Source organism: Streptomyces sp. GDS52 (assembly GCF_052246875.1).
GTDB lineage: Bacteria > Actinomycetota > Actinomycetes > Streptomycetales > Streptomycetaceae > Streptomyces > Streptomyces cathayae.
Genome location: NZ_CM125966.1, coordinates 4,385,001 through 4,442,671 on the forward strand (window position 1 = coordinate 4,385,001; position 57,671 = coordinate 4,442,671).

General features: G+C 72.0%; 40 protein-coding genes, 2 rRNA genes and 2 pseudogenes (2 of these 44 cut by a window edge). 19 read left to right on the top strand and 25 right to left on the bottom strand.

Translation table 11 applies throughout. The features are described from left to right. A 23S ribosomal RNA gene (locus ACTWJ9_RS20080) occupies positions 1 to 2,502 on the top strand; it begins 621 nt to the left of the window's first position. Positions 2,503 to 2,590: 88 nt separating this feature from the next. Next, positions 2,591 to 2,707: ribosomal RNA gene (rrf, locus tag ACTWJ9_RS20085) — 5S ribosomal RNA — on the top strand. A gap of 96 nt (positions 2,708 to 2,803) precedes the next feature. Here the strand turns inward: rrf and ACTWJ9_RS20090 are convergent. The 5 genes from ACTWJ9_RS20090 to ACTWJ9_RS20110 are packed head-to-tail and all read right to left on the bottom strand — an operon-like array spanning position 2,804 to position 8,477. Continuing rightward, positions 2,804 to 4,114 carry a DUF58 domain-containing protein gene (locus ACTWJ9_RS20090; RefSeq protein WP_279335627.1) on the bottom strand — a complete coding sequence of 437 codons (1,311 nt, stop codon included), beginning with the start codon at positions 4,112 to 4,114 and terminating at the stop codon, positions 2,804 to 2,806. Continuing rightward, a complete protein-coding gene (locus tag ACTWJ9_RS20095; RefSeq protein WP_279335628.1) occupies positions 4,114 to 5,103 on the bottom strand; it encodes an AAA family ATPase in 990 nt (329 codons plus the stop codon). The genes ACTWJ9_RS20090 and ACTWJ9_RS20095 overlap by 1 nt, the downstream gene beginning before the upstream one ends. Continuing rightward, positions 5,103 to 6,335 (bottom strand): DUF4350 domain-containing protein, encoded by a 1,233-nt coding sequence (locus tag ACTWJ9_RS20100; protein ID WP_443294535.1) that lies wholly within the window; start codon positions 6,333 to 6,335, stop codon positions 5,103 to 5,105. The genes ACTWJ9_RS20095 and ACTWJ9_RS20100 overlap by 1 nt, the downstream gene beginning before the upstream one ends. After that, the gene (locus ACTWJ9_RS20105) at positions 6,332 to 7,126 is read right to left on the bottom strand and encodes a DUF4129 domain-containing protein (RefSeq protein ID WP_279335630.1); all 795 of its coding nucleotides are present in this window, start codon (positions 7,124 to 7,126) and stop codon (positions 6,332 to 6,334) included. Before ACTWJ9_RS20105 ends, ACTWJ9_RS20100 begins: the two co-directional genes overlap by 4 nt. Before the next feature lie 4 nt (positions 7,127 to 7,130). Further along, positions 7,131 to 8,477, bottom strand: coding sequence for a glycerophosphoryl diester phosphodiesterase membrane domain-containing protein (locus tag ACTWJ9_RS20110; RefSeq protein ID WP_443294536.1), 1,347 nt, complete (start codon positions 8,475 to 8,477; stop codon positions 7,131 to 7,133). Positions 8,478 to 8,633: 156 nt separating this feature from the next. On the opposite strand from ACTWJ9_RS20110, the gene mtnA reads away from it, so the two are divergent. From mtnA to ACTWJ9_RS20145, 7 genes are all read left to right on the top strand, one after another. Next, the gene (gene mtnA, locus ACTWJ9_RS20115; protein WP_443294537.1) at positions 8,634 to 9,782 is read left to right on the top strand and encodes an S-methyl-5-thioribose-1-phosphate isomerase; all 1,149 of its coding nucleotides are present in this window, start codon (positions 8,634 to 8,636) and stop codon (positions 9,780 to 9,782) included. A gap of 4 nt (positions 9,783 to 9,786) precedes the next feature. After that, positions 9,787 to 10,476: a two-component system response regulator MtrA gene (mtrA, locus tag ACTWJ9_RS20120; RefSeq protein WP_193478414.1), complete on the top strand. Its 690-nt coding sequence runs from the start codon at positions 9,787 to 9,789 to the stop codon at positions 10,474 to 10,476. 1 nt (position 10,477) lies between these two features. Further along, on the top strand, positions 10,478 to 12,652 hold the full coding sequence (gene mtrB, locus ACTWJ9_RS20125) for an MtrAB system histidine kinase MtrB (protein WP_279335633.1): 2,175 nt from the start codon (positions 10,478 to 10,480) through the stop codon (positions 12,650 to 12,652). Beyond that, a complete protein-coding gene (locus ACTWJ9_RS20130; protein WP_443294538.1) occupies positions 12,642 to 14,498 on the top strand; it encodes an LpqB family beta-propeller domain-containing protein in 1,857 nt (618 codons plus the stop codon). The genes mtrB and ACTWJ9_RS20130 overlap by 11 nt, the downstream gene beginning before the upstream one ends. Positions 14,499 to 14,586: 88 nt before the next feature. Next, positions 14,587 to 15,618 (top strand): ComF family protein, encoded by a 1,032-nt coding sequence (locus ACTWJ9_RS20135; protein ID WP_279335635.1) that lies wholly within the window; start codon positions 14,587 to 14,589, stop codon positions 15,616 to 15,618. Between the two features lie 312 nt (positions 15,619 to 15,930). Next, positions 15,931 to 16,623 carry a ribosome hibernation-promoting factor, HPF/YfiA family gene (hpf, locus tag ACTWJ9_RS20140; protein ID WP_279335636.1) on the top strand — a complete coding sequence of 231 codons (693 nt, stop codon included), beginning with the start codon at positions 15,931 to 15,933 and terminating at the stop codon, positions 16,621 to 16,623. 209 nt (positions 16,624 to 16,832) lie between these two features. Further along, the gene (locus ACTWJ9_RS20145; RefSeq protein WP_279335637.1) at positions 16,833 to 17,615 is read left to right on the top strand and encodes a response regulator transcription factor; all 783 of its coding nucleotides are present in this window, start codon (positions 16,833 to 16,835) and stop codon (positions 17,613 to 17,615) included. A 2-nt stretch (positions 17,616 to 17,617) separates the two neighbouring features. Here the strand turns inward: ACTWJ9_RS20145 and ACTWJ9_RS20150 are convergent, their stop codons facing one another. Further along, on the bottom strand, positions 17,618 to 18,805 hold the full coding sequence (locus ACTWJ9_RS20150; protein WP_279335638.1) for a winged helix-turn-helix domain-containing protein: 1,188 nt from the start codon (positions 18,803 to 18,805) through the stop codon (positions 17,618 to 17,620). A gap of 111 nt (positions 18,806 to 18,916) precedes the next feature. Then, positions 18,917 to 19,486: a GNAT family N-acetyltransferase gene (locus ACTWJ9_RS20155; RefSeq protein WP_279335639.1), complete on the bottom strand. Its 570-nt coding sequence runs from the start codon at positions 19,484 to 19,486 to the stop codon at positions 18,917 to 18,919. Between the two features lie 278 nt (positions 19,487 to 19,764). Between ACTWJ9_RS20155 and secA the strand changes: the two genes are divergently transcribed. Next, positions 19,765 to 22,608 carry a preprotein translocase subunit SecA gene (gene secA / locus ACTWJ9_RS20160; RefSeq protein ID WP_279335640.1) on the top strand — a complete coding sequence of 948 codons (2,844 nt, stop codon included), beginning with the start codon at positions 19,765 to 19,767 and terminating at the stop codon, positions 22,606 to 22,608. 105 nt (positions 22,609 to 22,713) lie between these two features. Here secA and ACTWJ9_RS20165 read toward each other — a convergent pair whose 3' ends face one another. After that, entirely contained in the window at positions 22,714 to 23,364 is a 651-nt protein-coding gene (locus ACTWJ9_RS20165; protein WP_388702326.1) for an Rv3235 family protein, read from the bottom strand. Positions 23,365 to 23,714: 350 nt separating this feature from the next. On the opposite strand from ACTWJ9_RS20165, the gene ACTWJ9_RS20170 reads away from it, so the two are divergent. The 4 genes from ACTWJ9_RS20170 (at position 23,715) to ACTWJ9_RS20185 (ending at position 32,096) form a co-directional block, all read left to right on the top strand. Then, the gene (locus ACTWJ9_RS20170; RefSeq protein WP_443294539.1) at positions 23,715 to 24,224 is read left to right on the top strand and encodes a DUF6912 family protein; all 510 of its coding nucleotides are present in this window, start codon (positions 23,715 to 23,717) and stop codon (positions 24,222 to 24,224) included. A 48-nt stretch (positions 24,225 to 24,272) separates the two neighbouring features. After that, positions 24,273 to 24,938: an HAD family hydrolase gene (locus tag ACTWJ9_RS20175; protein WP_279335644.1), complete on the top strand. Its 666-nt coding sequence runs from the start codon at positions 24,273 to 24,275 to the stop codon at positions 24,936 to 24,938. Positions 24,939 to 25,412: 474 nt separating this feature from the next. Continuing rightward, positions 25,413 to 30,338, top strand: coding sequence for an NAD-glutamate dehydrogenase (locus tag ACTWJ9_RS20180; protein WP_443294540.1), 4,926 nt, complete (start codon positions 25,413 to 25,415; stop codon positions 30,336 to 30,338). Positions 30,339 to 30,584: 246 nt separating this feature from the next. After that, positions 30,585 to 32,096 carry a hypothetical protein gene (locus tag ACTWJ9_RS20185; protein ID WP_443295902.1) on the top strand — a complete coding sequence of 504 codons (1,512 nt, stop codon included), beginning with the start codon at positions 30,585 to 30,587 and terminating at the stop codon, positions 32,094 to 32,096. A gap of 9 nt (positions 32,097 to 32,105) precedes the next feature. Here the strand turns inward: ACTWJ9_RS20185 and ACTWJ9_RS20190 are convergent, their stop codons facing one another. The 4 genes from ACTWJ9_RS20190 to ACTWJ9_RS20205 all read right to left on the bottom strand — a co-directional run bounded on the left by ACTWJ9_RS20190 (position 32,106) and on the right by ACTWJ9_RS20205 (position 38,048). After that, the gene (locus tag ACTWJ9_RS20190) at positions 32,106 to 33,797 is read right to left on the bottom strand and encodes a glycosyltransferase (RefSeq protein WP_443294541.1); all 1,692 of its coding nucleotides are present in this window, start codon (positions 33,795 to 33,797) and stop codon (positions 32,106 to 32,108) included. Beyond that, entirely contained in the window at positions 33,797 to 36,091 is a 2,295-nt protein-coding gene (locus ACTWJ9_RS20195; protein WP_443294542.1) for a CDP-glycerol glycerophosphotransferase family protein, read from the bottom strand. Before ACTWJ9_RS20195 ends, ACTWJ9_RS20190 begins: the two co-directional genes overlap by 1 nt. A gap of 99 nt (positions 36,092 to 36,190) precedes the next feature. After that, complete coding sequence (locus ACTWJ9_RS20200; protein WP_443294543.1) at positions 36,191 to 37,126, bottom strand: ABC transporter ATP-binding protein; 936 nt, start codon at positions 37,124 to 37,126, stop codon at positions 36,191 to 36,193. Then, positions 37,119 to 38,048, bottom strand: a complete 930-nt coding sequence (locus tag ACTWJ9_RS20205; RefSeq protein ID WP_443294544.1) for an ABC transporter permease — start codon at positions 38,046 to 38,048, stop codon at positions 37,119 to 37,121. The genes ACTWJ9_RS20200 and ACTWJ9_RS20205 overlap by 8 nt, the downstream gene beginning before the upstream one ends. Positions 38,049 to 38,312: 264 nt before the next feature. On the opposite strand from ACTWJ9_RS20205, the gene ACTWJ9_RS20210 reads away from it, so the two are divergent. Then, positions 38,313 to 38,939 (top strand): TetR/AcrR family transcriptional regulator, encoded by a 627-nt coding sequence (locus ACTWJ9_RS20210; protein ID WP_387040977.1) that lies wholly within the window; start codon positions 38,313 to 38,315, stop codon positions 38,937 to 38,939. Positions 38,940 to 39,029: 90 nt separating this feature from the next. Here ACTWJ9_RS20210 and ACTWJ9_RS20215 read toward each other — a convergent pair whose 3' ends face one another. Together ACTWJ9_RS20215 and ACTWJ9_RS20220 are read right to left on the bottom strand one after the other, a co-directional pair. Then, on the bottom strand, positions 39,030 to 39,455 hold the full coding sequence (locus ACTWJ9_RS20215; protein WP_443295903.1) for a helix-turn-helix domain-containing protein: 426 nt from the start codon (positions 39,453 to 39,455) through the stop codon (positions 39,030 to 39,032). Further along, the gene (locus ACTWJ9_RS20220) at positions 39,392 to 39,718 is read right to left on the bottom strand and encodes a hypothetical protein (RefSeq protein WP_443294545.1); all 327 of its coding nucleotides are present in this window, start codon (positions 39,716 to 39,718) and stop codon (positions 39,392 to 39,394) included. Before ACTWJ9_RS20220 ends, ACTWJ9_RS20215 begins: the two co-directional genes overlap by 64 nt. 32 nt (positions 39,719 to 39,750) lie before the next feature. Between ACTWJ9_RS20220 and ACTWJ9_RS20225 the strand changes: the two are divergent. Beyond that, positions 39,751 to 40,418, top strand: a pseudogene (locus ACTWJ9_RS20225) (sulfite exporter TauE/SafE family protein); the annotation flags it as partial. Positions 40,419 to 40,719: 301 nt separating this feature from the next. Continuing rightward, positions 40,720 to 41,297, top strand: a pseudogene (locus ACTWJ9_RS20230) (rhodanese-like domain-containing protein). 73 nt (positions 41,298 to 41,370) lie between these two features. Here the strand turns inward: ACTWJ9_RS20230 and ACTWJ9_RS20235 are convergent. The 7 genes from ACTWJ9_RS20235 to ACTWJ9_RS20265 all read right to left on the bottom strand — a co-directional run bounded on the left by ACTWJ9_RS20235 (position 41,371) and on the right by ACTWJ9_RS20265 (position 47,853). Beyond that, entirely contained in the window at positions 41,371 to 42,237 is an 867-nt protein-coding gene (locus ACTWJ9_RS20235) for a cytochrome c biogenesis CcdA family protein (RefSeq protein WP_387040974.1), read from the bottom strand. After that, on the bottom strand, positions 42,234 to 42,980 hold the full coding sequence (locus ACTWJ9_RS20240; protein WP_388702334.1) for a DsbA family protein: 747 nt from the start codon (positions 42,978 to 42,980) through the stop codon (positions 42,234 to 42,236). The genes ACTWJ9_RS20235 and ACTWJ9_RS20240 overlap by 4 nt, the downstream gene beginning before the upstream one ends. A 49-nt stretch (positions 42,981 to 43,029) precedes the next feature. Beyond that, complete coding sequence (locus ACTWJ9_RS20245) at positions 43,030 to 43,542, bottom strand: hypothetical protein (protein ID WP_388702335.1); 513 nt, start codon at positions 43,540 to 43,542, stop codon at positions 43,030 to 43,032. A gap of 529 nt (positions 43,543 to 44,071) precedes the next feature. Next, the gene (locus ACTWJ9_RS20250) at positions 44,072 to 44,353 is read right to left on the bottom strand and encodes a metal-sensitive transcriptional regulator (RefSeq protein WP_085573762.1); all 282 of its coding nucleotides are present in this window, start codon (positions 44,351 to 44,353) and stop codon (positions 44,072 to 44,074) included. Positions 44,354 to 44,569: 216 nt separating this feature from the next. Continuing rightward, positions 44,570 to 45,559 (bottom strand): UDP-glucose 4-epimerase GalE, encoded by a 990-nt coding sequence (gene galE, locus ACTWJ9_RS20255; RefSeq protein WP_443294546.1) that lies wholly within the window; start codon positions 45,557 to 45,559, stop codon positions 44,570 to 44,572. Positions 45,560 to 45,626: 67 nt separating this feature from the next. Further along, positions 45,627 to 47,234 (bottom strand): glycosyltransferase family 2 protein, encoded by a 1,608-nt coding sequence (locus ACTWJ9_RS20260; RefSeq protein ID WP_279335652.1) that lies wholly within the window; start codon positions 47,232 to 47,234, stop codon positions 45,627 to 45,629. A gap of 109 nt (positions 47,235 to 47,343) precedes the next feature. After that, positions 47,344 to 47,853 carry a MarR family winged helix-turn-helix transcriptional regulator gene (locus ACTWJ9_RS20265; protein WP_279335653.1) on the bottom strand — a complete coding sequence of 170 codons (510 nt, stop codon included), beginning with the start codon at positions 47,851 to 47,853 and terminating at the stop codon, positions 47,344 to 47,346. Positions 47,854 to 47,990: 137 nt separating this feature from the next. Here ACTWJ9_RS20265 and ACTWJ9_RS20270 point away from each other — a divergent pair, with 137 nt between their 5' ends. Beyond that, entirely contained in the window at positions 47,991 to 48,404 is a 414-nt protein-coding gene (locus ACTWJ9_RS20270; protein ID WP_279335654.1) for an organic hydroperoxide resistance protein, read from the top strand. A 327-nt stretch (positions 48,405 to 48,731) separates the two neighbouring features. On the opposite strand, the gene ACTWJ9_RS20275 is transcribed toward ACTWJ9_RS20270, so the two are convergent. The 4 genes from ACTWJ9_RS20275 to ACTWJ9_RS20290 all read right to left on the bottom strand — a co-directional run bounded on the left by ACTWJ9_RS20275 (position 48,732) and on the right by ACTWJ9_RS20290 (position 56,407). Beyond that, complete coding sequence (locus ACTWJ9_RS20275; protein ID WP_387039129.1) at positions 48,732 to 49,655, bottom strand: carbohydrate ABC transporter permease; 924 nt, start codon at positions 49,653 to 49,655, stop codon at positions 48,732 to 48,734. Continuing rightward, a complete protein-coding gene (locus tag ACTWJ9_RS20280; RefSeq protein WP_387039131.1) occupies positions 49,652 to 50,998 on the bottom strand; it encodes a carbohydrate ABC transporter permease in 1,347 nt (448 codons plus the stop codon). Before ACTWJ9_RS20280 ends, ACTWJ9_RS20275 begins: the two co-directional genes overlap by 4 nt. A gap of 7 nt (positions 50,999 to 51,005) precedes the next feature. Beyond that, the gene (locus tag ACTWJ9_RS20285; RefSeq protein WP_387039134.1) at positions 51,006 to 52,433 is read right to left on the bottom strand and encodes an ABC transporter substrate-binding protein; all 1,428 of its coding nucleotides are present in this window, start codon (positions 52,431 to 52,433) and stop codon (positions 51,006 to 51,008) included. Positions 52,434 to 52,783: 350 nt separating this feature from the next. Further along, positions 52,784 to 56,407: an FHA domain-containing protein gene (locus ACTWJ9_RS20290; RefSeq protein WP_387039150.1), complete on the bottom strand. Its 3,624-nt coding sequence runs from the start codon at positions 56,405 to 56,407 to the stop codon at positions 52,784 to 52,786. Between the two features lie 504 nt (positions 56,408 to 56,911). Here ACTWJ9_RS20290 and ACTWJ9_RS20295 point away from each other — a divergent pair. Further along, positions 56,912 to 57,671 carry the 5' end (the start) of a serine/threonine-protein kinase gene (locus ACTWJ9_RS20295; protein WP_387039137.1) on the top strand. The gene runs 923 nt beyond the window's last position, so 760 of the gene's 1,683 nt are visible here — the first part of the coding sequence; the start codon lies at positions 56,912 to 56,914; its stop codon lies off the right edge, out of view.

Sequence of the window (57,671 nt, forward strand, 5' to 3'; positions counted from 1 at the left end):
GGAGCGTCGCATGCAGGCTTGCCTGCATGTCGTGACTGCGTGCCTTTTGAAGAATGAGCCTGCGAGTTTGCGGTGTGTTGCGAGGTTAACCCGGGTGGGGAAGCCGTAGCGAAAGCGAGTCCGAACAGGGCGCCGAAGTAGCACGCTCAAGACCCGAAGCGGAGTGATCTAGCCATGGGCAGGTTGAAGCGGAGGTAAGACTTCGTGGAGGACCGAACCCACCAGGGTTGAAAACCTGGGGGATGACCTGTGGTTAGGGGTGAAAGGCCAATCAAACTCCGTGATAGCTGGTTCTCCCCGAAATGCATTTAGGTGCAGCGTCGCGTGTTTCTTGCCGGAGGTAGAGCACTGGATAGGCGATGGGCCCTACCGGGTTACTGACCTTAGCCAAACTCCGAATGCCGGTAAGTGAGAGCGCGGCAGTGAGACCGTGGGGGATAAGCTCCATGGTCGAGAGGGAAACAGCCCAGAGCATCGACTAAGGCCCCCAAGCGTACGCTAAGTGGGAAAGGATGTGGAGTCGCACAGACAACCAGGAGGTTGGCTTAGAAGCAGCCATCCTTGAAAGAGTGCGTAATAGCTCACTGGTCTAGTGATTCCGCGCCGACAATGTAGCGGGGCTCAAGCGTACCGCCGAAGTCGTGTCATTGCGATATCAACCCCCAACGGGGATCGTGATGGGTAGGGGAGCGTCGTGTGCCGGGTGAAGCAGCCGCGGAAGCGAGTTGTGGACGGTTCACGAGTGAGAATGCAGGCATGAGTAGCGATACACACGTGAGAAACGTGTGCGCCGATTGACCAAGGGTTCCTGGGTCAAGCTGATCTGCCCAGGGTAAGTCGGGACCTAAGGCGAGGCCGACAGGCGTAGTCGATGGACAACCGGTTGATATTCCGGTACCCGCTGTGAAGCGCAAGACATCGAACCAGGCGATGCTAAGTCCGTGAAGCCGCCCCGATCTCTTCGGAGTTGAGGGGAGTGGTGGAGCCGACGGACCAGACCTGCAGTAGGTGAGTGATGGGGTGACGCAGGAAGGCAGTCCAGCCCGGGCGGTGGTTGTCCCGGGGTAAGGGTGTAGCCCGAGTGGTAGGCAAATCCGCCACTCATCCAGGGTGAGACCCGATGCCGAGCCGATTGTGGCGAAGTGGATGATCCTATGCTGTCGAGAAAAGCCTCTAGCGAGTTTCATGGCGGCCCGTACCCTAAACCGACTCAGGTGGTCAGGTAGAGAATACCGAGGCGTTCGGGTGAACTATGGTTAAGGAACTCGGCAAAATGCCCCCGTAACTTCGGGAGAAGGGGGGCCATCACCGGTGAGGGAACGTGCTTCCTGAGCTGGGGGTGGCCGCAGAGACCAGCGAGAAGCGACTGTTTACTAAAAACACAGGTCCGTGCGAAGCCGTAAGGCGAGGTATACGGACTGACGCCTGCCCGGTGCTGGAACGTTAAGGGGACCGGTCAGCTCCATTTCGGTGGGGCGAAGCTGAGAACTTAAGCGCCAGTAAACGGCGGTGGTAACTATAACCATCCTAAGGTAGCGAAATTCCTTGTCGGGTAAGTTCCGACCTGCACGAATGGCGTAACGACTTCTCGACTGTCTCAACCATAGGCCCGGTGAAATTGCACTACGAGTAAAGATGCTCGTTTCGCGCAGCAGGACGGAAAGACCCCGGGACCTTTACTACAGTTTGATATTGGTGTTCGGTTCGGCTTGTGTAGGATAGCTGGGAGACTGTGAGCCCGCCACGCCAGTGGTGGGGGAGTCGTCGTTGAAATACCAGTCTGGTCGTGCTGGATGTCTAACCTGGGTCCGTGATCCGGATCAGGGACAGTGTCTGATGGGTAGTTTAACTGGGGCGGTTGCCTCCTAAAGAGTAACGGAGGCGCCCAAAGGTTCCCTCAGCCTGGTTGGCAATCAGGTGGTGAGTGTAAGTGCACAAGGGAGCTTGACTGTGAGACCGACGGGTCGAGCAGGGACGAAAGTCGGGACTAGTGATCCGGCGGTGGCTTGTGGAAGCGCCGTCGCTCAACGGATAAAAGGTACCCCGGGGATAACAGGCTGATCTTCCCCAAGAGTCCATATCGACGGGATGGTTTGGCACCTCGATGTCGGCTCGTCGCATCCTGGGGCTGGAGTCGGTCCCAAGGGTTGGGCTGTTCGCCCATTAAAGCGGTACGCGAGCTGGGTTTAGAACGTCGTGAGACAGTTCGGTCCCTATCCGCTGCGCGCGCAGGAGTCTTGAGAAGGGCTGTCCCTAGTACGAGAGGACCGGGACGGACGAACCTCTGGTGTGCCAGTTGTCCTGCCAAGGGCATGGCTGGTTGGCTACGTTCGGGAGGGATAACCGCTGAAAGCATCTAAGCGGGAAGCCTGCTTCGAGATGAGGGCTCCCACCCACTTGATGGGGTAAGGCTCCCAGTAGACGACTGGGTTGATAGGCCGGATATGGAAGCGCCGTAAGGTGTGGAGTTGACCGGTACTAATAGGCCGAGGGCTTGTCCTCAGTTGCTCGCGTCCACTGTGTTGGTTCTGAAACCACGAACGACCCCATGCCGGGCCACGGCGTGGTGCGGTTGAGTGTTTCATAGTGTTTCGGTGGTCATAGCGTAGGGGAAACGCCCGGTTACATTCCGAACCCGGAAGCTAAGCCTTATAGCGCCGATGGTACTGCAGGGGGGACCCTGTGGGAGAGTAGGACGCCGCCGAACAAATTGTGGGAGAGCCCCGCACCGATATGGTGCGGGGCTTTCTGCATTTCAGGGGCAGGTCTCCCACCTGCCCTTTTCTGGTCGTGGGGTTCTTTGTCAGAGGCGACCCGCTGCTTTCAGTGCCAGATAGGCGTCGGCCAGTGCCGGCGCCAGACCGTCCGGGGTCGCGTCGACGACGGTGACGCCGTGGCGGCGGAGCTGCTCCGCTGTCCGGTCGCGTTCGGTCTGGGCCTGGGCGGCGGCCGCCGCCTCGTACACCGCATCGGCGTTTCCGCGGACTTTCGACATCTGGGCCAGGTGGGGGTCCGCGACCGATGCGAGCAGCACTGTGTGCCGCTGGGTGAGTTGGGCCAGTACGGGAAGCAGTCCCTCCTCGATGGGGGCCGTGTCGAGCGTGGTGAACAGGACGATCAGAGAACGGCGGGGGGCCGTCCGCAGGGCCGTGGCGGTGAGGCTCCGGGCGTCGGTTTCGACGAGCTCCGGTTCGAGCGTGGCCATGGCGTTGACCAGGGATGGGAGGACATCGCCCGCGGACCGGCCCTGTACGAGGGCGCGGAGGCGGCGGTCGTGGGCGAGGAGGTCCACGCGGTCGCCGGCCCTGGAGGCGAGCGCCGCGAGGAGCAGGGCCGCGTCCATGGAGGCGTCGAGGCGGGGGATGTCGCCGACACGGCCCGCGGAGGTGCGGCCGGTGTCGAGGACGAGCAGGATGTGGCGGTCTCGCTCGGGGCGCCAGGTGCGTACCGCCACGGCGGACTGGCGGGCCGTGGCACGCCAGTCGATGGAGCGGGTGTCGTCGCCGGGAACGTACTCGCGCAGGCTGTCGAACTCCGTGCCCTCACCGCGGGTCAGGACGCTGGTGCGGCCGTCCAGTTCGCGCAGGCGGGCCAGTTTGGACGGCAGGTGCTTGCGGCTGGTGAACGGCGGCAGCACCCGTACCGTCCAGGGAACCTGGTGCGTGCCCTGGCGGGCGAAGAGACCGAGCGGGCCGTAGGAGCGGATGGTGACGCGGTCGGCTTGGCGGTCGCCCCGGCGGGTGGGACGCAGCCGGGTGGTGATGCGCCGGCGTTCACCGGCGGGGACCGACAGACGGTGGCGGGAGGCCGCCACCTCGGTGCCGGGCTGCCAACTGCTAGGGGGCCAGGCGTCACGGATGCGGGCACGGAGCGGACGGCGGGACGTGTTGGTGAGCGTCAGGGTGACGTCCGCGCTGTCGCCCAGCCGCACCGAGGTGTCGCCGGAGCGGCTCAGGCCGAGCCCGCGTACGGGGGCGGCCAGGGCGAAGTCGCAGGCACAGGCCACCGCCAAGGGAGCGTTGACGGCGAGGATGCCCGTCCAGCCGGGTTCCCAGATGCCGACGGGGAGAGAGCCGAGTGCCGCGAGGAGGGCGGCGCGTCCGGTGAAGGCCATCAGCGGGGGACGGGGACGTGGGCGAGGATGGCGTTGATGACCGAGTCGGTCGTGACGCCTTCCATCTCGGCCTCCGGCCGGAGCTGTACGCGGTGGCGGAGGGTGGGGAGGGCGAGGGCCTTGACGTCGTCGGGGGTGACGTAGTCGCGTCCCGTCAGCCAGGCCCAGGCGCGGGCGGTGGACAGGAGGGCGGTGGCTCCTCGGGGGGAGACGCCCAGGGCCAGGGACGGCGATTCACGCGTGGCGCGGACGATGTCGACGACGTAGGCGGTGATCTCGGGGGAGACCGTCGTCCTGGCGACCGCGGCGCGGGCCGCTTCCAGGTCGGCGGCGCTCGCGACGGGGCGTACGCCGGCGGCACGCAGGTCGCGGGGGTCGAAGCCCTCGGTGTGGCGGGTGAGGACGTCGATCTCGTCCTGGCGGGACGGGAGGGGGATGGTGAGCTTGAGGAGGAAGCGGTCGAGCTGTGCCTCGGGGAGGGGGTAGGTGCCCTCGTACTCCACGGGGTTCTGGGTGGCGGCGACGAGGAAGGGTTCCGGGAGGAGGCGGGGGGTGCCGTCGACGGTGACCTGCCGTTCCTCCATGGCCTCCAGGAGCGACGCCTGGGTCTTCGGGGGCGTGCGGTTGATCTCGTCGGCGAGGAAGAGGTTGGTGAAGACGGGGCCGGGCTGGAAGGAGAACTCCGCGGTGCGGGCGTCGTAGACCAGGGAGCCGGTGACGTCGCTCGGCATCAGGTCGGGGGTGAACTGGACGCGTTTGGTGTCGAGTTCCAGAGCAGCGGCGAGAGTGCGGACGAGCAGTGTCTTGGCGACGCCGGGAACGCCTTCGAGGAGCACGTGGCCGCGGCACAGCAGGGCGACGGCGAGGCCGGTGACAGCGGGGTCCTGGCCGACCACGGCTTTGGCGATCTCGGCGCGCAGGGCCTCCAGGGAGGCCCTGGCGGCGGCCGGATCCCCGGTGTGCGCGGCGTTGTCAGTGGTCGGGTCCATCATGGACGGCGTACCTCTCTTTCGAGGGCGTCGAGTCGGTCGGCGAGGGAGGTCAGGGCCGCGTCGTCGCCGGGCGGCGGGCCGAACAGGAGATCGTGTGGGGAGGGCTGCTGTCCGTCGCCGTGCAGGCGGGCGGACAGGGCGGGCAGCAGGGCCTCGGGTGCGTGTGCCTGGGAGGCGGGGACGCCTACGAGGGGGGCGAGGCGGGTGCGTGTGGTGGAGCGAAGAGCGGCGGCCGCGCGGTCCCGGGCGTTCGCCTTGCGGTAGAGGCGGGCGCGGCCTTCGACGGTTTCGGAGGCGCGGATCGCGACGGGAAGTCTTTCGGGCACGAGGGGGCCGAGCCGGCGTGCCCGCCACAGGGCGGCCAGGGCTGCGGCGATGAAGAGCTGCAGGGTGCCCCAGAGCCAGCCGGAGGGGAGCAGGTCGAAGAAGCCGCTCTCGCCGTCCTCGGAGGCGGCGGAGGCGTCGGCGAGTGAGGGGAGGTACCAGACCAGATGGGGGCGCGAGCCGAGGAGTTGGAGGGCGAGCGAGGCGTTGCCGTGCTCGCCGAGGCGGTCGTTGAGGAGGATGTCGGGGGCACCGATGAGGACGGTGTCGCCGCCGCCGGTGGCCGCGGGGATGCGCAGCAGGGTGGCCAGGCGCTCGCTGGGGTAGCACTCGTCCACGTCGAGGTGGGTGGTGGTGTAGCGGATGCCGCCCGTGTCCGCGGTGCCCGCGCTGCGGGCGGCGGGCAGGGAGCAGCGGGGGGAGAGGGTGGAGCCGAAGCTGGTGGCCGGATCGGCGACGACACCCGGGGCGAGCCGGTCGACGGACGCGCTGCCGGAGGAGACCAGGACGGTGCGGCCGCCGGAGTCGGCGATTGCGGCGTGCAGTCTCGACTGCTGGCGGTGGGTCAGGCGGTCGGGGACGGCGACCAGGAGGGTCGTGTCGGGGCTCGCGGCGGCGGACGCCTCCTGCAGGGTGGTGACCACGCGCGTGTCCACACCGCGGTCGGCGAGGAGTTCGGCGACGGCGCGGCTGCCGTGGGGGTCGGCGGAGCGCGGGTCGAGTTCGCCGTGGCGGGCGTCGGAGCGGACCACGGCGATCACGACGGCCGCCACGATCAGCAGGACGAGCGCGAGGACGACACCTCGCGCGCGGGTCCACACCTGGCGGGTGGTGGGCGAGGCCGAGGTGGAGGTGGAGGTGGAGGTGGAGGTGGAGGTGGAGGGGAGCGTTACCTCGGTCGTCATCCGGCGGCTCCCTGGCGGGCGCTGCCGCCCGTGTTGTCGCTGCGGTCGCTGGTGTTCGTGCCGTCGCCGTTGCCGTGGCCGGCAGCGGTGCCCGCGAGCCGGGGTTTGCTGCGTTCCAGGTCACGGTCGAGTTCGGTGAGGTGCCGGTACGACTGTTCCGTCGCGGTCCGGCCGCCGTACGTGACGTCGTCGAAGCTCCGCGCGGCGGTGTGCAGCCGGTCGGCGTGGGCGGGCAGGGTACGGCCCGCCTCGGCTGCCGCCTCGTCGGCGGTGCGGCCCGGGCGGATGTCGAGCAGGGCCCGTTCCTCCAGGGCGCGGACGACGGCGCGCATGCGTTCCTGCACGGCCTGGTTCCAGTGGCCCTGGGCGGCGTGTGCCTCGGCGGCCGCGCGGTGTTCGGCGGCGCTGCGGGGCCGGTCGTCGAACAGCGCGGGCGCGGAGGCCGGCCCGCGTCGCGGGGTGCCCAGCCGCCACCACAGGGCGCCCAGGACGGCGACCACGGCGGCGATGACGACGATCAGTCCGAGCGCACCGCCGGGCGTCGCGGTGGCGGCGGCGTCGAACAGCTTGCCGACCCATTCCCAGAAGGTGTCCAGGACCTGTTCGAACCAGCTGGGATCGTTCTCGTGGTACATCTGCTTGGACAGTTCGCGCCGGGCCGCCTCCCGCGCGGGATCGCGCGGGATGGTGACGGGCGGCTCGCCGTCGCCGCGCAGCAGTGTGTGCACGGTGCCGCCGGCGGCTTCGGACAGCGCCCGCGCCGAAGTGAGAACTCCCCCCGTGGTGTGCACCCCCTCAGCTCCCCGGGGTGGTGCCGGGACCGTACCCCTGGATGCCGGCGGCGCGGCCCAGTTCGAGGTCGAGGGCTTCGCGGCGGATGCGCTGGTCGACGTAGAGGAGCACGGTGACGCCGGCCGTGATCGGGAACGTGATCGTGGAGCCGATGACCGAGCCGATCCCGCTGATGATGAGGAACGCCCAGCCGATGTCGCCGCCGGTGCCGTCGAGGAAACCGGAGACACCGCCACTGCCGAACGCCGTGGCGACGAGGGCGAAGGGGATGACGACGATCGACGCGACGACGTTCGCGATGATCAGTGCGAGCAGCTGGATGCCGAAGATCCGCCACCAGGAGCCGCGCACCAGCTTCGCGGACCGGCTCAGCGCCTTCATGACGCCCTGCTTCTCCAGCATCAGCGTGGGCACGGACAGCGAGAAGCGGACCCACAGCCACACGGCGACGACGCCACCGCCGATGACGCCCAGCACGGTGAGCGGCGCGCCGGGCGGACCGCCCACCGTGGCGGTCACGAGGATGCCGGGCAGCGCGCCCACGGCGATGACGGCGACAGCGATGAGCAGCAGCAGGAAGATCAGGCCGTACAGCTTCAGGACCTGGGGACGGTCGGTGCGCCAGGCCTCGGCGGCGGTGACCGACGTGCCGAGCACGGCACGGCTGGTGACCGTCGCGAGCAGGGCGGTGGCGGTGAGGGCGCCGATCAGGGTGATCATGGAGACCATCCCGCTGTTGAGCAGGGAGGCGCCCAGGGCGCCGGTCAGCTCGTCGAGGGTGGCGCTCGGGTCGCTGAGTGCCGCGGCGCTGGAGCTGTCCAGGAACAGTCCCTGGACGAGGACGACGACGAGCTGGATGAGGACGGCGATGGTCAGCGAGAGGCCGAGGACCGTGCGCCAGTGGGTGCGCATGGTGGAGACCGCGCCGTCGAGGATCTCGCCCACACCGAGCGGGCGGAGCGGGATCACACCGGGCTTCGCGGCGGGCGGGGGACCGCCCCAGCCGCCTCCCCAGGCCCCGTAACCGCCGGGACTTCCGTAGCCGCCTGGGCCGCCGTATCCTCCGGGCCCCGTGGGGCCGCCGGGGGGCGGGGTGCCCCATCCCGGGCCGGGCGGTGCGGGATGGGGAGCCTGGCCGGGGCCCGTGGCGCCGGGCGGGCCGGTGGGCGCGGACCACTGGCTGGGCGGTGGCTGCTCCTTCGACCACTTGACGCCCGGCCCCTGAGGCGCGTGCTGCCCCGGCTGCTCGGGGTGCGGGCGGTCTGCGGGCCCGGCAGGCCGGGACTCGCCCGGTTCCTGCCCGTCGGACGGGGCGGATCCGGGCGAGGCCCAGCCCGGAGTGTCGTTCATCGTCGCTCCTTCACGGTGCCCGTCCGCGGTCGCGGCGGCAGGTTCGCAGCCATCGTGCCATGGGGTGTTCGTCAACGGACCTGCCGGACCTGTCGGATCCGGCGAGGGACGGGCTGTACCTTCAATTGTCCGCGTCCCAGGGGGCAGACTGGCCGCATGGCTGATCAGTACGCACACGGCAGCGACGACAAACGGCCGACCGAGATCCCTGCGCTCCGCTGGGAAGAGCCACCCGAAGGGCCCGTTCTGATCCTTCTCGACCAGACGAGACTGCCGGCCGAGGAGGTCGAGCTGGTCTGCACGGACGCACCCGCGCTGGTGGAGGCGATCCGCTCGCTGGCCGTGCGCGGTGCGCCGCTGCTGGGCATCGCCGGTGCGTACGGCGTCGCACTCGCCGCCGCACGGGGCTTCGACGTGGACGACGCCGCGGCCGCGCTGGAGGGCGCCCGGCCCACCGCGGTGAACCTCGCGGTGGGGGTGCGCCGGGCCCTCGCCGCCCACCGGGGCGTTCTCGCCCGGGGTGGCGACGAGCGGGAGGCGGCGGTGGCCGCGCTGGCCGCGGCACGGCGGCTGCACCGCGAGGACGCCGAGGCCAGCGCGCGGATGGCCGGGCACGGACTGACGCTGCTGGACGAACTGCTGCCCGGTGGCGGACACCGGATCCTCACCCACTGCAACACCGGCTCACTGGTGTCGGGCGGCGAGGGAACGGCGTTCGCGGTGGCGCTGGCGGCGCATCGGGCGGGCCGTCTCAGGAGGCTGTGGGTGGACGAAACGCGTCCGTTGCTGCAAGGTGCTCGCCTGACGGCATACGAGGCGGCCCGCCGCGGAATGGCGTACACCCTGCTCACCGACAGCGCGGCGGGATCGCTGTTCGCGGCCGGTGAGGTGGACGCGGTACTGATAGGGGCGGACCGCATCGCGGCCGACGGCTCGGTGGCGAACAAGGTGGGGAGCTATCCGCTCGCGGTGCTGGCGCGGTACCACCACGTGCCGTTCATCGTCGTGGCCCCGGTGACGACGGTGGATCCGCAGACGCCGGACGGGGCCTCCATCGAGGTCGAGCAGCGCCCCGGGCATGAAGTGACCGAGGTCACCGCACCACGGGTGCCGGTGGCCGGAACCGAAGCGGGAGGCGGGATTCTTGTGGCACCCCTGGGGACCCAGGCGTACAACCCGGCGTTCGACGTGACACCACCGGAACTGGTGACGGCGATCGTCACGGAGGAAGGTGCCGTCTCACCCGTGACGACCGAGGCCCTGGCCGAGCTGTGCGCCAGGTCACGCCCGGTCACGATGAGCTAATGGGATGATGTCGTTTATGAAGGGAAGAGTCCTTGTCGTCGACGACGACACCGCACTGGCCGAGATGCTCGGCATTGTGTTGCGTGGTGAAGGTTTTGAACCGTCTTTCGTAGCCGACGGCGACAAGGCGCTGGCCGCTTTCCGTGAGGCCAAGCCCGACCTGGTGCTGCTCGATCTGATGCTGCCCGGCCGGGACGGTATCGAGGTGTGCCGCCTGATCAGGGCGGAGTCCGGGGTGCCGATCGTGATGCTCACGGCGAAGAGCGACACCGTCGATGTCGTGGTGGGCCTGGAGTCCGGTGCCGACGACTACATCGTCAAGCCGTTCAAGCCGAAGGAACTGGTCGCCCGGATCCGGGCGCGGCTGCGCAGGTCGGAGGAGCCTGCGCCGGAACAGCTCGCCATCGGCGACCTGGTGATCGACGTGGCCGGACACTCCGTGAAGCGGGAGGGGCAGTCGATCGCGCTGACCCCGCTGGAGTTCGACCTGCTGGTCGCGCTGGCCCGCAAGCCGTGGCAGGTGTTCACGCGGGAGGTGCTGCTGGAACAGGTCTGGGGGTACCGCCACGCGGCCGACACCCGGCTGGTGAACGTCCATGTCCAGCGGCTGCGCTCCAAGGTCGAGAAGGACCCGGAGAAGCCGGAGATCGTGGTGACCGTCCGTGGCGTCGGATACAAGGCAGGACCGAGCTGACATGTCCGGGGACAGTGCCGCTTCGGCGCCCGGCCGGTCCGGGGACCGACCGGAGCGGCCTGTCGGCCTGCCGTCCGGCAGCCGGGCACCAGGGCGCTCCCCCCGGGGGCGCCTGCTCAAGGACGGGCTGCTGCAGGGCGGAGTCCAGGGCAGCCCGGTGATCCGCCTGTTCGTGCGCTGGGTACGCCGGCCGTTGCTGCCCGTCATGCGGCTGTGGCGGCGGAACATCCAGCTGAAGGTGGTCGTCACCACGCTGCTGATGTCGCTGGGCGTGGTCCTGCTGCTGGGCTTCGTCGTCATCGGCCAGGTACGCAACGGTCTGCTGGACGCCAAGGTGAAGGCGTCGCAGAGCCAGGCCACCGGCGGGTTCGCGGTGGCCAAGCAGCAGGCCGACGAGGCCTCGAGCGGCACCGGTGAGGACGCGGTCGCGGTGGGCGACCGGTCCTCGCAGAGCGTCATCCAGTGGATGAGTGACCTCGTGGAGTCGCTCTCCAGCGGCGGCCAGGGCGCTTTCGACGTGGTCACCCTGCCCATGGACGACGAGAGCGGCGGCGGGCGTGGCCCGCGTGCCTCGGGGCACGTCGACCCGTCGCAGAGCGTGCCCGGGAACCTGCGGGACAGGATCGACACCAACACCGCGGCGGCCCAGCGGTACACGCGGATCGTCTACAGCAACGGCGCGGACTCGCAGCCCGGCCTGGTCATCGGCAAGCAGGTCAACGACCCCAACGGTGATCCGTACCAGCTGTACTACCTCTTCCCGCTCACGCAGGAGGAGAAGTCGCTGAGCCTGGTCAAGGGCACTCTGGCGACCGCGGGGCTGTTCGTCGTCGTCCTCCTCGGGGCGATCGCCTGGCTCGTGGTGCGGCAGGTCGTGACGCCGGTGCGGATGGCCGCCGGGATCGCGGAGCGGCTGTCCGCCGGGCGTCTCCAGGAACGGATGAAGGTCACCGGTGAGGACGACATCGCGCGGCTCGGCGAGGCATTCAACAAGATGGCGCAGAACCTCCAGCTGAAGATCAACCAGCTCGAGGAGCTGTCGCGGATGCAGCGCCGTTTCGTGTCGGACGTCTCCCACGAACTGCGGACGCCGCTGACGACCGTACGGATGGCCGCGGACGTCATCCATGAGGCGCGTGAGGACTTCGACCCGATCACCGCGCGGTCGGCCGAACTGCTCGCGGACCAGATCGACCGGTTCGAGTCGCTGCTTTCGGACCTGCTGGAGATCAGCCGTTTCGACGCGGGCGCGGCGGCGCTCGAGGCGGAGCCGATAGACCTGCGCGAAGTCGTACGGCGCGTGGTCAGCGGGGCCGAGCCGCTCGCCGAGCGCAAGGGCACGCCGATCAAGATCGTCGGCGACCAGCAGCCCGTCGTCGCCGAGGCCGACGCGCGACGCGTGGAGCGCGTCCTGCGCAACCTCGTCGTCAACGCCGTGGAGCACGGCGACGGCAAGGACGTGGTCGTCAAGCTCGCCGCGGCGGGCGGGGCGGTCGCGGTCGCGGTGCGGGACTACGGTGTCGGGCTCAAGCCCGGTGAGGCGACCCGGGTCTTCAGCCGCTTCTGGCGGGCGGACCCGGCACGTGCGCGCACCACCGGCGGTACGGGACTGGGGCTGTCCATCGCCCTGGAGGACGCGCGGCTGCACGGCGGCTGGCTCCAGGCATGGGGCGAGCCGGGCGGCGGCTCGCAGTTCCGGCTGACGCTGCCCAGGACGGCCGACGAACCGCTGCGGGGCTCCCCGATCCCCCTGGAGCCCAGGGATTCCCGGCGCAACAGCGGACTCGGCGGTGCCGGAGAGCCGCAGGGCGGCGGGGGCGGCGGGGACGGCAGGAAACAGTCCACCGTGCCCGCGCGGCCCGTGGACACCGACGGATCGGCCCGAGCGGCCCGCGATCCGCTCGCGACGCTCTCGGCCACCGTGGTCCCCACGGCCGACCCGACGGCACTGCCCGGCAACGGCGCGCGCGTGGTGTCGCGGCCGCCGGGGGACGGGGCGCGGCAGGGAGAGCAGGCGGGAGCCGGAGAGCCGGCCGGCGCCGACACGGGCGCCGGTTCTGGCGGCCCCGGCGGTGAGAACGGGACGGCGGTCACGGACCGGAGTGAGAACGAACCCGAGGACCGGTCCGGGGACCGGCCGGCGGACAGGCAAGGGGAGGCTTCGCGTGGGCGGTGAGCGCGCAGGACGCGGCAGGACGGCTCCGGCACGCGTGGTGGCGTACGCCACCAGCGGTGTCGTACTGCTGGCCGGGTGCGCCTCGATGCCCGACAGCGGGGATGTGCGGGGCGTGGACTCCACGCCCCGCCTGGACGCGCAGGTGCGGGTGTTCGCGATGCCGCCGAGTGAGGACGCGTCGCCGCCCCAGATCATGCAGGGCTTCCTGGAGGCGCTGACCAGTGACGATCCGGACTACAGCACCGCGCGCCAGTATCTGACCGATGAGGCGGCGAAGGTGTGGAAGCCGGAGCTGTCCACCACGGTGCTGGCGGACGGGCCGGGTGCTCAGGCCGGTTCGTCGGGCCGCGAGGACGCCGGGGAGCTCTTCTTCAAGCTGACCGGCGACAAGGTCGCCACCGTGGACGCGCAGCAGGCGTACACGGCCGACTCCGGGCCGTACGACCAGCTCGTGCATCTCACCCGGGACGTGAAGACCCGCCAGTGGCGCATCGACGGGGTGCCGCAGGGCGTCGTCATGGGCAAGTCGGACTTCCAGCGCAACTACATGTCCGTCAGCAAGTACTACTTCGCCTCGAACACCGCGGGAGCCGGTGGGGCCGACGAGGACGGTCCGTCGATGGCGGTCGCCGACCCGGTCTACGTGCGCAGCCATGTGGAGCCCACCACCCAGATGGTCCGCTCCCTCCTGGGCGGGCCCACGAACTGGCTGGACCCGGCCGTCAGGTCGAGCTTCCCCACGGGTACGGAGCTGCGCAAGGACGCCGGTCCGCTGACGGCGGACGACCAGGGCAGGCTGACCGTGCCGCTCAACGACAAGGCGGCCGACGTCGGCACCAAGAGGTGCGAGGAGATGGCGACCCAGATGCTGTTCACGCTGCGCAACCTCAGCCCCGCCGTGGACGAGGTCGAGCTGCGGGCCGCCGGGAAGAAGCTGTGCTCGCTGACCCAGGAGGCCACCAAGACCGTGGCCGACCGGGGATCGCTGAACCACCCCGACTACCTGTACTTCATCGACGAGGAGCACCGGCTGGTACGGATCGTCGCGGGCGGCAACGCCACCCAGCCGGAGCCGGTGCCGGGGGCGCTCGGCGAGGGCACGGCGCGGCTGCGGTCGGTGGCGGTCGCGCGGGACGAGCACGCCGCGGCCGGGGTCGCGCTCGACGGGAAGTCGCTGTACGTCGGATCGCTGGCGCCGGGCGGCTCGCTCGGGGAGCCCGTGCTGACCAGCGCGGGCAAGTCCGAGGACGACCGGCTCACCGCGCCCAGCTGGGACGCGCACGGCGGCCTGTGGGTGGCCGACCAGGATCCCGGGAACGCCCGGCTGCTCCTGCTGGAGGAGGGCGGGGGCGAACCGCTGGAAGTACGCACACCGGGCCTGGACGGACGGATCCAGGCGGTCCGGGTCGCCGCCGACGGGGTCAGGGTCGCGCTCGTCGTGGCCAAGGGCGACCGGCGGTCCCTGATGATCGGGCGGATCGAGCGGGACGGTCCGGACGGGCAGGAACGGACCACGGGCGAGCAGCCGACCGTCACCGTGGTGGAACTTCGCCCCGCGACGCCGGAGTTGGAGAAGGTCACCGCCATGTCCTGGACCGGGGACAGCCGGCTCGTGGTGGTCGGACGGGAGGAGGGAGGCGTGGAGCAGATGCGGTACGTCGAGGTCGACGGTTCCGTCCCCGAGGTGCCTCAGCCCGCCGCCCTGACCGGTGTCAAGGCGGTGACCGCCTCCCCCGACGAGCAGGTGCCGCTGGTGGCGTACTCGGTGGACGGGATCGTGCGGCTGCCGTCGGGTGCGCAGTGGCAGAAGGTGACGGAGGGGACCGCGCCGGTCTATCCGGGGTGACCGGTCCGTCCGGGGTGGCCGGCCTGCGGGTCGTGCGGAGTTTTCCACAGGGGTGGCCGGGGGCCGCGGGCGTTGGCACAGTGGGGCCATGCGGGGCTGGTGGCAGGACCTGAGCGACCTGGTGCTCCCTGCCGAGTGCGGCGGGTGCGGCAGACCTCGTGCGGTGCTCTGCGAGCGGTGCCGTACGGCACTGAGCGGTGCCGCGCCACGCGGGGTGTGCCCGGTGCCGCGGCCGGCCGGGCTGCCGGTCGTGCACGCCGCCGCCCTCTACGCGGACGAGGTGCGTGCCGTGCTGCTGGCCCACAAGGAGCGGGGCGCCCTGGCCCTCTCCCGGCCGCTGGGCGAGGCCCTGGCGAGAGCGGTGCGCGCGGGGCTGCGGGAGACGGGGGAGACGGGTCGGTGGGAGGCGGCGCGGCCGGGCCCCGGTGAGGCTCCGGGGGCGGTGAGTGGTCACCGCGGGGCGGTCCTGCTGGTGCCCGTGCCGTCCGCGCGGCGGGCCGTGCGGGCCCGTGGACACGACCCTGCGCTGCGGATCGCGCGGGCGGCGGCGGGTGCGCTGCGGCGCCAGGGGCTGCCCGTCTCGGTGCTGCCCGCGTTGCGTCATCGGCGGGACGTGGCCGACCAGTCGGGGCTCGACGCCCGGCGGCGGCTGGCCAACCTCGCCGGTGCGCTGGCGGTGGTGCCGGGCTGTGACCGGCTGCTGCGCGAAGGCTCCGTCGTACTCGTCGACGACCTGATGACGACCGGGGCGTCGTTGGCGGAGGCCGCGCGTGCGGTGCGTCTCGCGTCGCCCACCGCGCCGCGTGCGGGAGCGCTCGTGGGGGCGTGGGGGGCGCGAGGGGCGCGCACGGGGGTGGATGTCGGGCCTGATTCGAGTATTTCGGCGCCCGCGTTCGTGTACAGGGGTGAGACATGGGAAAGGAGAGGAGCACGAGGGGAAGACCAAGAGCGACGGGAACGACGGGAGCGGCGAAACGGATCGGTTCACGAGAGGGTGGATCAAGGGTCGGGCCGTTCGACCCTGGTGACGGGGATGAGCAGGGCCGATCGGCCCATTGACGTGAAGTGCGCGGCGGTTGTTGCGGCTTCACCGGATTCTTTCGAAATAAACCGGAACTGACGGGGAACTTGAATCGTTGCAGGTAGTGAGAGGGTAAATTCACCTGAACGGAGGTACGCGGCAGTAGAGGGTGACGACATCCGTCCGGGCGAGATATGTTCGGTTGAGAGGGAAAGCCGCAGGCCGCACCTCTCGAATCCGAATGCCGTGTCACGGGTTTTCTGTTATTACCCGGGCTGGTGGACTGGAGATCTCGTCCATGGGGGATGGAGGTGGAAGTCACCGAGTCCGAGGTTCCGGGGCCGACCGGGGCCTGGTGCAAAAGGGAGACGCTCCGCACCGAGGCGGAGTGATCCGGGAACGGAGTTCTGCGTGGACATCGTCGTCAAGGGCCGCAAGATCGAGGTGCCCGAGCGGTTCCGGAAGCACGTGGCCGAGAAGCTGAAGCTGGAGAGGATCCAGAAGCTCGACGGCAAGGTGATCAGCCTCGACGTCGAGGTGTCCAAGGAGCCCAACCCCCGGCAGGCCGACCGCAGCGCCCGAGTGGAGATCACGCTCCATTCCCGCGGTCCGGTGATCCGGGCGGAGGCAGCGGCGAGCGACCCGTACGCGGCGCTCGACCTGGCAGCGGAGAAGCTGGACGCACGGCTGCGCAAGCAGCACGACAAGCGTTATTCACGGCGCGGCGCGCGCAGGATCTCGGCGGCGGAGGTCCCCGAGCACGTCCCGGGCGCGGCGACGCTCAACGGGACGGGCGCGCATTCCCCCGAGGAGGGGCAGGGCGCAGTCCCCACCAAGAAGATCGGCACACTGGAAGTACAGGGTGACGGCCCCCTCATCGTCCGCGAGAAGACCCACGTGGCCGCCCCCATGACCCTCGATCAGGCTCTCTACGAGATGGAGTTGGTCGGGCACGACTTCTACCTGTTCGTCGACTCCGAGACGAAGGAACCCAGTGTCGTCTACCGGCGGCACGCCTACGACTACGGCGTGATCCACCTCAGCACGGACACGATGGTCACGCAGCCGCCTGCTCCCGAGGCGGGCGGACCCCTCGGCGGCTGACCCCGCGGGGGGCGGTGGCTGAACCGGTGCCCCTGGGGGCGCACACGCGCGCCCCCAGGGGCACCGGTGTGCGACCACTTCGCATCCCCCGTCGGCACCCCGGTGCCGTCCGGGCATGGAATCATGGCGGCAACGGCCCAATCGGTGGGCCGTTGCCTTGGGTTGGCGATGGCTCACGACCACGGCCACAGCCTTCAGGGGGAGGAACGATGGCGGACAGCTTCGGCCCTATGCGTGGAGAGGACTCCGACGACGGCGTCACCGGCACGGGCCCGCACGCGGGCTCCAGGTACCAGGAACCGGCCGGTGAACCGGCCGAGGAGGCGGGCAGGGAGCCGATCAGGGTCCTGGTGGTGGACGACCACGCGCTGTTCCGCCGGGGACTGGAGATCGTCCTCGCGGCCGAGGAGGACATCCAGGTCGTCGGCGAGGCGGGGGACGGCGCCGAGGCCGTGGAGAAGGCGGCGGACCTGCTGCCGGACATCGTCCTGATGGATGTGCGGATGCCCAAGCGGGGCGGCATCGAGGCGTGCACCTCCATCAAGGAGGTGGCCCCCAGCGCGAAGATCATCATGCTGACGATCAGTGACGAGGAGGCCGATCTCTACGACGCCATCAAGGCGGGCGCGACCGGCTACCTCCTCAAGGAGATCTCCACGGACGAGGTGGCCACCGCCATTCGGGCGGTGGCCGACGGACAGTCGCAGATCAGCCCCTCCATGGCGTCGAAGCTGCTCACCGAGTTCAAGTCGATGATCCAGCGCACCGACGAGCGTCGGCTGGTGCCCGCGCCCCGGCTGACGGACCGTGAGCTCGAAGTGCTCAAGCTCGTCGCCACGGGGATGAACAACCGCGACATCGCCAAGGAGCTGTTCATCTCCGAGAACACCGTGAAGAACCACGTGCGCAACATCCTGGAGAAGCTGCAGCTGCACTCCAGGATGGAGGCGGTGGTCTACGCGATGCGGGAGAAGATCCTCGAGATCCGGTGACGTCAGGCGAGGGCGCGGGTCAGCTCCCGGGTGAGCCGTTCGCGCAGTTCGGGCGCGTCGACGCGCTCCACGCGGACGTTCGTGCAGTCCACCCAGCTCGCCGCCTCGACCAGGGCCTGCGCCACGGCGGGGACCGCCTTGGGGCCTTCCAGCGTGATCTGCCTGGCCACCAGTGTGCGGCCCTCGCGCGCCGGGTCGACGCGGCCGACCAGCCGGCCGCCGGCGAGCACGGGCATCGCGAAGTAGCCGTGCACCCGCTTCTGTTTCGGCACGTAGGCCTCCAGACGGTGGGTGAAGCCGAAGATCCGCTCGGTGCGCGCCCGTTCCCACACCAGGGAGTCGAACGGGGACAGCAGCGTCGTACGGTGACGTCCGCGCGAAGGCGCGGCGAGGGCCTCCGGATCGGCCCAGGCGGGCTTGGACCAGCCCTCGACCGTGACCGGCACCAGGCCCGAGTCGGCGATCACCGCGTCGACCTGATCGCCCTTGAGACGGTGGTAGTCGGCGAGGTCCGCACGGGTCCCGACGCCGAGGGACCGGCCCGCCAGGCGGACCAGACGGCGCAGGCACTCGGCGTCGTCCAGCCCGTCGTGCAGCAGGGCGTCGGGGATCGCGCGTTCGGCGAGGTCGTAGACCCGCTTCCAGCCGCGGCGCTCGACGCACACCACCTCGCCGTACATCAGGGCCCGCTCGACGGCGACCTTGGCACCGGACCAGTCCCACCACTCGCTGGTGCGTTTCGCGCCGCCCAACTCCGTGGCCGTGAGCGGGCCCTGGGCGCGGAGCTGCTTGACGACCTGGTCGTAGGCGCCGTCGGGGAGCTCGTGGTTCCAGTGCGGGCGGCCGCGGTAGGCGCGGCGGCGGAAGGCGAAGTGCGGCCACTCCTCGACGGGCAGGATGCAGGCCGCGTGCGACCAGTACTCGAACGCGCGCGGCGGCTGGGCGCCGGCCTTCCAGTACGCGGCCTCGACCGTTTCCCGGCCCACGGCGCCGAGGCGGGCGTAGGGGATGAGCTCGTGGGAGCGGGCGAGGACGGAGATGGTGTCGAGCTGCACCGCACCCAGGTGACGCAGGATTCCCCGGACGCCGGAACGGCGGTCGGGGGCGCCCAGGAAGCCCTGGGCGCGCAGGGCGATGCGGCGGGCCTCTGCCGCCGAAAGGTCCGTGGCCGGACGCGGGAGAGTCGTCATACGTCCGCACGATAGAGGGCGGCACCGACACCGGCCCCGGGTTCGGGCGGACGCCACCTCCCCGCCCGCTCCCGCCCCCTCACCCGTCCCTCTTCTTCCGCTCCCGCTCCCTCACTCCCCGGCGGGCAGGTACGGCATGGTGGAGGCGAGTCCCAGGTCGGACGGCAGCAGGGAGCCCACCCAGGAGTCCCGCAGCACGCCCTTGTTGTTGACCGCGGAGCGCAGGGTGCCCTCGACGACGAAGCCCGCCCGTTCCGCCACCGCGCGGGAGCCCCGGTTGCCCACCTCGGCGCGCCATTCCACCCGGTCGACCGACAGCTTCGTGAAGACCCAGCGGGAGACGGCGACGGCGGCCTCGGTCATGTAGCCGTTGCCCCGGTGTTCCTTGACGCCCCAGTAGCCGATCTCGCCCACCCCCAGGGAGCGCATCGTGACGCCGAGCATGCCCGTGAACTCCCCGGAGCGCAGGAAGAGGCCGAAGGTGAACATCGAGCCGTTCGCCCAGCCGTCCGGACACATCTGCTCCGTGAAGCTCTGCGCGTGCTCGGGAAGATACGGGGAGGGGACCGTGGTCCAGCGCTGGATGTCGGCGTCCTGGCAGGCGGCGTACACCGCGTCGGTGTCCTGCGGGCCGACCGCGCGCAGGAGGAGGCGGTCGGTGGTGAGCGTGACGGGTTCCATCGGCCGATTCTGCTCACGGGGGAATGATCGGCGCCAACCGTTTGCCGTACGTGAGGAAGTGATCACCCTTCGCGCAAATCGCCGGGCGGGGCGGCACCATTCGCGGGGTCCGGACGTTGTTCCTCGAGAAGCGGCCGCGCAACAGATACGAAGCCGCGCGCGGCCACCGTCGCGGCAGGCCTCCCGACGTGGTGGGGTCCTCGCATACGATGGCCGTTGCTCAGCAATGAAATGGAAACCGACCGTCCCAGGCCCGACCGGCAAGGAGACCACCCCCCGTGTCCGTCCTCTCGAAGATCATGCGTGCAGGCGAAGGCAAGATCCTGCGCAAACTGCACCGCATCGCGGGCCAGGTCAACTCCATCGAAGAGGACTTCGTCGACCTCTCCGACGCCGAGCTGCGCGCCCTCACCGATGAGTACAAGGAGCGGTACGCCGACGGTGAGAGCCTGGACGACCTGCTCCCCGAGGCCTTCGCCACCGTCCGTGAGGCCGCCAAGCGCGTCCTGGGCCAGCGCCACTACGACGTGCAGATCATGGGCGGCGCCGCCCTCCACATGGGGTACGTCGCCGAGATGAAGACCGGTGAGGGCAAGACCCTCGTCGGTACCCTGCCCGCGTATCTGAACGCCCTGTCCGGCAAGGGCGTCCACATCATCACGGTCAACGACTACCTGGCCGAGCGCGACTCCGAGCTGATGGGCCGCGTCCACAAGTTCCTGGGCCTCGAGGTCGGCTGCATCCTGGCCAACATGACGCCGGCCCAGCGCCGCGAGCAGTACGGCTGCGACATCACCTACGGCACGAACAACGAGTTCGGTTTCGACTTCCTGCGCGACAACATGGCGTGGTCCCAGGACGAGCTCGTCCAGCGCGGCCACAACTTCGCCGTCGTCGACGAGGTCGACTCCATCCTCGTCGACGAGGCCCGTACGCCGCTGATCATCTCCGGCCCGGCCGACCAGGCCACCAAGTGGTACGGCGACTTCGCCAAGCTGGTCAAGCGCCTCAAGCGCGGTGAGCCCGGCAACCCGCTCAAGGGCATCGAGGAGACCGGCGACTACGAGGTCGACGAGAAGAAGCGCACGGTCGCCATCCACGAGTCCGGGGTCGCCAAGGTCGAGGACTGGCTGGGGATCGACAACCTCTACGAGTCGGTCAACACCCCGCTGGTGGGCTACCTGAACAACGCCATCAAGGCCAAGGAGCTCTTCAAGCGCGACAAGGACTACGTGATCATCGACGACGAGGTCATGATCGTCGACGAGCACACCGGCCGTATCCTCGCCGGCCGCCGCTACAACGAGGGCATGCACCAGGCGATCGAGGCGAAGGAGTCGGTGCCGATCAAGGACGAGAACCAGACGCTCGCCACGATCACCCTCCAGAACTTCTTCCGCCTCTACAAGCGCCGCGACCACAACGGCAAGGAACAGCCCGGTCTGTCCGGCATGACCGGTACGGCGATGACCGAGGCCGCCGAGTTCCACCAGATCTACAAGCTCGGTGTGGTGCCCATCCCGACCAACCGGCCCATGATCCGCAAGGACCAGGCAGACCTGATCTACCGCACCGAGGTCGCCAAGTTCGAGGCCGTCGTCGACGACATCGAGGAGAAGCACGCCAAGGGGCAGCCGATCCTCGTGGGCACCACCTCGGTGGAGAAGTCCGAGTACCTCTCGCAGCAGCTCAGCAAGCGCGGCATCCAGCACGAGGTGCTGAACGCCAAGCACCACGACCGTGAGGCGACGATCGTCGCCCAGGCCGGCCGCCGGGGCAGCGTCACCGTGGCCACCAACATGGCCGGCCGTGGCACGGACATCAAGCTCGGCGGCAACCCCGAGGACCTCGCCGAGGCGGAGCTGCGCCAGCACGGTCTCGACCCCGAGGAGCACATCGAGCAGTGGGCGCACGCCCTGCCGGACGCCCTCGCGCGGGCCGAGGACGCCGTCAAGGCGGAGAAGGAGGAGGTCGAGCGGCTCGGCGGGCTCTATGTGCTCGGTACCGAGCGGCACGAGTCGCGGCGGATCGACAACCAGCTGCGCGGTCGTTCCGGCCGTCAGGGCGACCCCGGTGAGTCCCGCTTCTACCTCTCGCTCGGCGACGACCTGATGCGCCTGTTCAAGGCCCAGATGGTCGAGCGCGTGATGTCCATGGCGAACGTGCCGGACGACGTGCCGATCGAGAACAAGATGGTCACGCGCGCGATCGCGTCGGCCCAGTCGCAGGTCGAGACGCAGAACTTCGAGACCCGTAAGAACGTCCTGAAGTACGACGAAGTCATGAACCGGCAGCGCGAGGTCATCTACGGCGAGCGGCGCCGCGTGCTGGAGGGCGAGGACCTGCACGAGCAGATCCACCACTTCATGGACGACACCATCGACGCCTATGTGCAGGCCGAGACGTCCGAGGGCTTCCCCGAGGACTGGGACCTGGACCGGTTGTGGGGCGCCTTCAAGCAGCTCTACCCGACGAAGGTCACCGTGGAGGAGCTGGAGGAGGAGGCCGGCGACCGCGCCGGGCTGACGGCCGAGTTCATCGGCGACTCCATCAAGGAGGACATCCGCAAGCAGTACGGGCAGCGTGAGGCGCAGCTCGGCTCCGAGATCATGCGTGAGCTGGAGCGCCGGGTCGTGCTGTCGGTCCTGGACCGCAAGTGGCGCGAGCACCTCTACGAGATGGACTACCTCCAGGAGGGCATCGGCCTGCGCGCGATGGCGCAGAAGGACCCGCTGGTCGAGTACCAGCGTGAGGGCTTCGACATGTTCACCGCGATGATGGACGGCATCAAGGAGGAGTCCGTCGGCTACCTGTTCAACCTGGAGGTCCAGGTCGAGCAGCAGGTCGAGGAGGTCCCGGTCGAGGAGGCGGCGCCGTCGCTGGAGAAGGCCCCGCAGGAGGCGGTGCCCGCGCAGGCGGGTGCCCGGCCGGAGATCCGCGCCAAGGGGCTCGACGCCCCGCAGCGGCGGAGCCTGCACTTCTCCGCGCCGACCGTGGACGGCGAGGGCGGCACCATCGAGGGCGAGTTCGCCGAGGACGAGCCGGTGCGCTCCGAGGCCGACGGCCTCACGCGCGCCGAGCGCCGCAAGCAGGCGCGGGGCGGTCGCCGCCGCAAGAAGTGAGCCGGCCCGCGGGCTTCCGGGCCGGGCGAGCGCTGAGGCTCCGTACGGAGCCGTGAGAGCAGGCGGAGGGCCGGGCAGACCCCAGGGTCGCCCGGCCCTCCGGCGTCAGTGGTCGTGGGGGCGGGGCGGGCGGGTGCCGCCCAGTTCCACGGCGGTGCAGCGCCAGCGCAGGTCCTGGCCCTGTTCCAGGCGGAAGGCCATGGCCCGCAGCCGGTCGCCGGCACCGATCCGGGCGAACACCTCGAGCGCGCCCTCGCGGGCGACGTAGTAGCCGATGTCCCGCACCACCGGGCGGGTGCCACGGGTGCGCAGCGGACCGCGCTCGGCGAGGTCCGCCAGTTCGTCGTAGGCGCGGCCCGCGGTGTGCCGGAGCATCGAGTGGACGGGCCGCTGACCGCTCAGGACGGCGAGCAGCAGCTCGGCGAAGCGGTCGGTGGGGCGGGGCTGCGCCGGCCGGGGTGCGGGGGCCGGGAGAGCCGGGCGCCGTCGCAGCAGGGCACTGGCGGGAGCGGTAGCAGTGGCCATGGTCCTGGTCCTGGCCGTCGGCGTGAAGGACGGCGGGCGGTTGTCGTCGGGACGGGTGGACGCCGGGGCGGGTGCGGGGGAGGGGCGGCCTCCGCCGGGGGACGGGGCGAGGACGGTACCTCCCGCGGGGGTGCGCGGCGGGACGGTGCCGCCGGTGGGGCGGCGCGTGTCGCGGCGGCCGGGAGGGCGGGTGCCGGTGCGGCGCCGCGCCCTGGTCATGACCTTGTTCACGGGACTCCGTTCGACGGGCCGGAAGTCGCCCTCGACCGGGGGACCGAGGCGATACCGGGCAGTAACTTAGGGGTTGGGGCTCTTGTACGGGGCGGCGGAGTGCGGCGGCAAGGCGCCGTGAGCCGTGTCGGGGCGGCGGCGGAGTTCACTTATCCGAGTGAACGGCGGCCCCCCGGCCTCGTACTGGAGCGGGCGCACCGGGTGAATTCCGGGCTCGGGGTGGACGCGGCCCGGGGGGTGGACAGAGACCCGATGGGGGACACCCGCACGTATCCTGAAGGCTCAGCCGGCGGGGTGCGACCACCCCTCGACGGAACGCCGGCGGACCTCCGACCAGGAAAGCGGCCGACATGCGCGTCTACGTCCCCCTCACCCTCCCGGGTCTCGCCGAGGCGTACCGGACGGGTGAGCTGGGCGCGGGACCGTTCACCGCCCACGGTGTGACGCCCGCGCTGCGCGAGTGGTACCGCTCCGAGGACGTCGAGGAGCTGGAGTACGCGGCACTGGGCGGTGCCGCGCTGGCCTCGCTGCGGCTGCTGGCGGCGGACGCCGCGGCGCCGCGGCGCCGGGTCGTGGTCGCCGTGGACGTACCCGACCGGGCGGCCTCGGCCGATCCGGCCCCCGGCCCCGGCGTGGTGCGGGTCGACGGACCCGTCCGGCTGGACAGGGCGGCGGCGGTGCACGTGGACGCCCCGGACGCGGAGGCGGACGTGGCGTCGGCCGCGGACGCGCTGCCGGCCGCGGACGGCGGGGACGACAGCGCCCGGGCCGCCGTGGACGGGGCGGAGGACCACGAACTGCTCTGGTACGCCACCCAGGAGATCCCGAACCTGCTGGGCCCGGCGGCCCGGTCCGACTAGTCCGAGTCGGCAGCCCGATTGTCAGTGGCGGCGGGTACTTTTCCTTCCATGGGGATGCACACGGACGCGCACATCGTCTGGGACTGGAACGGCACGCTGTTCCACGACGTCGACGCGGTCATCGGGGCGACCAACGCGGCCTTCGCCGAGCTGGGCCTGGAGCCGCTCACGCTGGAGCGGTACCGGGAGCTGTACTGCGTGCCGGTGCCGAAGTTCTACGAGCGGCTGATGGGGCGGCTGCCGAGCGGGGCCGAGTGGGAGCTGATGGACGCGACCTTCCACCGGTACTACTCCGCGCACCGGGTGCGGTGCGCACTCGCCGAGGGCGCGGCCGAGCTGCTGGCGCAGTGGTCGGCGGCCGGGCGCAGCCAGTCGATCCTCAGCATGTACGGACACGAGGACCTCGTGCCGCTGGTCCGGGGCTTCGGCATCGAGCCGCACTTCATACGCGTCGACGGGCGGACCGGGCCGTCCGGCGGGGGCAAGGCGGAGCACATGGTGCGCCACCTCGGCGCGCTGACCGGCGTCGACCCGACGCGCACGGTGGTGATCGGGGACGCCGCCGACGACGCGCTGGCCGCCCGGCACGTCGGGGCGAGAGCCGTGCTCTACACCGGCGGTTCGCACAGCCGGGCCAGCCTCGAAGCGGTCGGGGTGCCGGTGGTGGACACGCTGGCGGAGGCCGTCGTGGAAGCGGAACGCCTGGCCGGCTGAACACCGGGCCCGCGCACCCGGCACCGGGCGCCGCGGGCGCGCACTGTGCAGAACGTCCAAGTTCCACCCCGTGTTTTGTACACATACGGCTCATGACGGGCCCCCTGCGGGGGGCGATAGCCTGGGTGCCGTGATCAGCGCGATAGCTCGCGGGGACCTCGCCGTCCCCGCCGTGCGCCCGGAGAGCACGGACGACATCCGTGACCGGGCGGAACTCGCTGGTCCTCGCGGGCGGAAGGGGACCCGAAGGGTTCCAGGGACGCGCGGCACTCCCCGGGCGCGGACGCGGAAGAGAGCAGCGTCACACCCGGCGGGCGCGTCGAAGTCGGCAGAGAAGCCCCCGCTCGTCTCATCTTGCGGCATAGCGTCGGAACGGACCGGACACCCCGTGTCTGTCGTACCACCGCACCGCAGGCGCGGAGACCGTACTTCCTTCTACGTCACGCAACGGCGCGCGACAGGAGTCAGAGGACAATGCAGACCAAGCTGGACGAAGCCAAGGCCGAGCTGCTCGAAAAGGCCGCCCGGGTAGCTGAGAACAGCCCGGCCGGCGGGAAACTGCCGACCGGGACGACGGACAAGGGCATGCCCGACCGGGACACCGTGCTCGCGTTCCTCCAGCGCTACTACCTGCACACCGCCCCGGAGGACCTCCTCGGCCGCGACCCGGTCGACGTCTTCGGAGCAGCCGTCGCGCACTTCCGGCTGGCCGGGAACCGTCCGCAGGGCACCGCCAACGTCAAGGTCCACACCCCCACCGTCGAGGAGAACGGCTGGACCTGCAGCCACTCCGTCGTCGAGGTGGTCACCGACGACATGCCCTTCCTCGTCGACTCCGTCACCAACGAGCTGACCCGCCAGGGCCGGGGCATCCACGTCGTCATCCACCCGCAGATCGTGGTCCGCCGCGACCTCACCGGGCAGCTGATCGAGATGCTCGCCACCCCGCCCGCCGACGACCTCCCGCACGACGCCCACACCGAGTCCTGGATCCACGTCGAGATCGACCGCGAGACCGACCGCGGCGACCTCAAGCAGATCACCGCCGACCTGCTGCGCGTCCTGTCCGACGTCCGCGAGGCCGTCGAGGACTGGGGCAAGATGCGGCAGGCCGCCGTTGAACTGGCCGAGGGACTGCCCGACGAGCCCGTCCCCGGGGACGTGCCGGAGCAGCAGGGCGAGGAGGCCCGGGAGCTGCTGCGCTGGCTCGCCGACGACCACTTCACCTTCCTCGGCTACCGCGAGTACCAGCTGCGCGACGACGACTCCCTCGGCGCCCTGCCCGGCACCGGTCTGGGCATCCTGCGTGCCGACCCGCACCACGCCACCCCGGAGGGCCACCCGGTCAGCCCGTCCTTCGAGCGGCTGCCCGCCGACGCCCGCGCCAAGGCGCGCGAGCACAAGCTGCTCGTGCTGACCAAGGCCAACAGCCGGGCCACCGTGCACCGGCCGTCGTACCTGGACTACGTCGGCGTCAAGAAGTTCGACGCCGAGGGCAACGTCGTCGGTGAGCGCCGCTTCCTCGGACTGTTCTCCTCCGCCGCCTACACCGAGTCCGTCCGCCGGGTTCCGGTGATCCGCCGCAAGGTCGAGGAGGTCCTCGAGCGGGCCGGCTTCTCGCCGCACAGTCACGACGGGCGCGACCTGCTGCAGATCCTGGAGACCTACCCGCGCGACGAGCTCTTCCAGACCCCGGTCGACGAGCTCCAGGCCATCGCCACCTCGGTGCTCTACCTCCAGGAACGCCGCCGCCTGCGGCTCTACCTGCGCCAGGACGAGTACGGGCGCTACTACTCCGCCCTCGTCTACCTTCCGCGCGACCGCTACACCACCGGGGTGCGCCTGAGGATCATCGACATCCTCAAGGAGGAGCTCGGCGGCATCAGCGCCGACTTCACCGTCTGGAACACCGAGTCGATCCTCTCCCGGCTGCACTTCGTGGTCCGTGTCCCGCAGGGCACCGAGCTGCGCCAGCTGTCCGACACCGACAAGGAGCGCATCGAGGCCCGCCTGGTCGAGGCCGCCCGCTCCTGGGCCGACGGCTTCGGCGAGGCACTCACCGCCGAGCTGGGCGAGGAGCGCGCCGCCGAACTGCTGCGCCGCTACGCGGGCGCCTTCGCCGAGGGCTACAAGGACGACCACACCCCGCGCAGCGCCGTCGCCGACATCGTCCGGCTGGAACAGCTCGACGAGGAGAAGAACTTCGAGCTCAGCCTGTACGAGCCGGTGGGCGCGGCCCCCGAGGAGCGCCGCTTCAAGATCTACCGCCAGGGCGAGGCCGTCTCCCTGTCCGCCGTGCTGCCCGTGCTCCAGCGGCTCGGCGTCGAGGTTGTCGACGAGCGGCCCTACGAGCTGCGCCGCGCCGACCACAGCGTCGCCTGGGTCTACGACTTCGGGCTGCGGATGCCCGAGGTGCCCGGCGCCGAGCACCTCGGGGACGACGCCCGTGAGCGGTTCCAGGACGCCTTCGCCGCGACCTGGACCGGCAAGGCGGAGAACGACGGCTTCAACGCCCTCGTACTGAGCGCCGGGCTGGACTGGCGGCAGGCGACGGTACTGCGCGCGTACGCCAAGTACCTGCGCCAGGCCGGCTCCACGTTCAGCCAGGACTACATGGAGGACACCCTCCGCAACAACGTCCACACCACCCGGCTGCTCGTCTCCCTGTTCGAGGCGCGGATGTCGCCGGAGCGGCAGGGCGCCGGGTTCGAGCTGCTGGACGCCCTGCTGGAGGAGATCGACGCCGCCCTCGACCAGGTCGCCTCGCTCGACGAGGACCGCATCCTGCGTTCCTTCCTCACCGTGATCAAGGCGACGCTGCGCACCAACTTCTTCCAGCAGTCGGGTGACGGCCGCCCGCACGACTACATCTCCATGAAGTTCGACCCGCAGGCCATCCCCGACCTGCCGGCGCCGCGTCCGGCGTTCGAGATCTGGGTGTACTCGCCGCGGGTCGAGGGCGTGCACATGCGCTACGGCAAGGTGGCGCGCGGCGGCCTGCGCTGGTCGGACCGCCGGGAGGACTTCCGCACCGAGATCCTCGGCCTGGTCAAGGCGCAGATGGTGAAGAACACCGTCATCGTGCCGGTCGGCGCCAAGGGCGGCTTCGTCGCCAAGCAGCTGCCCGACCCGTCCGTGGACCGCGACGCCTGGATGGCCGAGGGCGTCGCCTCCTACCGGACGTTCATCTCGGCGCTGCTCGACATCACCGACAACATGGTGGCCGGCCAGGTCGTGCCCCCGGCGGACGTCGTCCGGCACGACGGGGACGACAACTACCTCGTCGTCGCGGCCGACAAGGGCACCGCGCGGTTCTCGGACATCGCCAACGAGGTCGCCGAGTCCTACGACTTCTGGCTCGGCGACGCCTTCGCCTCCGGCGGCAGCGCCGGATACGACCACAAGGGCATGGGCATCACCGCCCGCGGCGCCTGGGAGTCCGTCAAGCGGCACTTCCGGGAGCTGGGTGTGGACACCCAGAGCCAGGAGTTCACGGCCGTCGGCATCGGGGACATGTCCGGTGACGTGTTCGGCAACGGCATGCTGCGCAGCGAGCACATCCGGCTGGTCGCCGCCTTCGACCACCGGCACATCTTCATCGACCCGAACCCGGACGCGGCCGCCGGCTACGCCGAGCGCCGCCGCCTGTTCGAGCTGCCGCGCAGCTCCTGGGCGGACTACGACACCGGCCTGCTGTCGGCCGGCGGCGGGGTCTTCCCGCGCAGTGCCAAGTCCATCCCGGTCAACGCCCAGATCCGCGAGGCCCTCGGCCTCGAGGAGAGCGTCACCAAGGCGACCCCGGCCGACCTGATGAAGGCGATCCTCAAGGCACCGGTCGACCTGCTGTGGAACGGCGGCATCGGTACGTACGTCAAGGCGTCCACCGAGTCCAACGCGGACGTCGGCGACAAGGCCAACGACGCCATCCGCGTCGACGGCAGGGACCTGCGGGTCGCCGTCGTCGGCGAGGGCGGCAACCTGGGCTTCACCCAGCTCGGCCGGATCGAGGTCGCGCTGCACGGCGGCCGGATCAACACCGACGCCATCGACAACAGCGCGGGCGTGGACACCTCCGACCACGAGGTGAACATCAAGATCCTGCTCAACGGCCTGGTCACGGACGGCGACATGACGGTCAAGCAGCGCAACAAGCTGCTCGCCTCGATGACCGACGAGGTCGGCCGGATGGTGCTGCGCACCAACTACGCGCAGAACACCGCCATCGCCAACGCCCTGGCCCAGTCCAAGGACATGCTCCACGCCCAGCAGCGTTTCCTGAAGCACCTGGTGCGCGAGGGTCACCTCGACCGGGCCCTGGAGTTCCTGCCCACCGACCGCCAGATCCGCGAGCGGCTGGCCGCCGGGCAGGGCCTGACCGGCCCGGAGACGGCCGTCCTGCTGGCGTACACGAAGATCACGGTCGCCGAGGAGCTGCTGAGCACCTCGCTGCCCGAGGACCCGTACCTCAAGAACCTGCTGCACGCGTACTTCCCGGCCCCGCTGCGCGAGCAGTTCCTCGACCGGATCGACGGCCACCCGCTGCGCCGTGAGATCACCACGACCGTCCTGGTCAACGACACGGTCAACACCGGCGGTACGACGTACCTGCACCGGATGCGCGAGGAGACGGGCGCGTCGCTGGAGGAGATCGTCCGGGCCCAGACCGTGGCCCGCGCGATCTTCCGTTCCGCCCTGGTGTGGGACGCCGTCGAGGAACTCGACACCAAGGTCGACGCGGACGTCCAGACCCGGATCCGGCTGCACTCGCGGCGGCTGGTGGAGCGCGGTACGCGCTGGCTGCTCAACAACCGGCCGCAGCCGCTGGAGCTCGAGGAGACGGTGGCGTTCTTCGCCGAGCGCGTCGAGCAGGTCTGGTCGCAGCTGCCCAAGCTGCTGCGCGGCGCGGACCTGGAGTGGTTCCAGAAGATCTACGACGAGCTGACGGGCGTCGGCGTCCCCGGCGAACTCGCCACCCGCGTGGCCGGCTTCTCCTCCGCGTTCGCGGCGATCGACATCGTCTCGGTGGCCGACCGCATGGGCAAGGAGCCGCTGGACGTCGCCGAGGTGTACTACGACCTCGCCGACCGGCTCTCCATCACCCAGCTGATGGACAGGATCAGTGAGCTGCCCCGCGCGGACCGCTGGCAGTCCATGGCCCGCGCGGCGATCCGCGAGGACCTGTACGCGGCGCACGCGGCGGTGACGGCCGAGGTGCTGGCGCAGGGCAACGGCACGGCGTCACCGCAGCAGCGGTTCCAGGTGTGGGAGGAGAAGAACGAGGCCCTCCTCGGCCGGGCCCGCACCACTCTGGAGGAGATCCGCAGCTCGGACACGTTCGACCTGGCCAACCTGTCCGTGGCGATGCGGACGATGCGCACGCTGCTGCGTCCGCACGCGTAGGCCGCGGCGCCGGCCCGGCGCTGACGCACACGGGGGTGCCCCGGACCATCGGGTCCGGAGCACCCCCGTGGTGTGCTCGGGGTGCCCCGGAGCGGATGGGGTGTTAAGGCTCTGAGGGTGAGTGTCCGTCCTGCCCGCTCCGCTCGCCCCGCCCGATCCGGCCGGCCCGGCCGTTCTGCCGGTACCCGGTGGTCCGTCCTGCCCGGGGGGACCGGCAGGCCGCGTGCCGCGCCCCGGCCGGCGGACATCGCCCGCACCGCCGTCCAGGTCGCCGCCGGGCTGACCCTGGTCCTGCTGCTCGCGGTGATCGTCCGCCTCCCGTGGGCCGGCGACCTCGGCATGCACGCGGCGACCCTGCAACGCCTGCGGCACGACCTGGCCGACCCCGGCAACCCCCTGGTCGACGCGGACACGCAGAGCCCGTACTACTCGCCGTGGACCGTGCTGCTCGGCGGCCTCGCCCGGCTGCCGGGGCTGTCGGGGCTGTCGGTCTTCGTGGTGCTGCGGCTCGCCGCCCTGGCCGGACTCGCGCTGCTGGTGACGGGCGTATGGCGCTACGTACGGGCACTGACCGCACGCGGAACGGCCCGCGGGACCGGAGCCGCTGCCGCGCACGGGGCGGGGCCGCGGGCCGGCTTCGCGCTCGCCCTGCTGAGCCTGCTGTTCCTGTGGGGCACGACCCCGTTCCTGTGGAGCGGCTTCCCGGGCCTCCACTCGCTCGCGCTGACGGTCTCCTACCCGAGCACCCTCGCCCTCGGCCTCGCCTTCCACCTCTGGGCCTGGCTGACGGCCGCGCTGCGCCGCCGGGCCGGGTGGGGAACGTGGGCGGGGCTGGGCACGCTGTGGGCGGTGATCCTGCTGTGCCACCAGTTCACCGGCGTCGTGGCCACGCTCGGCGCCCTCGCCACGGTGCTGTCGGCCCGGCCCGCGCGGCTGCCGCGGGCGGTGTGGCCGCGGCTCGGCGCCGGACTGCTGCTGGGCGTCCTCGTGCTGTGGGCCTGGCCGTACTACGACTTCTTCGCGCTGACGGGCGCCGGCGCCCGACTGGAGTCGGTGCACCGGGAGCTGTACCGGGACCTGCCGGCCCGGTTCGGGCTCGTGCTGCTCGGCGTGGCCGCGCTGGCGGTGCGGTGGCGGCGCGACCGGTGGGACCCGCTCGCGCTGTTCTTCGCGCTGGGCGCGCTGGTCTTCGCGGCGGGCTGGCTGACCGGCCACCACGCGTGGGGGCGCGCCCTGCCCGCCGTGCTGATCCCGGCGCAGCTCGCGGCCGCCCTGGAGACGTTCGGCGCGGCACGGCGCACACTGCGCGCCGGGTGGGCCGTCGTCCTGGCCGGTGCGCTGGCCGTCGGCGCGTGGGCACAGGCGGGAGCGGTGGGCTACGTCGTCCCGCGCGACGCGCTGCCCCGGGTGGCCGAGGCCCGGTACCGGGAGCCGTGGACGGGGTACCACTGGATGACGCCGTGGGTGGAGTACGGGGACGTCGTCATGGCCGAGACGGAGCCGGCCCGCCGGATTCCCGCGTACGGGCCCTACACGGTCGCCCCCGGTTACCCCGACTTCTTCCTGCCGGACGAGAAGCGCAGGGCGGCGGCCACGGAGCGGTACTTCGCACCGAGCACACCGCAGCGGGTGCGCCGGGGCATCGAGCGGACGTACGGAGTGCGGTGGGTGGTGGACACGACGGGCACGCTGCACGACACCGGGCTGCGGGCCGTGACCCGGGGACCGGAGGGCCAGACGCTCTACGCGGTGCGCTGACCGGGCACCTCACCGACCCAGCGCGTTCGCCACCGGACGGGCCAGCCGCCGTACCGCCGGGCGGGTCACCCGGGCCGTCACCCCCACGGGCTCCCAGCGGATCTGCAGGCGGCCCGCGCCGTGGCCCTCCGGTTCGACGGTGACGCGGTGCGGGGCCGTGCCACGGCGGTACGGGACACGGGCGGTGAACGGGGCGAAGGCCAGGGGCGCCAGCAGGGGACCCGTGTTGCCCTGCCCCCGGAGGGTGAGGCGGAGCAGCGGATGGCGCACCCCGGCGAACCCGCCCAGCGGCAGGGAGGCGGCCGCCGGGTCGAGGCCGACGCGGCCCTCGAAGACACCGGGACGGACGAGGGAGAGGCGGAAGGGCACGGTGAGGTGGCGCCGGCCGGGAGAGAGGAGGAGGGTCGCGCGCTGCGGGCCGAGCGGGAGGCGCAGCGCCGGATCGTAGGTACGCACCGTCAGTTCGACCGGTCCGCCGAGGCCTCGGGCGATGTCCGTGATCTCGTGCCGGAACAGGGCGGTGGGGAAGGGGCGGACGTCCGGTTCCAGGTCGGAGAGGTCCAGTTCGGCGCGGGCGGCGGCGGACGCGGGAATCCGGTCGCCCCAGTAGGCGCGGCCGTCCGGGCCCACGGTCAGCTGCCTCGGGGCGATGTCGTGGCCCAGACCGCGGGCCGCCTGCCGGGCCTCGGACAGGCGGCGGTCGCGGAGCAGCTGGAGGACGACCCGTTCGGCGCGCGGGAGGCGGGCGTACGCGCCGGGCGACAGTGTCTCCAGGTACGGGTTCAGCAGGTCCGCGAAGCCCGCGAGCCACTCGTCGTCCCGGTGGGGCAGGTCGCCCGTGTACATCCGGACGTCGTGCTTGAGGAACTTGTGGTCCTTGTCCGCACGCAGCGACGCGTGCCCGCTCTCGACGAGGAAGGCGTCGATGAGGTGCTGGACGTGGACCCGGTCGCGGACGTTGGCCGGCTTGTGCCGCTGGTTGGAGAGGGACGCCGACTCCTGGGCGGCGTAGGGCGTGATGTACCAGAGGTACACCGGCTCCGGGACGATCGTGAACCTCCTCGCGAGGCAGTACGCCTGCGCCGAGAACAACTGGTCCTCGTAGTGGATGCCCTCGGGGAAACGCAGGCCGTGCCGGTCGAGGAAGGCCCGGGAGTACATCTTGCCGGTCGACAGGTGCTCGAAGAACAGCCGCGGATCGGCCTCGATGCCGTCCAGGGTGCGGCGCTCGCGCACCAGGTGCGGCATCCAGGTGGAGCGGCGGCCGGTGTCGGTGCGGACACGCCGGATCGCGCCCATCGCGAAGTCGATGTCCCGTTCGCGGTGGGCGGCGAGCAGCAACGCCACGGCGTCCTGGGGGAGTTCGTCGTCGCTGTCGAGGAACATCAGATACGGTGCGCGGGCGGTCTCCAGGGCGCGGTTGCGGGGCGCGCTGCAGCCGCCGCTGTTGTACGGCAGGCGCAGATACCGGATACGCGGGTCCGCAGCCGCCAACCGCCGTGCCACCTCGGGGGTCTCGTCCGTCGAGTGGTCGTCGCTGACGACGATCTCGAGGTCGCGGTGGGTCTGCCGGCGGACCGACTCGACCGCGCGGGGGAGGCGTTCGGCGTCGTTGTGGACGATGACCGTCACGGTGACGTCGGGTACGGGGGGCGCGTCGGATGCTTCTCGAGGGCTGTGCTCCTCGGCGGGTGGCTTCATCAGGAGCTCGCCTCCTCGGGGTCGGGCGCCGGGGTGCGCTCCTCCAGGGGCAGCACCGGCGGCAGCGACTCCTCGTCCTGGCCGAGGAAGACCCGGCGCACGACGCGTTCGGCGGCGCGGCCGTCGTCGTACTCGCAGAACCGGCGCCGGAAGACGGCCCGCGCCTTCGCCGCGCTCGCGTCGCGCCAGGCGTCGGTGGTGAGGATCCCGGTCAGCTCCTCCTGGGTGCGGGCCACCGGACCCGGCGCCTCGGCCGTCAGGTCGAAGTAGACACCGCGCGTCTGCCGGTAGACGTCCCAGTCGTCGGCGTGGATCACCAGGGGGCGGTCCAGGTTGGCGTAGTCGAACATGATCGACGAGTAGTCGGTGACCAGCAGGTCGGCGGCCAGGCACAGGTCCTCGACCGGGTCGTAGGAGGAGACGTCCACGATGCGGGCGCCGCGGCCGCCGCGCCGCAGCGAGGTGAGGGGGAAGGTACTCCCGGAGGTCCCGGCGCCCCCGGCGCCCCCGTCGTAGAAGTAGTGGCCTCGCACCAGCAGGACGGTCTCCTCGCCGAGGCGGTCGGCGAGCGCGGCGAGGTCCAGGTGCGGGACCCAGCCGGCCTCGTAGTCGCGGTGCGTGGGCGCGTACAGCACGGCCCGGCGGCCGGGGGCGATACCGAGGCGTGCGCGGATCGCGCGGACGTCGTCGGCGCCGGCCGTGTAGTAGACGTCGTTGCGCGGATAGCCGTAGTCGAGCGAGACGTGGCGGGACGGGTACGCCCGCTGCCACATGCGGGTGGTGTGGCTGTTGCCGGAGAGGCTGTAGTCCCACTTGTCGACGCGCTCCAGCAGGGCCTGGAAATCCAGGCCCCGGGCGGCGGCCGGGAACGGCATCTGGTCCACGCCCATGCGCTTGAGCGGGGTGCCGTGGTGGGTCTGGAGGTGGACGGCGTCGGGGCGTTTGACCACGGTGTCCGGGAAGTTGACGTTGTTGACGAGGTACTTCGCGGTGGCGAGCGCCTCCCCGTAGCGGCGGGTGCCGGGCACCACGTGGTCCGTGCCGGGCGGGAGCAGGGCGGCGTGGTGGGCGGTCACCACCCACACCGGGTGGATCCACGGGGCGAGTTCGGCGAGCTCGGCGGCGATCGCGGCCGGATTGCAGGCGACGCCGCGGTTCCAGTACGCCGAGAACACCGCCAGTTCCGGGTCGACGGGGCGGCGCAGGGCCCGGCGGTAGTGGTGGTCGCCGAGCAGGGTGCCGAGCCGCCGCCCGCCGGTGCGCGCCGCGGACCCGGCGGCACGGCGGGTGCGGTGGGCGGCCCGGAGGGCGCGGTACCGGGTGTAGGCGCCCTCCTCGAGCAGCGAGCGCCGGACGCCCTCGAGGCCGGCCGGGTTCCGGTGGCCCTCGGGGCGGTGCCGTACGGCGGCCAGTGAGGCACGGCGGAAGAACTCCCGGGCGACCGGCTCGGGCATGCCGCCGCGGGCGAAGGCGCGCAGACAGTCGCCGACCATGAGCTCGTACAGCACGTCGTGGACGGCGGGGCGGTCACCGGCGAGGCCGAGGAGGGCTTCGTAGTGCTCGACGAGGGCGTAGCGCTGCTCGGCGGTGACCGGGGGGAGCGCGGCGGGACGCAGCCGCCGGTCCTCGTGGGCGACGCGGGGCAGACAGGCGACGCGGTCGGCGAGCAGGAGGGCGGCACGGGCGGCGTACGGCTCGTCGAACGGGGTGCCAGCCGGGGTGCCGTCCGGGGCTCCGGCCGCGGTGAGCCGGGTGCGGTGGGTCCGCCAGAAGGCGGCGCGCAGGACGCGGGTGCCGAGCAGCGGGGTGAGGCGCAGCAGGCGCGCGCAGTCGTCGAGGGCGAGGTCGGCGCGGCCCGCGCGGACGAGCAGGGGGCCGTCGGGGGAGGGCAGGCCGGAACTGTGCCAGGTGCTGCGGACGTGGTCCAGGAGCAGGACGTCCACGGTGTCGGGGAGCCGGGCGAGGTGCTCGGCGACGGTTCGCGGGCCGCCGGGCGGCAGGCCGTCCTTGGCGGGGACGAAGTGCAGCCAGCGGCCGGTGGCCAGGTCCGCCCCCGCCACTCGGGCCGCCGCGTCGGAGGTGCCGTCGGGCAGGGGCAGCACCTGGACGTCGGGGGTGTGCCGCTCGGCTGTCTCCCGGGCCCAGTCGCCCACGGCGGCGACGATGACCTCGATGTCCGGGGAGGGGGAGGTTCCAGAGGCGGCGAGGGCGGTGGGGGAGCAGAGGGAGTCGAGGAGGCCGGTCAGATGGTCCTGGGTGTTCGGCCCGTGGACGATGACGCTGAGCTCAGGCATCTCGGGGCTCCTTCGTCTCGTCACCGATCCGGGCGTTCCCTTCGGTCATATTGGCATCAATGCGGCGAAGGGGCTGCCCGGAGACGGACGGGTGACGCCTCAGGAGGGAGCGGTGGCGGCCTCCGGACCGGTCACCGTCGTGGGCTCGGTCGGGGCCTTCGGCTCGGTCGCGGCCTCCGGTCCGGTCTCGGCCTTCGGCTTGGGCTTCGGTTTGGGCTTGCGGGCCTTGTCCGGACCGCCGGTGAACGCCTCGTACTCCTTGAGCACCTCGTCCGTCGGCCCGTCCATCCGCAGCTCGCCCCGCTCCAGCCACAGCACGCGCTCGCAGGTGTCCCGGATCGACTTGTTGCTGTGGCTGACCAGGAACACCGTCCCGGCCTCCTTGCGCAGCTCCCGGATGCGCGCCTCGGAGCGCTTCTGGAAGGAGCGGTCGCCCGTGGCCAGCGCCTCGTCGATGAGGAGGACGTCGTGGTCCTTGGCGGCGGCGATGGAGAAGCGCAGCCGGGCGGCCATGCCGGAGGAGTAGGTGCGCATCGGCAGGGTGATGAAGTCGCCCTTCTCGTTGATGCCGGAGAAGTCGACGATCTCCTGGTAGCGCTCCCGGACCTGCTCGCGGGACATACCCATGGCCAGCCCGCCGAGATGGACGTTGCGTTCGCCCGTCAGATCGTTCATCAGGGCGGCGTTGACGCCGAGCAGGGAGGGCTGGCCGCCGGTGTAGATCCGGCCGTTCTCCACCGGGAGCAGTCCGGCGACGGCCTTGAGCAGGGTCGACTTGCCCGAGCCGTTGGTGCCGATCAGGCCGATGGCCTCGCCCCGGTAGGCGACGAAGGACACGTTCCGCACCGCGTGCACCCTGCGCACGCCCCGTGCCGCGTCGTCCTTGCCCCGCCGGAGCATGCGGCTCAGCGCCGCCGTGGCGCTGCCCTTGCCGCCCTTGGTCCCGTTGACCCGGTAGACGATGTCGACGCCGTCGGCGATGACGGTGGGGATCTTCTCGCCGGTGTTTCCGGCGTTGACAGTGTTGTCAGCCACGACCGTAGGTCTCCTCGGCCTTCCAGAAGTAGACGAAACCGATCACCCCGGCCAGCAGCGCCCAGCCCACCGCGAACGCCCACACATGCGGCGGCAGATACGAGGACCCGTACCCGTCGATCAACGCGAACCGCACCAGATCCATGTAGACGGCGGCCGGGTTCCACTGCAGCACGTCGGCCAGCCAGCCCGGCACGTCCTTGCCCTCCAGCATCGCCGGCAGGCTGAACATCACCCCCGAGGCGTACATCCAGGTGCGCAGCACGAACGGCATCAGCTGGGCCAGATCCGGCGTCCGGCTGCCCAGCCGGGCGAAGACCAGCGCCAGCCCGGTGTTGAAGACGAACTGCAGCCCCAGCGCGGGCACCACCAGCAGCCAGGACAGCGCCGGCAGACTGCCGAACGCCACCACCACCGCCACCAGCACCACCATCGAGAACAACAGCTGCTGCAGCTGCTGCAACGCGAAGGAGACCGGCAGCGCGGCCCGCGGGAAGTGCAGCGCCCGCACCAGCCCCAGGTTCCCGGAGATCGCCCGCACCCCGGCCAGCACCGAACTCTGGGTGAAGGTGAACACGAACACCCCGGTCACCAGGAACGGCACATAGATCTCGTGCGGGATGCCCCGGCGGGCGCCCAGCAGCAGCCCGAAGATGAAGAAGTACACCGCCGCGTTCAGCAGCGGGGTCGCCACCTGCCACAGCTGGCCCAGCTTGGCCTGGCTGTACTGCGCGGTCAGCTTCGCCCGGGAGAAGGCCAGGATGAAGTGCCGCCGCGCCCACAGCTGACGGAGGTACTCGGCCGGCGACGGGCGGGCACCGCTGACCGTCAGCCCGTGCCGGGCGGCGAGCGCGGGGAGGTCGTCCTCGACCGGGACCGGGCGGACCGGTGGGGAAGGCGGTGTGTGGAGGGCCTGACTCACATCCGCTTCTTTCGCTAGGGGGCGGGGGTGGGGTGGCGGCGATGCGATGCCGTGTTCCGCCCGGTGTTCCCCCGCACACCTTCGCGCGTTCACTTACGTCGGGACGGGACCGTATCGTCGCAACGCGAGCGTAGGGCGAACGCGCGTCGGAACGCAACCGTTCCGTCCCGGCGGTCAGGGGTGCGGTGCCGTTCTGTGCCGGACCGGTGTACGTATCTGCGTCAGAACGGACCCGTATCGTCGTCACGCCCTATGCTGGGCCGCATGACGACCAACGCCGACGAGCCCCAGCCGCGTCCGCGCCGCAGGGCCCCCGCCGGGGCCGCCGTCCTGCGGGAGGATGTGACGGAGGCCATCCGGGCGGCCGTCTTCGAGGAACTCGCGGCCGTCGGCTACGCGCGGATGTCCATCGAGGGGATCGCGCGCCGCGCGGGCGTCGGCAAGACCGCGGTGTACCGCCGCTGGCGCTCCAAACTGCACCTGGTCCTCGACCTGGTCTCCGCCATCGCCGTGCAGGGGCTGCCCGCGCCGGACACCGGCTCCCTGGAGGGCGACCTGCGGCTGCTGTACGAGGTCACCTCACGCGCCCTGCGCCACCCCGTCGCCTCGCAGATCCTCCCCGACCTCCAGGCCGAGGCCGCCCGCAACCCCGACATCGCCGAGGCGCTCCGGAAGGCGCTGCGGGAGGGCCAGGACGGGGTCGCCCGGGGCGTCGTCACGGCGGCGCAGGAGCGGGGCGAGGTCCGCCCCGGCGTCGACCACGCCCTGGCCCTCGACCTGATCTCCGGCCCCCTGTACTGGCGCTCGGTGGTCATCCGCAACCCGAAACTCCCGAAGGGCTACCTGCCCTCCCTCGCCCGCGCCACGACGGAGGCACTGAAGGCGTTGTGACGCGACCAGGGCGCCCGCCTCGGAGGAGGCACGCGCCGTCCGGGCGAGGCGGACAAGACAGCGGCGGGGCTTCTTGAGCAAGCTCCTGGCCTACGGACACGGCTGTGCCGGCTCCCCTCCGCCCAGGAGGGTGGCGGGGAGCTCCGCCGCAGAGCCTTTCGGCCCGGTGCGGTCGGTGAAGCGGGATCGGTATGACGCGGGTGTGGTCGCGTAGTGCGCGGTGAAGTTCTGCCGGAAGGTCACGGCGCTGGCGAACCCACATGCTGCGGAGATGCGGGTGATGCTCCAGGTGGTCGTCTCCAGCAGTCTGCGGGCCTCGTCGAGTCTGCGGGTGAGGATCCACTTGGCCGGGCCCATGCCGGTCGTCTCGTAGAAGCGGCGGGAGAAGGTGCGGGTGCTCATGCAGGCGCGGTGGGCGAGGGCGTCGACGGACAAGTGCTGGTCGAGGTTGGTCAGGGCCCAGGTGATCGTGTCGCCGATGGGTCCGGCGGTGTCGTCGGGGATGGGTCGGTCGATGTACTGGGCCTGGTCGCCCTCCCGGTGGGGGCGATGACGAGATGGCGGGCGATGGCCGCCGCCGCGGACCCCAGTCGGGTGCGGACGATGTGCAGGCAGGCGTCGAGCGCGGAGGCCGTGCCGGCTGAGGTGAGCACGTCATCGTGGTCCAGGTAGAGGGCGTCCGCGTGCACGTCCACGGCGGGGTAGCGTTCGGCCAGTTTCGCCGCTGCCACCCAGTGGGTGGCAGCGGCGCGCCCGTCGAGCACGCCGCTGCCCGCCACGGGGAACGCGCCGAGGCAGAGCCCGGCGATCCCTGCTCGCCCTCATCGCCGGGGCCGTCATCGGTCTGGCCCTCGGGGCCCTCGGCGGTGGTGGCAGCGTCCTTGCCGTACCGGCGCTGATCTACCTGCTCGGATTCACTCCGGCGGCGGCCACCACGGCCAGCCTGATCATCGTCACCGCCACCTCCGTCACCGCCCTGTACGCCCACACCCGCGACGGGAACGTGGCATGGAAGACGGGGCGCTGTTCGCCATGGCGGGCGTCGTCCCCGCCTTCCTCGCCGGGGCCGTCGCCGGACGCCTGCCCCAGGCGGTGCTGACGGCGGCGTTCGCGGTCATCGCCGCGCTGGCGGCGCCGCGCATGCTGCGTCCGTCCGCGGCCGAGCCGCCGGACCGGGTCCACCCCGGCAGGGCGGCCGGTTCCGGTGCCGGGCCGGGCACCGTAACGGGCTTTTTGGGGGTCGGCGGGGGATTCCTGGTCGTGCCCGCCCTGGTGAGCGTCCTGGGGCTGCGGATGCGGCGGGCGGTCGGCACCAGCCTGCTCGTCATCACGGTGAACTCGCTCGCCGCGCTCGCCGCTCGCACCGGCACCGGTGGCGGCCTCCACTGGGAAGTCAGCGGGCCCTTCACCGGAGCCGCGGTCCTCGGTGCCTGGGACGGCAAACGGCTCGCGGCGAAGATCTCCTGCACCACCCTTCAACTGACGGCCCTCCTCGATGTCGGCCAGGCGCTGCTTGCTGCAGGCCGGTCGCGCGATCGCGAACCCCACCCAGCCCAATGCGTGCAAGGCGGCGACCTCCTCAAGGCGACCACCTCTTCGCAACCCCGACCCTCCTTGATCAACCCGGACCACCCCCGAGAACCCCGGCCCCGCGCCCAGCACAGCCACTTACGAGACCGCCCTCAGTTCTGCTCCCGCCAGATCAAGCCCCCCACCAACTCCGCACGACATTGAGGTCCCCCGCCGGGGGCACCGCCGACACGCAAGGATGACCTCTGCCATGACCACACCCACCGCCCTCACCACCGACGAGGCACGCACCCGCCTGCACGAACCGACCATCATCGACGTGCGCACCCCGGGCGAATACGCCGGCGGTCACCTCCCCGGCGCGCTCAACATCCCCCTCGACCAGATCCAGCACGCGCTGCCCGACATCCGGAACGCCGTCGACCGTGGTGACGTCCTGGTCGTCTGCGCTTCGGGCGCCCGCTCCGAGAACGCCTGCCGGATCCTCGCGGAGAACGGTGTCACCGCCGCCACCCTGTCGGGAGGCCACCGGTGCCTGGGCGGCCGACGGCCACGAGCTGCACCGCCCCCAGGGCGCCTCGCGTGCCACCTGGGGCATGGAGCGGCAGGTGCGGCTCACCGCGGGAGTGACCGTGCTGCTCGGCCTGCTGCTCGGCCTCGTCGTCCACCCCGCCTTCCAGCTCATCTCCGCCGGCAGCGCGGGCGGCCTGGTCTTCTCCGCCCTCACCAACACCTGCGAGCATGGCCGCCATGCTCGCCAAACTGCCCCACAACCGCCCCCGCGCCGCCGACCTCGACAACACCCTGGCCGCACTGCGCAACCGCTGAACCACGCTCAGAGAGGGAGGGTCCGGAGCCGGACCCTCCCTCTTCGCGTGTCAGGCATGCGGCCCATGGCCTGCTATCCGTGCGCAGCCGGCTCCTTTTCCGGCGGTGACTGCGGATCCCGCCGTCTGGCCGGCCGGAGCAGCACCAGCAGGGCGGCCAGCGCCGCCACGCCGGCCAGGACCAGCACGACCAGCCGGTCGGACACCGCTGCGCCGAGGTCGGACAGCCGTTCCTCCAGGGCGAACTCGGTATCGGTACTCAGCACCGACGGCAGCGCGGCTGTGCCGTCGAAGGCCAAAAACGCCACACCGAGAGCGATGAAGAACAGGCCGCCGAGGAGCGAGGTGCTGTGCAGGGCCACCGGTCCCACCTGGAAAGTCCGGCCCCGCAGCCAGCGCTTGCGACCCAGATCGAACCGGTCCCACAGCAACGCCAGCACGAACATCGGAACCGCCATCCCCAGGGCGTAGACGGCGAGCAGCACCCCGCCGTGCAGGGGGTCGCCGTCCACGGCCGCCACGGTCAGGATGCCGCCCAGGATCGGCCCCGCGCAGAATCCCGCCAGCCCGTACACCGCGCCCAGGGCGAACACCGACAGCGCCGAACCCGAACGGCGCCCGCCCGCGGCCTGCGCCAACCGGCGGGAGCCGAAGCCCACCCCGGTGATCTGCGCCACGCCCAGGGCGATGACCGTCCACCCTCCCACCGTCACCAGGGTGTCCCGGTGGCCGTAGAAGAGCCGGCTGGCGAACGAGCCGGCCACACCGAGCGGCACGAGCGTCGTACACAAGCCGAGGTAGAACAGGCCGGTGCGCGCCACCAGCCGGGTGCGGCTGGTGAAGGAGTAGGCGAAGAAGGCCGGCAGCAGCAGCGCGCTGCACGGACTGAGCAGGGCCAGCAGTCCGCCGAGGAAAGCCATCGCCAGGCCGACCTCGCTCATCGCCCGGCCGCCTTCGCCGCCGTCTCGACGGCTTCCTTGAAGGTGGCCGTGGGCTGAGCCCCCAGGATCGGCTTGCCGTTGATCAGGAACGCCGGAGTGCTGGTCACCCCGAGGTTGTAGCCCTCCGCCTGATCCTTCTGCACGGCACTGCGGGCCTTGTCGGACGCCATGTCCGCCTGGAACCGCTCGATGTCGGTGATCCCGGCCTCGCGGGCCATGGTGATGAGGTTCTCGGCGCCGAACTCGCCGGTGTTGCGTTCGCGCGGCTTGCTGTAGGCGACGCCGTGGAACTCCCAGAACTTCTTCTGCTGCCCGGCAGCCCAGCCGGCCAGCGCGGCCTGCTCGGACTCCTCGCCGAAGATGGGGAAGCTGCGCCATTCGATGCGCAGGATTCCCTTGTCCACGTACGAGCGCAGCAGTTCGGGCTCGGTCTTGCGGGCGAACTGGCCGCAGAACGGGCACTGGAAGTCGGAGTACTCGATCATCACCACCGGGGCGTCCGCCCGCCCGACCGCCAGAGCGTCGGAGGGATCGCGGCGGGCGAGGGCGAGCAGGCTCTCGTCGGCGGGCGCGGGGGCGACGGACTCGGTGACGACCGCGGCCTCCTCGCGGTCTTCCGAGTCGTCCAGCGTGAGGGCGAAGGCCGCGGTCACCGCGGCGGCGGCGAGAACCGCGGCGGCCGCGATGGTCCGCCTGCGGTTGCGGCGGACCATCGCGGACGCAGACGGGGTGGATCCAGTCATGGGACACCTCGGACGTTGAGGAGGAAAAGGGTGCAGAACTGGCCGCAGGTCAGGCGGAAGCCGTGACCGGGCACGCGGCCTGCAAGGACAGGCGGCGCAGCGCGGCTTCCGCCAGCAGCCCCGCCGACAGGACAGCCAGCAGCGGCTGCAGGGGCGCCCAGTAGCTCAGGGCACCGGAAGCCCCGAGGAGCACAAGGACGAGCTTGTTGCAGACCGGGCAGCCGACGGCGAAGAAGGACAGCACCCCGCCGACCGCTCCCAGCCGGCCGCCGTCTTCGGCTTTCGGCTCCGGAGCGGGCGCGGGCCGGCGCACGTAGGTGCTCAGGACGATGCCGGCCAGGACGGCCGTGACAACCAGGGCCGGGTAGTTCCACCACTGCACGGGAACCGACCGGCCGAACAGCGGATTGGGCACCACGTCGGTGGGCGCGCCGACCAGGATCGCTGTGGCCAGGGCACCTGCGCCTGCCACAGCCCACTGCCGGGACCGCCAACCACGCAGTGCTGCGCCCGCCCGGCTCCAGGAACGCGAGGAACGCGAGGAACGCGAGGAAGAGGACATGCTGAAGAACTCCGTTTCCGAGGATTCAGGGACGCGGCCGACGGGCCGGTCTAAATCCGTAGAACGGAGTGAAGTGTCACTGGCGGCGGAGCCGCGCTGCCCGGCAGCATCCCGGAGCGCTGTGACACGGAAGGCGCGGGATCGGTCTGCAGTGATGCAGGACCGGGGCACGCAGCAGACGGCGGAGGATTCTCGGCCCGCTGCACGCTGGGATCGGCAATCGCCTTCTTGCCGCACGGCGCCGCTGCACCGTCTGACGGTTCAGTAACGGTAGGGGCGTGTACACGCTCCGCGGTGGACAGGGGTGCGCCCGGTCCTCCACGCTCGGCGTGCCCGAAGACGCACAGCAGTGCCACCACGGCCACGAGCAGAGCCAGCACACCACGAAAGCGGGCATGTGCCCGCTCGTGTGCTGCTCGCTTCATCGCCGCTCCTGCACCCTGTTCGTAGACACGGCCACCCTAGGTCACTCGCGCCGGTCCATGGTCACCCAGGTCGGCGAGCCGGGCAATCCGGTGCGGCTGCGCAGTCAGGCCAGGGAGAGGAACAGCTTCTCCAGGCGGGCCCGCATCTGCTCCCGGTCACCACTGGCCGCCATGTCCGAGTCGGTCAGGCAGTGCTGCAGACCGGTGGCGATGATCGCGAAACCGGCCTTGTCGAGTGCTCGGGAGGCCGCCGCGAGCTGCGTGACCACGTCCTCGCAGTCCCGGCCCTCTTCGATCATCTTGATCACCCCGGCGATCTGACCCTGTGCCCGGCGCAGCCTGTTGACCACCGTCTTCAGTTCCTCAGCCGCCATCGCCAGTTCCACGAGCACTCCCTCTATATACCCCCGCCGGTATCCTGCCCGCAGGGGCGACACTCCGGAAAGAACCGGAAAGAACCGGAAAGAACCGGAGGCGTCAGCGACCGGCAACGCCCCCGCACATCTCGCCGTCGACCCCGGCGCCCACGGCGCCCACGGCGCCCACGGCGCGCTCGGACCAGGCCGGGGCAGAGGTCATCTGCGCGGACTGGTGCCGCGGCCCTAGCCGCGTGCTGCCGGCGGGTGGAGGCGGAGCCAGCCCTGCCAGGCTGAGGTGATCATGTCGTCGACGGTGTGGCGGGCCTTCCAGCCGAGTTCGGTGGCGGCGCGGTCGGCGGAGGCGACGACGCTCGCCGGGTCGCCGGGGCGGCGGGGGGCGACCGTGGGCGGCAGGTCGTGGCCGGTGAGGGCGTTGATGCGGTCGATCATGCCCCGGACGGAGACGCCCTCGCCGCGGCCGATGTTGAGGGTGAGGTCCCGGCCGGGGGCGGCGCGCAGGGCGCGGGCCGCGGCCGTGTGGGCCTCGGCCAGGTCGACCACGTGGACGTAGTCGCGGACACAGGTGCCGTCCGGGGTCGGGTAGTCGTCGCCGAAGATGAGCGGGGGCGCCTGCCCGGTGAGCTTCTCGAAGACCATGGGGACGAGGTTGGAGACGCCCGTGTCGGCGAGTTCCGGGCTCGCGGCGCCCGCCACGTTGAAGTAGCGCAGGGAGGCCGTGGACAGGCCGGTGGCCCGGCCCGTCGCGCGGACCAACCACTCGCCGGCCAGTTTCGTCTCCCCGTACGGGGACATCGGCGCGCAGGGGGTGTCCTCGGTCACCAGCTCGGCGGCGGTCTCCGGCATGCCGTACACCGCGGCCGAGGACGAGAGGACGAAGGACGACACGGCACCGGCCGCCGTCACCGCCTCCAGCAGGACGCGCAGGCCCTCGACGTTCTCCCGGTAGTAGAGCAGGGGCAGTTCCACCGACTCGGCGACCTGCTTCTTCGCCGCCAGGTGGACGACGCCGGTGACCTCGTGGTCGGCGAGGGCGCGCGCCACCCGCTCGCCGTCCAGGGTCGAGCCGACCACCAGCGGCACTCCGTCCGGCACCCGGTCGGGGACGCCGGTGGACAGGTCGTCGTAGACCACCGTCCGCTCGCCCGCCTCGGTCATCGCCCGTACGACGTGCGCCCCGATGTAGCCGGCGCCGCCGGTGATCAACCAGGTCATGTGCGGACGTCCCCTCGTCGTTCGTCGGCCGTGGTGGGTGGTCGGTCCCCGCCGGCTCTCCCCGATCCTAGTGAAGCAGGCGCCTCAGTCTCCCGCGTACGACCGAAGCGGCACCGTGTGCGCCGCTCGCGACCCGCAGTGCCAGCGCGCCCGAGTGGGTGGCGTACGGCCGGACCAGCACCACGCCGTGCCGGGCGCTCGGCACCGCGCGGCGGCGCAGCAGACCGGGGCCCGCACACGCGTGCGCGGTGACCTCGCGGCTCGAGCCGTCGCCGAAGCGCACCCGCAGGCGCAGGTCCCAGGCGCCGGCGCCGAGCGCGGCCAGCCGGGCCGGCCGTACGGTCGTCTCCGCGGACCAGCCGCCCCCGGCCGCCGCCCGCAGCGGCACCGTGCACGCCCTCCTGCCGCCGCCGTCCCGGTGCCGCCACTCGATCTCCAGCTCCGAGGGGTGCGCCCGCTCCAGCAGGCCGTACAGCTCGTGCAGGTGAAGGTGCAGGCGGGCGGTACGGGTGCGGGGGCGCAGCTCCGCGTCGACGGCGAGCGGCAGCCGGGTCACGGGGCGGGCCGGCAGGGGCTCCAGGGTGACCCCGGGCAGGTCGGCGGACCAGCAGGGCGTGCCGTCCGCCGCGCGGGGGTAGGGCGGGCACAGCCGGGCCGGGCGGCCCGCCAGTTCCTGGAGGCGGGGCAGGTCGCGGGGCTCGGGGGAGGCCAGCAGGACCCGGCCGATCAGCCGGCCGGGCGCGACCGGGTCGCGGGCCCAGTCGGCCGCGTCGTACTCGGCGAGGAACGCGCGGGTGTGCGCCCACCACGCGCGCCGGTGGTCCGCGTCGTGCAGCCGCAGCTCCCGCACGTACATGCGCAGCTCGTGGTCGAGGAACTTGGCCCGCGCCGCCCGCGCCAGCTCCTTCTGCCCGGCGGCCAGCAGGATCTCGTACGCCGTGCGGCACGCGTGGGTGCGGTCCCGCCAGTTGTCGAGGCCCGCGCGGTCCAGCGAGATCGACAGCCGCCGGGCGGACCGGCGCACCTGCCAGACGTAGACCCGGTCCGGGACCAGGGCGATGCGCGGGGCGGCGGCCCACAGGCGCGCGGTGAAGACGAAGTCCTCGTAGGGGAAGTGCCCCTCGGGGAAGCGGATGTCGTGTGCGCGCAGGAACGCCGTCGCGTAGAGCTTGTTGACGCAGAGGGTGTCGTGCACCAGGCGGGGGCGCCGGGCGGGGTGCGGGAGCACCCGGGGCGCCGCGTACAGGCCGGGCTGCCACGGCACCTCGCGCCCCGACGGCAGCTCGCGGCGCACGCACAGCCCGCCGGTGACGTCCGCGTCCGCCGCGCCCGCCGCGCCGAGGAGCGCGTCCACGGCACCGGGCGGGAGGACGTCGTCGCTGTCCAGGAACATCACGTACGGCGAGGTCGCCGCGGAGAGCCCGGTGTTGCGCGGGGAGCCGCAGCCGCCGCTGTTGGCGCGGTGCCGGATCAGCCGGAGGCGGGGTTCGGTCCCGGCCAGCCGGGCGAGCAGGCCCGCGCTGCCGTCCGTCGAACAGTCGTCGACGGCCACGACCTCGCGCACGGCCGGCCCCTGCCCGAGCGCCGAGTGCACGGCGTCGGTCACATGGGCGGCGTCGTCGTGGCCTATCACCACGACGGTGACGCCGGTGGCGGCGGTCCGGTGGGGGTGCATAGGCGTCCCCTGGGGCTCGGGTGACTGGTCACTGACCTTTTGCCCGTTAACAGGTGGTTCGTACCCCCGTGCCCGTCGGCACTGTGCCGCGGCGGCGCTGCGGCTGCCGTCAGGCGCCGTTCGCCGCCGCCGTGTCCAGTGCGGCGGTGAGTCGGTCGAGGCGGGCCCGCAGGGACTGGATCTCGTCGATCCCGAAGCCGGTCGCGGCGACGATCCGGCGCGGGACGTCCTGGGCCCGCTCGCGCAGCGCGGTGCCCTCCTCGGTGGGCCGCACCTCCACCGAGCGCTCGTCGCGCGTGCTGCGCTCCCTGCACACCAGGCCGGCCGCCTCCAGCCGCTTGAGCAGCGGGGACAGGGTGCCGGAGTCGAGCCGCAGGTGTTCGCCGAGCTTCTTGACGGGCAGCGTGCCGTGCTCCCAGAGGGCCAGCATCACCAGGTACTGGGGGTAGGTGAGGCCGAGGTCCTTGAGGACCACCCGGTACACGCCGTTGAAGGCGCGCGAGGTGGCGTGCAGGGAGAAGCAGATCTGTTGGTCGAGGCGGAGCCAGTCGTCGGCGGAACCGGGCGGTGGGGCACCGGCCGGTTCCGTGGCCGGCGAGGGGTTCGGGGTCGGCGTCATGGCTCCAGGGTAGCTCTTTCGAGCCATTTGATTGTGCGCAACTGAATTGCGTGCTCTACTTGTGGTCGTACGGCGGTCGGGGTCCTCGGAGACGGAGGGCCGGCCGCCCGGCCACGACTCGAGAGGGAAGGTTTCCCATGGACGCGCTCTACACCGCTGTCGCCACCGCCACCCACGGCCGCGAGGGCCGCGCCGTCACCTCCGACGGCAAGCTGGACCTCGGTCTCAGCGCCCCCGTGGAGCTGGGCGGCAGCGGCGAGGGCACCAACCCGGAGCAGCTGTTCGCCGCCGGTTACGCGGCCTGCTTCGGCAGCGCCCTCGGCCTGGTCGGCCGGGCGGCGAAGGTCGACGTCAGCGAGGCCGCGGTGACCGCCGAGGTCGGCATCGGCAAGGAGGGCGAGGGCTTCGCGCTCGCCGTGACGCTGCGCGTCGAGCTGCCCGACACGGTGGACGAGGAGACCGGCCGCAAGCTGGTCGAGCAGGCCCACCAGGTCTGCCCCTACTCCAACGCCACCCGCGGCAACGTCCCGGTCGACCTGGTCATCGAGTGACCGAGTGACCGAGTAGCCGAGTGACCGAGCAGCCGACCCGGGCTCAGTCGGCGGGACCCCGGCCGGGCCGCCCCGAAGGCCGTCCGGAGGGCCGCCAGGTGGGCGGCCGGGTCGGAGCGGGCCGCGCCGGGCGCGTGGCGACGGTGACACGGAACCCGGGCAAGGGGCATCCAGCGGTCGGCGCGGGGGTTCGGCCCGGGAACGGCCGCCGGGTCGCCCGGGTTGCGCCGGGTACGGCGTCCGGGGGCATCCGTCACCCGAAGGAGCGGACCCGGGGCCCTGTGTGCGGAGCCCCGGGCCCGTCCTCCGGCTCTGCCTCCGCGCAGCTCACTTCACGGCGCCCGCCATCACGCCGGAGACGAACTGCCGCTGGAAGGCGAAGAACACGGCCAGCGGGATCACCATCGAGATGAACGCGCCCGGCGCCAGCACGTCGATGTTGTTGCCGAACTGCCGTACCTGTGTCTGCAGGGCGACCGTGATCGGCTGGCTCCCGGAGTCGGTGAAGATCAGCGCGACCAGCATGTCGTTCCACACCCACAGGAACTGGAAGATGCCCAGCGAGGCGATGGCCGGCCCGGCCAGCGGCATCACCACCCGGGCGAACAGGCGCAGTTCACCCGCGCCGTCCAGCCGGGCCGCCTCCAGCAGCTCTTTCGGGATCTCCGCGAAGAAGTTCCGCAGCAGGAACACCGCGAACGGCAGACCGAAGCCGACGTGGAACAGCACCACGCCGACCAGCGAGCCGAAGATGCCGAGGCTGCCGAAGAGTTCGGCGATCGGGATCAGCGCCACCTGCACCGGCACCACCAGCAGCCCCACCACACCCAGGAACCACCAGTCCCGGCCCGGGAACTCCATCCAGGCGAAGGCGTATCCGGCGAGCGAACCGATCACCACCACCAGGACCGTCGCCGGGACGGTGATGTACGCCGTGTTCAGCAGGGAGCCGGTGATGTCGCCGTTCTCCAGCAGGGTCTCGTAGGCGCCGAAGGTGAGCTGCGAGGGCTCGGTGAACACCGTCCACCAGCCGTCGGCGGCCATGTCCTCGGGGGTGCGCAGACTGGCCAGCAGCAACCCGAGCGTCGGGACCAGCCAGAACATCCCGACGACGATCAGGAACGCCTGGACCAGCCCCCCGCCGACCCGGTCGGCGATCCGGGAGGCGAGCGAACGGGACCCCGGCGGACGCGCCTTGACCAGCGGGCGCCCCCCGGCCGGCCGCCGCGTCTTGAGCGGACGTGAGCTCATCGCCTGACCTCCCGCCTCAGCCGCCGCACGTTGAACCACATCACCGGGATCACCAGGAGCAGCAGGAACACCGCGATCGCGCTGGCGATGCCCGGCTGGTCCTCGGAGAAGCCCTTGCGGTACAGCTCCAGCGCGAGGACGTTGGCGTCGTCCTGGGAGGAGCCGGGGGCGATGATGAAGACCAGGTCGAACACCTTCAGCACGTTGATCATCAGGGTGACGGTGACGACCGCGAGCACCGGCGCCAGCAGGGGCACCGTGACCCGTCTGAACACCTGCCACTCGTTGGCGCCGTCGACCCGCGCGGCCTCCAGCAACTCCCGGGGCATGCCCGCGAGTCCGGCCGCGATCAGCACCATCGCGAAGCCCGCCCACATCCAGATGTACGAGCCGATGACGGCGGGCGTGACCAACGACGGGCCCAGCCAGTCCAGGCCGTTGTACGGCTCCTCGAAGTTGCTCGCCGGAAGCCGGAGATGTGCCCCGTCCGCCGCGGCCGACAGGGAGAACGTGCCGTCGGCCGCCGCGGTGGCCGTCTCCACCACCGTGCCGTCCCGGACCGCCTCGATCCTCATGCCGGGGTAGCCCAGCTCGTCGGCGTCGACGCCGTTCAGCGTGCCGACGCCCTTGCCGCGGGTGAAGTCCTGCCAGGTCGTGCCGGTGATCCGGTCCGGCTGCGGCTTCGGCGCGGCCGCCCGCTCGGCGTCGTCCGGGATCAGGTCCGGGGCGACACCGACCAGCGGCAGCGCGACGGTGTCCCCGACGCGCACCGTCCCCTTGGTGACGAAGGCGCCTCCGCCGGCCGCCTCCAGCGGCGACTCGCGGCCCGGGTGCGCCTTCGGGTACGCCGACGACTCGGCGAAGGTGTCGTGCACCCCCACCCACACCGCGTTCGCGACGCCCTTGTCCGGGTCCTGGTCGTACACCAGGCGGAAGATGATGCCCGCCGCGAGCATCGAGATCGCCATCGGCATGAAGACGACCAGCTTGAACGCCGTGCCCCAGCGGATCCGTTCGGTCAGCACCGCGAAGACCAGACCGAGCGCGGTCGCCACCGTCGGCGCGAACACCACCCAGATGACGTTGTTCTTCAGGGCGGTGCGGATGCCGTCGTCGGTGAACAGGGCCCGGTAGTTGTCGAGTCCGGCGAAGCCGCCGCCGGACTGGTCGTAGAAGCTGCGGATGACGGAGTACCCGATCGGGTAGACCACGAGCGCACCGAGCAGCAGCAGCGCGGGCAGCAGGAACAGCGCCGCGACGGTCCTGCGGGTGCCGGTGACGCTCCTGCGCGACTTGGGGGCGGCAGGGGCCTCGGGGACCCCCGCCGCCGTGTCCGACGCCATCGCCGGATCAGTCCCCGTACGCCGCGGCCGCGTCGGCCTCCAGCTTCGCCTGCGTCCCCGCGATGTCCTTCGGGTTCTTCAGGAAGTCCTGCAGCGCCTTCCACTCGCCCTTGCCGGGGGTGCCGCCGAACGCCTGCGGAGCCTGGTCGGACATGTCGAAGCGGAAGTCGTCCCCGGCGTCGACGAGCGCCTTGGCCATCTTCTGCTGCACCGCGTTCGGATACGCCGAGTTCGGCACGTTCCTGTTCGGCGAGAGGTAGCCGCCCAGCTTCGCCTGGATGCCGGCCGCGTCCGGGGAGGCGAGGAAGGTCGCCAGGGCCTGCGACGCCTTCGAGTCCTTCAGGATCACGGCCGCGTCGCCGCCGGACACCACGGGCGGGCTGTCACCGACCGCGGGGAACGGGAACACCTTCGCGTCCGTGCCGACCTTCGCCTCGGTCTCACCGATGTTGACCTGCACGAAGTCGCCCTCGTAGACCATGCCGGCCTTGGGCTGGTCACCGCCGGTGAACGTCTGCGTCACGGAGGCCGGGAACTCGGTCTGCAGCGCGCCGCCCGGGCCGCCCGCCACGTAGTCCGGCTTGCCCCAGACCTCCGCCAGTGTGGTCAGCGCCTCCTTCACGGAGGGGTCCGTCCACTTGATCTCGTGCGCGGCGAGCCGGTCGTACTTCTCCGGGCCCGCCTGGGAGAGGTAGACGTTCTCGAACCAGTCGGTCAGCGTCCAGCCGTCGGCGCCGCCGACCGAGAACGGGGTGACGCCGGAGTCGTAGACCGTCTGCGCCGCGGTGAGCAGCTCGTCCCACGTCTTCGGCTCGCTCGCGCCCGCGTTCTCGAAGACCTGGGCGTTGTACCAGATCAGCGACTTGTTGGCGGCCTTGTAGTAGACGCCGTACTGCTTGCCGTCGACCGTGCCGATGTCCTGCCAGCCCTGCGAGTAGTTCTCGGCGAGCTCCTTGGTGGCCTCGGCGCCCAGCGGCTTGGCCCAGTTCTTCTCCACGGCCTGCTTGATGGCGCCCGGCTGCGGCAGCAGCGCCACGTCGGGCGGGGCGCCGCCCGCGATCTTCGACCCGAGGAAGTTGACGATGGGGTCCTGGGCGGGAACGAAGGTCACCTTCGCGCCGGTGCGCTTCTCGAACTCCGCCAGGACCTTCTTGAAGTTGGCCTGTTCGGTGCCGGTCCACACGGCGGCGACCTCGAGACTCTCACCGTCCAGCCGGGGAAGCGTGACGGTGGCGGCGGTCTCGTCGGCGGTGCCGTCCGGGCCGTCGTCGGTACCGTTGTCGTCGCTCCCTCCGCACGCGGTGAGCGAGACCGCGAGGACACCCGCGACGACGGCGGCGGAGGTTCTCGCCGCCCTGCGGGTGCGGGGAGTCGGCGTTTTCGTGGGTGTGCCGGGCGACCTGTGGATCCGGATGGTTCTGCTCGTCCTGCGCATCACTGCCCCGTTCTTCGTACCTCGTCGAACGTCGAGCGCTGTCCCGTGGGCTCTGTGTACGCCCGGGAGGACGGGGCGGCAAGACCGCCTCCTGCGTCCAGTCCGGGATCGTGACCGCGTCGTGACTCTCCGGGGCCGTGGGGCGCCGGATCGGGGCACGCCGGGACGGCGCATGCCGGGGCGGGTCGTGTCCGTGCCGCGTGGCGGGTGACGCGAAAGCGGGCGCCGCGCGGTCGGACGGCCCGGGAACGGCTGACGCACGGTCGGGTGCCGCGCGGTCGGGTGCCGCGAAAGCCGGTGACGTGCGGTCGGATGACGCGCCGTCAGGTCGGAGCCGGGTCAGAGTCAGGTCAGAGCAGGGACGGCACCTCGGTGGCCGAGACCTGGCGGGCCGCGCGTTCCAGCGCGCTGGCGAGCAGCGCGAGGTCGGTCGGGCCGTTGCCGAGTTCCCGGACCGGGCGGCGGGCCGGCGGATCGCCCATGCGGTGCCACTCCAGCGGCACGACCGTGGGCCGCAGCGTCGCCGTACGCGGGATGCGGCCGGTCACCCGGCCGCCCTGGAACGCGGTCACCGTGCCGTCCGGGTGGACCAACTGCCCGCGACCCGGAGCCGGTTCTCCTTCGCTGCCCCGGCCCTGCTCGAACGGGGAGGTGTCCCCGCGGCCGCCCGGCGCGGGCGGGTCGAGCGTCACACGCAGGGTCGCCCGCCGCACCGGCTCGGTCTCCGCCGTACGGGCGCAGGGGCCGGTGGCGGCCACCAGGTGCACGCCGAGGCGCTCGCCCTCCCGGGCGACCGCCTCCAGCGCCCGCAGCACCGACCCGGCGGCGGGCCGCCCCGGCGAGCCGAGCGCGGGGGCGACCAGCGCGTCCAGGTCGTCCACGACCACCACCAGCCGGGGCAACGGCGGCGGGGTCTCGGCCCTGCGCCGCGCGGCCCCGGGCCGCAGCCGCAGCGTCGAACTGGGCGGGGCGTCCAGGTCGTCCCCCGGGTACTCACCGCCGGCGGCCGCCTGGCCGCGGGGCGCGGTCGTGCGCTGGGCGACCATACGGTCCGACAGCTCACGCCCGGTGTGCCACTCCACGAAGTCCGACCGGCCGAGCAGTTCGGCACGCCGTTTCAGCTCGGCGCTCAGCGACTGGGCGAACTCCCGCATCCGCACCGGGTCGTTGGCGCTGAGATGCGTGGTGACGTGCGGTACGTCCGTACACATCCGCAGTCCGTCGCCCGGACCGCCGCCCGACGCGGCGGCGCACCGGCCGTCCACCAGGACGACGCCCAGCCGGTCCGGCCGTTCGGCCGCGGCCAGGGAGGCGACGACGGCCCGGAGCAGTTCGGTACGGCCGCTGCCGGGCGGCCCCTCCACCAGCAGATGCGGCCCCTCGGCCGCGAGGTCGGCGCAGACCGGGCCGCGCGGACCGGCGCCCAGCACCGCGGACACCCGGCCGCCGACGCTCTCCCTGTCGTCGGCCGCGTCCGCCCAGCGGGCCATCAGCGAGGCCGGGGTGGCGCGGGCCAGCCCCAGTTCGTCCAGCAGCCGCGCCGACGGGGGCAGCGGCGCCGACACCCGCGGGTGCACCGTGCCGGGGGCGCCCTCCGGGCGCAGCGGTGCCAGCGCCCGCGCGAAGCGTTCGGCCCACGCCGGGGAGACCGCGTCGACCGTGGCGACCGTGCCGTGACCGACCGGCCCCGGTGCCGTGCCCGTACCGGTGCCGGCCACCCGCAGCAGCCGCAGGGTGGTCGCCACGTCCCCGCTGAGCAGGGCGACGGCACCGCACTCCCGGAACGCCGGGGTCACCGCGCAGGCCGCCTCGTACGTCCGCGTGACCGGGGACGCGGCGGAGGCGGCGGACGTCTCCGCGAGACACAGCAGGTGGATCCCGGCCCGCGGCCCCTCCACGGCCAGCCGCACCAGCGCGTCGCGCACCCCGGCGTCCCCGGGGTCGCCGTCCACGACGACCACGGTGTACGGCCCCGCGGAACCGTCCGCCGGGCCGGCGCCGTCGCCCACGGCCCGGGAGGGAGGTCGGCGCTCGCCCCGGTCGGCTCCGTCGGGGCGGGGCTGCTCCGGGATGAGCGGGGCGGCGGGGGCCGGCCCGGTGGGCGGGGCCGGCCGGGTGGGCGAGGACTGGGCCGCGTGGTCGTGGTCCGCCAGGCGGCGCAGCAGTTCCTCGGTGCGGGCCGCGGCCTGTTCGCGGTCGTGGGCGAGGAGCAGCCGGCAGTCCTGGCCGTGTCCTGGGCGTACGTGCGGCAGCCAGCCCAGCCAGGCCCATGCGGCGGTCCGCTCCTCCAGGGGGCGGGAGCGGTCCGCGGCGATCAGGACGATCTCCAGCGCGTCGGGGGAGTGCAGCGCGGCGAGCTGGGCCAGCACCACGCGGGCCAGCCCGGTGAGCCGCTCGCGCGGGCCGGCCAGGCCCAGCGAGCCCACCTCGCGCAGTCCCGAGGTCATCGGTACGGCGGGCAGCAGACCCGCGCCGCCCGGCGCCGCCCGGTCGGCCGTGCCGAGGCGTATCGCGAGGGTCTCCGGATGGCCGGGCCCGCGCTCCCACAGCCGGGGGCCGGGGCCCAGCGCGGTCAGCAGCAGGGCGGCGGGGTCGGGCCAGGTCTCGGGCGGGCCCGGCGCGGCCACGGCCCGTCCGGGCGGGACGGCACCGGCCGTCTCCCCGCCGGTCCGCCCGTCCGACCCGGCGGTCTCCGGCTCCTGGCGTCCCCCGGTCAGCCGCCGCGCCCACGCGGAGAGCCCGCCGCGCCTGCGGGCGCCGGAAGGCTGCTGCGCGAGCCCGGTGTCGTCCAGGTCGGTGCCGCGCAGCGGGGTGCCCTTACGGCTGGTGGGGGCAGGGCTTCCGGGGCCGCCGGTGCCCGAGCGGGTGGCCCCGGTGGGGGGTGCCGGGGGCGCCGGGGGTTCTGGGGCCGTCCCGCCGTACGGGTCGCCCGGGTCGCCCGGACGCCCGGTGTCCGGGGTGCCGTCGGCAGGCCTCGGCTGCGACACCCGGCGCCCCTTGGGGGCCAGCGGCACCTCGCCCCGGGGAACGACGTGCACCGTGCGCCCGCCGGGGCCGGAGGGGCCCGTCCCAGGGTTCTCGATCCCCGGTGCGCCGCCCTGGCCGGGGACCAGCGGCGCGCCCGCCCCGTATCCGCCCGAGACGGTGGCCCAGGGGGCGGAACCGTAGCCGTGGTGGGTCGGACGGCCCGGCTGCGCAGGTTGCGCGGCCGGTACCCGCGCGTACCCCGACCCCAGCGTCCCCGTCCCCGAGGTCGTCCCGGCCGACGCCCCCGCCCCGGCCGGTTTCCCGCCGTCGTCGCCCGCGGGGGGACCCGGTACGCGGACGTGCCCCTCCCCGTCCGGGGTCGTCCGCGCGCGGGCTCCCGGCCCGGCGGCCGGGGTGAGGCGCAGGGCCGACTCGCCGATCCGCAGCAGCGCGCCCGGTGCCAGCGCGACCGGGCGCGGGCCCACCCGCCGGCCGTCCAGGGTCGTGCCGTTGGTGGAACCGAGGTCGGCGACCGAGACCCTGCCGTCCGGGCCGACCGTCACCGCGCAGTGCAGCCGGGACACGTCCGGGTCGTCGAGCGGCACATCGGCGTCGGCCGAGCGGCCGATGCGGATCTCGCCGCCGTGCAGCAGATGGACGCCGCCCGCGTCGGGACCGGCGACGACATGGAGCCTGGTCGGGGTGTCGTCCAGCTCGGGATGCGGTTCGGGTGCGCCGGGGGCGCCCACGGCCAGCACCGCGCCGTCGATCAGCGGAGGTTCGCCGAGGGTGCAGCGCTGGACGTCCAGCCACTGGTCACCGGCGTACAGCACCGGGGCGCCCGAGCCCGAGGAGGAGCCGGATCCCCCGTCGCCGCCGGACACCGCGGAGACCAGCGCGGCGGCCACCGCCGCCAGGGCCGTACCGGCGGGGGCGGTGACGACCACGTGGCCCCGTGCGGGGGAGGGCGGGCCCAGCGGGTCTACGACGGTCAGCCGGATCTGCATCGCCGGGAGCGGTCCCTTCTGCGCGGGCGCCGCGGCACAGGGGACGAAGCGGCCCCGCGGTCCCCCACCGCGGACTTCCCCCACCACCACACGCGCACGTACGGCCAGTACTGCAGGCATCCTCGCACCTGACACCGGCGACATGCCCGCCCCCCGGCGTCAAATGATCTTGATTGGTCGGCTCTGCCCTCAAAAGTGCCTGACCAATGCGCCGTGGATGATCGTTTCAGCACTGCTTGAGATCGGTCGCGTCCCCTGTCCGGCAACCAAACGGACCGAGTCGAGCGTCTTCCGTCGAACGCGGACGGGACCCCGTACGTAGAGAACCCCACACGGTCCCGGCGCGAAGAGGACGCGAAGAGGACGGCAAGAGGACGGGAAGCCGTCGAAGTCGACAGGCCGGTGATGCGTGGGGCGGCACTACAGTGGAGCGGAGCATTTTCGTTCCGCGGTACGACGAACCACGGTGTACGCCAGCCAGGCAAGCAGCAGGGAGCGCATGACGTGCGGCCGGTAGGGAGCAAGTACCTGCTCGAGGAGCAGATCGGACGCGGTGCCACGGGCACCGTCTGGCGGGGCCGCCAGAGGCAGACCGCGGGGGCCGAGGCGGCGGTGCCCGGCCAGCCGGGTGAGACCGTCGCGATCAAGGTCCTCAAGGAGGAGCTCGCGAGCGACGCGGACATCGTGACGCGGTTCCTGCGGGAGCGCTCCGTCCTGCTCAGGCTGACCCACCCCAACATCGTCCGGGTCCGCGACCTGGTCGTCGAGGGCGACCTGCTGGCTCTGGTCATGGACCTCGTCCAGGGCCCCGACCTGCACCGCTACCTGCGGGAGAACGGCCCGTTCACCCCCGTCGCCGCCGCGCTGCTGACCGCCCAGATCTCCGACGCGCTCGCCGTCAGCCACGCCGACGGCGTGGTGCACCGCGACCTGAAGCCCGCCAACGTCCTGCTCAGGCAGGACGGCGGCGCGCTGCACCCGATGCTGACCGACTTCGGCATCGCCCGGCTGGCCGACTCCCCGGGCCTGACCCGCACCCACGAGTTCGTCGGCACGCCCGCGTACATCGCGCCCGAGTCCGCCGAGGGCCGCCCGCAGACCTCCGCCGTCGACATCTACGGTGCCGGCATCCTGCTGTACGAGCTGGTCACCGGCCGCCCGCCGTTCTCCGGCGGCTCCGCCCTGGAGGTGCTGCACCAGCACCTGAGCGCCGAACCGCGCCGCCCCTCCACGGTCCCGGACCCGCTGTGGACGGTCATCGAGC

Coding starts and splice junctions, on each gene's coding strand:
- ACTWJ9_RS20270 (WP_279335654.1), top strand. CDS start 47,991: ATGGACGCGCTCTACACCGCTGTCGCCACCGCCACCCACGGCCGCGAG.
- ACTWJ9_RS20195 (WP_443294542.1), bottom strand. CDS start 36,091: ATGCCTGAGCTCAGCGTCATCGTCCACGGGCCGAACACCCAGGACCAT.
- ACTWJ9_RS20175 (WP_279335644.1), top strand. CDS start 24,273: ATGGGGATGCACACGGACGCGCACATCGTCTGGGACTGGAACGGCACG.
- ACTWJ9_RS20210 (WP_387040977.1), top strand. CDS start 38,313: ATGACGACCAACGCCGACGAGCCCCAGCCGCGTCCGCGCCGCAGGGCC.
- galE (WP_443294546.1), bottom strand. CDS start 45,559: ATGACCTGGTTGATCACCGGCGGCGCCGGCTACATCGGGGCGCACGTC.
- mtrB (WP_279335633.1), top strand. CDS start 10,478: ATGTCCGGGGACAGTGCCGCTTCGGCGCCCGGCCGGTCCGGGGACCGA.
- ACTWJ9_RS20245 (WP_388702335.1), bottom strand. CDS start 43,542: ATGTCCTCTTCCTCGCGTTCCTCGCGTTCCTCGCGTTCCTGGAGCCGG.
- ACTWJ9_RS20135 (WP_279335635.1), top strand. CDS start 14,587: ATGCGGGGCTGGTGGCAGGACCTGAGCGACCTGGTGCTCCCTGCCGAG.
- ACTWJ9_RS20285 (WP_387039134.1), bottom strand. CDS start 52,433: ATGCGCAGGACGAGCAGAACCATCCGGATCCACAGGTCGCCCGGCACA.
- ACTWJ9_RS20275 (WP_387039129.1), bottom strand. CDS start 49,655: ATGAGCTCACGTCCGCTCAAGACGCGGCGGCCGGCCGGGGGGCGCCCG.
- ACTWJ9_RS20090 (WP_279335627.1), bottom strand. CDS start 4,114: ATGGCCTTCACCGGACGCGCCGCCCTCCTCGCGGCACTCGGCTCTCTC.
- ACTWJ9_RS20150 (WP_279335638.1), bottom strand. CDS start 18,805: ATGACGACTCTCCCGCGTCCGGCCACGGACCTTTCGGCGGCAGAGGCC.
- ACTWJ9_RS20145 (WP_279335637.1), top strand. CDS start 16,833: ATGGCGGACAGCTTCGGCCCTATGCGTGGAGAGGACTCCGACGACGGC.
- ACTWJ9_RS20290 (WP_387039150.1), bottom strand. CDS start 56,407: ATGCAGATCCGGCTGACCGTCGTAGACCCGCTGGGCCCGCCCTCCCCC.
- mtrA (WP_193478414.1), top strand. CDS start 9,787: ATGATGTCGTTTATGAAGGGAAGAGTCCTTGTCGTCGACGACGACACC.
- ACTWJ9_RS20240 (WP_388702334.1), bottom strand. CDS start 42,980: ATGACTGGATCCACCCCGTCTGCGTCCGCGATGGTCCGCCGCAACCGC.
- ACTWJ9_RS20265 (WP_279335653.1), bottom strand. CDS start 47,853: ATGACGCCGACCCCGAACCCCTCGCCGGCCACGGAACCGGCCGGTGCC.
- ACTWJ9_RS20180 (WP_443294540.1), top strand. CDS start 25,413: ATGCAGACCAAGCTGGACGAAGCCAAGGCCGAGCTGCTCGAAAAGGCC.
- ACTWJ9_RS20110 (WP_443294536.1), bottom strand. CDS start 8,477: ATGAACGACACTCCGGGCTGGGCCTCGCCCGGATCCGCCCCGTCCGAC.
- ACTWJ9_RS20280 (WP_387039131.1), bottom strand. CDS start 50,998: ATGGCGTCGGACACGGCGGCGGGGGTCCCCGAGGCCCCTGCCGCCCCC.
- ACTWJ9_RS20260 (WP_279335652.1), bottom strand. CDS start 47,234: ATGCACCCCCACCGGACCGCCGCCACCGGCGTCACCGTCGTGGTGATA.
- ACTWJ9_RS20170 (WP_443294539.1), top strand. CDS start 23,715: ATGCGCGTCTACGTCCCCCTCACCCTCCCGGGTCTCGCCGAGGCGTAC.
- ACTWJ9_RS20095 (WP_279335628.1), bottom strand. CDS start 5,103: ATGGACCCGACCACTGACAACGCCGCGCACACCGGGGATCCGGCCGCC.
- mtnA (WP_443294537.1), top strand. CDS start 8,634: ATGGCTGATCAGTACGCACACGGCAGCGACGACAAACGGCCGACCGAG.
- ACTWJ9_RS20100 (WP_443294535.1), bottom strand. CDS start 6,335: ATGACGACCGAGGTAACGCTCCCCTCCACCTCCACCTCCACCTCCACC.
- ACTWJ9_RS20190 (WP_443294541.1), bottom strand. CDS start 33,797: ATGAAGCCACCCGCCGAGGAGCACAGCCCTCGAGAAGCATCCGACGCG.
- ACTWJ9_RS20235 (WP_387040974.1), bottom strand. CDS start 42,237: ATGAGCGAGGTCGGCCTGGCGATGGCTTTCCTCGGCGGACTGCTGGCC.
- ACTWJ9_RS20155 (WP_279335639.1), bottom strand. CDS start 19,486: ATGGAACCCGTCACGCTCACCACCGACCGCCTCCTCCTGCGCGCGGTC.